At 57.4% G+C, this 57,671-nt stretch carries 53 protein-coding genes and 1 riboswitch (2 of these 54 running past the window's edge); of the genes, 19 read left to right on the forward strand and 34 right to left on the reverse strand.

Annotated features, from left to right (window positions below; all coding sequences use genetic code 11):
• The 3 genes from xerC to PQR63_RS17115 form a co-directional block, all read right to left on the reverse strand.
• Positions 1-747, reverse strand: partial view of a tyrosine recombinase XerC gene (gene xerC, locus PQR63_RS17105; protein ID WP_408169194.1) — the 5' portion only. It extends 234 nt beyond the left edge of the window; only the first 747 of its 981 coding nucleotides appear in the window; its start codon is at positions 745-747; the stop codon falls past the left edge of the window.
• 26 nt (positions 748-773) lie between these two features.
• Positions 774-1,439, reverse strand: a complete 666-nt coding sequence (locus PQR63_RS17110) for a DUF484 family protein (protein ID WP_094566100.1) — start codon at positions 1,437-1,439, stop codon at positions 774-776.
• A 244-nt stretch (positions 1,440-1,683) separates the two neighbouring features.
• Complete coding sequence (locus tag PQR63_RS17115; RefSeq protein WP_408169195.1) at positions 1,684-2,892, reverse strand: porin; 1,209 nt, start codon at positions 2,890-2,892, stop codon at positions 1,684-1,686.
• A 370-nt stretch (positions 2,893-3,262) separates the two neighbouring features.
• Here PQR63_RS17115 and PQR63_RS17120 point away from each other — a divergent pair, with 370 nt between their 5' ends.
• A complete protein-coding gene (locus tag PQR63_RS17120; protein ID WP_408169196.1) occupies positions 3,263-4,861 on the forward strand; it encodes a tetratricopeptide repeat protein in 1,599 nt (532 codons plus the stop codon).
• Positions 4,862-4,976: 115 nt separating this feature from the next.
• Here the strand turns inward: PQR63_RS17120 and dapF are convergent, their stop codons facing one another.
• The 3 genes from dapF to PQR63_RS17135 are packed head-to-tail and all read right to left on the reverse strand — an operon-like array spanning position 4,977 to position 7,765.
• Positions 4,977-5,828 carry a diaminopimelate epimerase gene (gene dapF / locus PQR63_RS17125; RefSeq protein WP_408169197.1) on the reverse strand — a complete coding sequence of 284 codons (852 nt, stop codon included), beginning with the start codon at positions 5,826-5,828 and terminating at the stop codon, positions 4,977-4,979.
• A gap of 27 nt (positions 5,829-5,855) precedes the next feature.
• Positions 5,856-6,737, reverse strand: coding sequence for an LpxL/LpxP family acyltransferase (locus tag PQR63_RS17130; RefSeq protein ID WP_408169198.1), 882 nt, complete (start codon positions 6,735-6,737; stop codon positions 5,856-5,858).
• Positions 6,734-7,765, reverse strand: coding sequence for a lysophospholipid acyltransferase family protein (locus PQR63_RS17135; RefSeq protein WP_459251791.1), 1,032 nt, complete (start codon positions 7,763-7,765; stop codon positions 6,734-6,736). Before PQR63_RS17135 ends, PQR63_RS17130 begins: the two co-directional genes overlap by 4 nt.
• Between PQR63_RS17135 and metK the strand changes: the two genes are divergently transcribed.
• From metK to metF, 4 genes are all read left to right on the forward strand, one after another.
• Positions 7,758-8,921 (forward strand): methionine adenosyltransferase, encoded by a 1,164-nt coding sequence (gene metK, locus PQR63_RS17140; RefSeq protein WP_094562400.1) that lies wholly within the window; start codon positions 7,758-7,760, stop codon positions 8,919-8,921. The genes PQR63_RS17135 and metK overlap by 8 nt on opposite strands.
• An 85-nt stretch (positions 8,922-9,006) precedes the next feature.
• Positions 9,007-9,083, forward strand: a riboswitch (S-adenosyl-L-homocysteine riboswitch).
• A gap of 47 nt (positions 9,084-9,130) precedes the next feature.
• A complete protein-coding gene (ahcY, locus tag PQR63_RS17145) occupies positions 9,131-10,543 on the forward strand; it encodes an adenosylhomocysteinase (protein ID WP_408169199.1) in 1,413 nt (470 codons plus the stop codon).
• A 140-nt stretch (positions 10,544-10,683) separates the two neighbouring features.
• Entirely contained in the window at positions 10,684-11,034 is a 351-nt protein-coding gene (locus tag PQR63_RS17150) for a phage holin family protein (RefSeq protein ID WP_408169200.1), read from the forward strand.
• A gap of 61 nt (positions 11,035-11,095) precedes the next feature.
• The gene (gene metF / locus PQR63_RS17155) at positions 11,096-11,938 is read left to right on the forward strand and encodes a methylenetetrahydrofolate reductase [NAD(P)H] (protein ID WP_408169201.1); all 843 of its coding nucleotides are present in this window, start codon (positions 11,096-11,098) and stop codon (positions 11,936-11,938) included.
• 84 nt (positions 11,939-12,022) lie between these two features.
• On the opposite strand, the gene PQR63_RS17160 is transcribed toward metF, so the two are convergent.
• Entirely contained in the window at positions 12,023-12,631 is a 609-nt protein-coding gene (locus tag PQR63_RS17160; RefSeq protein ID WP_408169202.1) for a 5-formyltetrahydrofolate cyclo-ligase, read from the reverse strand.
• Between the two features lie 26 nt (positions 12,632-12,657).
• Between PQR63_RS17160 and PQR63_RS17165 the strand changes: the two genes are divergently transcribed.
• From PQR63_RS17165 to PQR63_RS17195, 7 genes are all read left to right on the forward strand, one after another.
• On the forward strand, positions 12,658-14,616 hold the full coding sequence (locus PQR63_RS17165) for a lytic transglycosylase domain-containing protein (RefSeq protein WP_408169203.1): 1,959 nt from the start codon (positions 12,658-12,660) through the stop codon (positions 14,614-14,616).
• Between the two features lie 61 nt (positions 14,617-14,677).
• The gene (locus PQR63_RS17170; RefSeq protein WP_408169204.1) at positions 14,678-15,646 is read left to right on the forward strand and encodes a complex I NDUFA9 subunit family protein; all 969 of its coding nucleotides are present in this window, start codon (positions 14,678-14,680) and stop codon (positions 15,644-15,646) included.
• A gap of 54 nt (positions 15,647-15,700) precedes the next feature.
• Complete coding sequence (locus PQR63_RS17175) at positions 15,701-16,399, forward strand: glutathione S-transferase family protein (RefSeq protein ID WP_408169205.1); 699 nt, start codon at positions 15,701-15,703, stop codon at positions 16,397-16,399.
• Between the two features lie 7 nt (positions 16,400-16,406).
• On the forward strand, positions 16,407-17,630 hold the full coding sequence (locus PQR63_RS17180; RefSeq protein WP_408169206.1) for a multifunctional CCA addition/repair protein: 1,224 nt from the start codon (positions 16,407-16,409) through the stop codon (positions 17,628-17,630).
• 9 nt (positions 17,631-17,639) lie between these two features.
• A complete protein-coding gene (locus PQR63_RS17185) occupies positions 17,640-18,338 on the forward strand; it encodes a GNAT family N-acetyltransferase (RefSeq protein ID WP_408169207.1) in 699 nt (232 codons plus the stop codon).
• A 111-nt stretch (positions 18,339-18,449) separates the two neighbouring features.
• A complete protein-coding gene (gene phhA, locus PQR63_RS17190; protein ID WP_408169208.1) occupies positions 18,450-19,328 on the forward strand; it encodes a phenylalanine 4-monooxygenase in 879 nt (292 codons plus the stop codon).
• Positions 19,329-19,605: 277 nt separating this feature from the next.
• On the forward strand, positions 19,606-23,208 hold the full coding sequence (locus PQR63_RS17195) for an indolepyruvate ferredoxin oxidoreductase family protein (RefSeq protein WP_408169209.1): 3,603 nt from the start codon (positions 19,606-19,608) through the stop codon (positions 23,206-23,208).
• Between the two features lie 177 nt (positions 23,209-23,385).
• Here the strand turns inward: PQR63_RS17195 and prmC are convergent, their stop codons facing one another.
• The 15 genes from prmC to PQR63_RS17270 form a co-directional block, all read right to left on the reverse strand.
• Positions 23,386-24,255: a peptide chain release factor N(5)-glutamine methyltransferase gene (prmC, locus tag PQR63_RS17200; RefSeq protein ID WP_408169210.1), complete on the reverse strand. Its 870-nt coding sequence runs from the start codon at positions 24,253-24,255 to the stop codon at positions 23,386-23,388.
• A 6-nt stretch (positions 24,256-24,261) separates the two neighbouring features.
• Positions 24,262-24,732: a disulfide bond formation protein B gene (locus PQR63_RS17205; RefSeq protein WP_408169211.1), complete on the reverse strand. Its 471-nt coding sequence runs from the start codon at positions 24,730-24,732 to the stop codon at positions 24,262-24,264.
• 173 nt (positions 24,733-24,905) lie between these two features.
• Positions 24,906-25,985 carry a peptide chain release factor 1 gene (gene prfA / locus PQR63_RS17210; RefSeq protein ID WP_408169212.1) on the reverse strand — a complete coding sequence of 360 codons (1,080 nt, stop codon included), beginning with the start codon at positions 25,983-25,985 and terminating at the stop codon, positions 24,906-24,908.
• Positions 25,986-26,081: 96 nt separating this feature from the next.
• Positions 26,082-27,383 (reverse strand): glutamyl-tRNA reductase, encoded by a 1,302-nt coding sequence (gene hemA, locus PQR63_RS17215; protein ID WP_408169213.1) that lies wholly within the window; start codon positions 27,381-27,383, stop codon positions 26,082-26,084.
• Between the two features lie 184 nt (positions 27,384-27,567).
• The gene (locus tag PQR63_RS17220) at positions 27,568-28,251 is read right to left on the reverse strand and encodes a winged helix-turn-helix domain-containing protein (RefSeq protein ID WP_408169214.1); all 684 of its coding nucleotides are present in this window, start codon (positions 28,249-28,251) and stop codon (positions 27,568-27,570) included.
• Positions 28,252-28,514: 263 nt separating this feature from the next.
• A complete protein-coding gene (gene minE, locus PQR63_RS17225) occupies positions 28,515-28,781 on the reverse strand; it encodes a cell division topological specificity factor MinE (RefSeq protein ID WP_050476381.1) in 267 nt (88 codons plus the stop codon).
• A gap of 1 nt (position 28,782) precedes the next feature.
• A complete protein-coding gene (gene minD / locus PQR63_RS17230) occupies positions 28,783-29,598 on the reverse strand; it encodes a septum site-determining protein MinD (RefSeq protein ID WP_007879447.1) in 816 nt (271 codons plus the stop codon).
• 46 nt (positions 29,599-29,644) lie between these two features.
• Positions 29,645-30,424 carry a septum site-determining protein MinC gene (minC, locus tag PQR63_RS17235; RefSeq protein WP_408169215.1) on the reverse strand — a complete coding sequence of 260 codons (780 nt, stop codon included), beginning with the start codon at positions 30,422-30,424 and terminating at the stop codon, positions 29,645-29,647.
• A 352-nt stretch (positions 30,425-30,776) separates the two neighbouring features.
• Positions 30,777-31,916 (reverse strand): BMP family ABC transporter substrate-binding protein, encoded by a 1,140-nt coding sequence (locus PQR63_RS17240; protein WP_408169216.1) that lies wholly within the window; start codon positions 31,914-31,916, stop codon positions 30,777-30,779.
• A gap of 124 nt (positions 31,917-32,040) precedes the next feature.
• A complete protein-coding gene (locus PQR63_RS17245) occupies positions 32,041-32,961 on the reverse strand; it encodes an ABC transporter permease (protein WP_408169217.1) in 921 nt (306 codons plus the stop codon).
• A 130-nt stretch (positions 32,962-33,091) separates the two neighbouring features.
• Positions 33,092-34,201 (reverse strand): ABC transporter permease, encoded by a 1,110-nt coding sequence (locus PQR63_RS17250; RefSeq protein ID WP_408169218.1) that lies wholly within the window; start codon positions 34,199-34,201, stop codon positions 33,092-33,094.
• Complete coding sequence (locus tag PQR63_RS17255) at positions 34,194-35,756, reverse strand: ABC transporter ATP-binding protein (protein ID WP_408169219.1); 1,563 nt, start codon at positions 35,754-35,756, stop codon at positions 34,194-34,196. Before PQR63_RS17255 ends, PQR63_RS17250 begins: the two co-directional genes overlap by 8 nt.
• Before the next feature lie 117 nt (positions 35,757-35,873).
• On the reverse strand, positions 35,874-36,653 hold the full coding sequence (locus PQR63_RS17260) for an ABC transporter permease (protein WP_094562422.1): 780 nt from the start codon (positions 36,651-36,653) through the stop codon (positions 35,874-35,876).
• Between the two features lie 12 nt (positions 36,654-36,665).
• Positions 36,666-37,496: an ABC transporter ATP-binding protein gene (locus PQR63_RS17265; RefSeq protein WP_408169314.1), complete on the reverse strand. Its 831-nt coding sequence runs from the start codon at positions 37,494-37,496 to the stop codon at positions 36,666-36,668.
• A complete protein-coding gene (locus PQR63_RS17270; RefSeq protein ID WP_408169220.1) occupies positions 37,493-38,524 on the reverse strand; it encodes an ABC transporter substrate-binding protein in 1,032 nt (343 codons plus the stop codon). Before PQR63_RS17270 ends, PQR63_RS17265 begins: the two co-directional genes overlap by 4 nt.
• Before the next feature lie 867 nt (positions 38,525-39,391).
• Between PQR63_RS17270 and PQR63_RS17275 the strand changes: the two genes are divergently transcribed.
• Complete coding sequence (locus tag PQR63_RS17275; protein WP_408169221.1) at positions 39,392-40,228, forward strand: outer envelope protein; 837 nt, start codon at positions 39,392-39,394, stop codon at positions 40,226-40,228.
• 477 nt (positions 40,229-40,705) lie between these two features.
• Entirely contained in the window at positions 40,706-41,917 is a 1,212-nt protein-coding gene (locus tag PQR63_RS17280) for a urate hydroxylase PuuD (RefSeq protein WP_408169222.1), read from the forward strand.
• Between the two features lie 83 nt (positions 41,918-42,000).
• Here the strand turns inward: PQR63_RS17280 and puuE are convergent, their stop codons facing one another.
• The 5 genes from puuE to PQR63_RS17305 all read right to left on the reverse strand — a co-directional run bounded on the left by puuE (position 42,001) and on the right by PQR63_RS17305 (position 46,446).
• Entirely contained in the window at positions 42,001-42,933 is a 933-nt protein-coding gene (puuE, locus tag PQR63_RS17285; protein WP_408169223.1) for an allantoinase PuuE, read from the reverse strand.
• A gap of 42 nt (positions 42,934-42,975) precedes the next feature.
• The gene (locus PQR63_RS17290) at positions 42,976-43,710 is read right to left on the reverse strand and encodes an aspartate/glutamate racemase family protein (RefSeq protein WP_408169224.1); all 735 of its coding nucleotides are present in this window, start codon (positions 43,708-43,710) and stop codon (positions 42,976-42,978) included.
• Positions 43,711-43,717: 7 nt separating this feature from the next.
• Positions 43,718-45,211 (reverse strand): NCS1 family nucleobase:cation symporter-1, encoded by a 1,494-nt coding sequence (locus tag PQR63_RS17295; protein ID WP_408169225.1) that lies wholly within the window; start codon positions 45,209-45,211, stop codon positions 43,718-43,720.
• A gap of 183 nt (positions 45,212-45,394) precedes the next feature.
• Positions 45,395-46,120 (reverse strand): GntR family transcriptional regulator, encoded by a 726-nt coding sequence (locus PQR63_RS17300; protein ID WP_094566105.1) that lies wholly within the window; start codon positions 46,118-46,120, stop codon positions 45,395-45,397.
• 17 nt (positions 46,121-46,137) lie between these two features.
• Complete coding sequence (locus PQR63_RS17305) at positions 46,138-46,446, reverse strand: hypothetical protein (protein WP_408169226.1); 309 nt, start codon at positions 46,444-46,446, stop codon at positions 46,138-46,140.
• Positions 46,447-46,696: 250 nt separating this feature from the next.
• Between PQR63_RS17305 and PQR63_RS17310 the strand changes: the two genes are divergently transcribed.
• A complete protein-coding gene (locus PQR63_RS17310) occupies positions 46,697-47,965 on the forward strand; it encodes a M20/M25/M40 family metallo-hydrolase (protein ID WP_408169227.1) in 1,269 nt (422 codons plus the stop codon).
• Positions 47,966-48,061: 96 nt separating this feature from the next.
• On the opposite strand, the gene PQR63_RS17315 is transcribed toward PQR63_RS17310, so the two are convergent.
• Complete coding sequence (locus tag PQR63_RS17315; protein ID WP_408169228.1) at positions 48,062-49,114, reverse strand: adenosine deaminase; 1,053 nt, start codon at positions 49,112-49,114, stop codon at positions 48,062-48,064.
• A gap of 268 nt (positions 49,115-49,382) precedes the next feature.
• Between PQR63_RS17315 and PQR63_RS17320 the strand changes: the two genes are divergently transcribed.
• Positions 49,383-49,928, forward strand: a complete 546-nt coding sequence (locus tag PQR63_RS17320; RefSeq protein ID WP_408169229.1) for a hypothetical protein — start codon at positions 49,383-49,385, stop codon at positions 49,926-49,928.
• A gap of 108 nt (positions 49,929-50,036) precedes the next feature.
• On the opposite strand, the gene PQR63_RS17325 is transcribed toward PQR63_RS17320, so the two are convergent.
• The 6 genes from PQR63_RS17325 to PQR63_RS17350 form a co-directional block, all read right to left on the reverse strand.
• Entirely contained in the window at positions 50,037-50,765 is a 729-nt protein-coding gene (locus PQR63_RS17325) for an amino acid ABC transporter ATP-binding protein (RefSeq protein WP_050476396.1), read from the reverse strand.
• Entirely contained in the window at positions 50,746-51,402 is a 657-nt protein-coding gene (locus PQR63_RS17330; RefSeq protein WP_408169230.1) for an amino acid ABC transporter permease, read from the reverse strand. The genes PQR63_RS17325 and PQR63_RS17330 overlap by 20 nt, the downstream gene beginning before the upstream one ends.
• Positions 51,399-52,070, reverse strand: coding sequence for an amino acid ABC transporter permease (locus PQR63_RS17335; RefSeq protein WP_408169231.1), 672 nt, complete (start codon positions 52,068-52,070; stop codon positions 51,399-51,401). Before PQR63_RS17335 ends, PQR63_RS17330 begins: the two co-directional genes overlap by 4 nt.
• 107 nt (positions 52,071-52,177) lie before the next feature.
• On the reverse strand, positions 52,178-52,960 hold the full coding sequence (locus tag PQR63_RS17340) for a transporter substrate-binding domain-containing protein (protein WP_094562435.1): 783 nt from the start codon (positions 52,958-52,960) through the stop codon (positions 52,178-52,180).
• Positions 52,960-53,760, reverse strand: coding sequence for a GntR family transcriptional regulator (locus PQR63_RS17345; RefSeq protein ID WP_408169232.1), 801 nt, complete (start codon positions 53,758-53,760; stop codon positions 52,960-52,962). The genes PQR63_RS17340 and PQR63_RS17345 overlap by 1 nt, the downstream gene beginning before the upstream one ends.
• Positions 53,761-54,090: 330 nt before the next feature.
• Positions 54,091-55,095: a 5'-nucleotidase gene (locus tag PQR63_RS17350; RefSeq protein WP_408169233.1), complete on the reverse strand. Its 1,005-nt coding sequence runs from the start codon at positions 55,093-55,095 to the stop codon at positions 54,091-54,093.
• A 281-nt stretch (positions 55,096-55,376) separates the two neighbouring features.
• Between PQR63_RS17350 and PQR63_RS17355 the strand changes: the two genes are divergently transcribed.
• The 3 genes from PQR63_RS17355 to otnK form a co-directional block, all read left to right on the forward strand.
• A complete protein-coding gene (locus tag PQR63_RS17355; RefSeq protein WP_408169234.1) occupies positions 55,377-56,075 on the forward strand; it encodes a FadR/GntR family transcriptional regulator in 699 nt (232 codons plus the stop codon).
• 126 nt (positions 56,076-56,201) lie between these two features.
• Positions 56,202-57,095: an L-threonate dehydrogenase gene (gene ltnD, locus PQR63_RS17360; RefSeq protein ID WP_408169235.1), complete on the forward strand. Its 894-nt coding sequence runs from the start codon at positions 56,202-56,204 to the stop codon at positions 57,093-57,095.
• A gap of 37 nt (positions 57,096-57,132) precedes the next feature.
• A protein-coding gene (gene otnK, locus PQR63_RS17365; protein WP_408169236.1) for a 3-oxo-tetronate kinase crosses the window boundary here: on the forward strand, positions 57,133-57,671 show its start. It continues 754 nt past the right edge of the window; only the first 539 of its 1,293 coding nucleotides appear in the window; the start codon lies at positions 57,133-57,135; its stop codon lies beyond the right edge, outside the window.

Raw genomic sequence — 57,671 nt, forward strand, 5'->3', positions numbered from 1 at the left:
GCGCAGCTGCATCACGCGCACCGACATGCGGGTGCCGCGTTCACTGAGAAACAAGGCGTGCTGATCGGCTTCGGCTTGTTTCGCCATAATACCGGCGCGCGCGGTGAGCCAGTTTCTCAACGCCTGCATCGCCGGTTGCCCTACGGGCACGCTCCGCATCTTGTTGCCTTTGCCGGTAACGGTGACTTCGCAGCTATCCATATCCACCCATCCTGCTGACGTGTATCCGGCTGCGTGATGGTATTGCACGTCCAGACCGACCAGCTCGGAGACACGCAGGCCGCTTGAGTAAAGCATTTCAAACATCGCAAGATTGCAAAGCTGAGCCGGTGCGTCAGCATCTTTGAGCGGATTGTGTTGAGACACCAACTGCACCGCGTCGTCGGCAGCGAGTGCCTTGGGCAAGGGTTTGGCTCTTTTGGGTGCCTTGATCCCATCGACGGGATTTGATTTCAGTCCGCCCAGCTCCGATAGCCAGTCGTAGAAGCCTCGCCATGCCGACAACTTGCGGGCAATGGAGCGTGCATTGAGGCCGCTGCCGTGTAATTGCGCGGCAAACTTGCGGATTTGGAAGTGAGAGACCGCCTCAAGTACTACACCGGACGCTTGCGCTAACGAGCTCAGCTCAGCCAGGTCGCGCGCATAGCTGGTGATGGTATGAGGCGACAGCATGCGTTGATTTTGCAGGCTGTCAAGGTAGCGTTCGATGTAGCGATCAGCAGCGACTGGAGTAGGTTCGGTGCTCACACGAGTGCGTCGAAGAAGAGGATGGTTCAGTGTAGCAGGCAGGCCAGAGCGGCGCTGGCGGTTTCGCCAATGCGGGTCAGAAAATCCGTCCCCATTTCTGCCGTAAAGCGGCTCGGGTCAGGCGAGCCCAGCACCAACAGGCCAAATGCTTCAGGCGCGGCGCCGATACGCAGGGGCAGCATGGAGATAGATTTGACCGAAGACGGATCTTCAAGCCAGCCGGCTGCTTCGAATTCGTTGTTCGGGCCGCAGAACGGCGTCGTCAGGCCATTGGCGAAAATACGCGCATCTTCCGATACCGTCGCGGTGAACCAGTTTCCATCGTATTTTTCAGCGACGTTCCAGAGACGTAGGGTGACTTGAGGCACGTTGAAGATGGCCTGCAAATTACCAGACAAGGTCTGGGGCAGGTCGCTGTCATTACGTGCCAGCAGCAAGGAGCGTGTCCATGATTGAAACTTGCTGGTGATCTCGTCGTTCTCTTGTGCGATGCGCATCAGGTCTGCCATGTGCAACTCTTGAACTTTGATCTTTTCGCGCAGAATTTCCATCTGGCGCTCTTGCAGCGAAATCGCGCGCCCCAACAGCGGACTTGTGAGCCGGATTCGGCCAAGCAGCTCTGCGTGCTCCTCGAAGAAGTGCGGATGGTCGAGCAAATAGTCGGCGATCGAATCGGAGTCCAGAGGAGTCATGTGCATGCTTGTTGGGTTGAGTGTTTTTTTTTGCGGCATCCAGCTCCAGACGAGGCCGGGCTTGCATATCCGCAATATCGCGAGATTATCTACGCTATCGCTGGTGCTGACAACTTTTTAATCAGGTCGCGAAGATCTGCTGCTTACCAATAAAAACGGGCTTACATGATTTCTCATGTAAGCCCGAATTGTTCAATCAAGTTCTGATTCTGACGTTTGCACGTCAGAGGTTCAGAGACTTAAATTAGAACTTGTGACGGATACCAACAGTAACTGCTGTTTGGCTCGAGTCGTTACCAGTTGTGTCACCAACCACGCCTGGGTTCTTCATGTCTTTAGCACGCAGGTTCGACACGAATGCGTACAGGTCAGTACGCTTCGACAGCCAGTAGTCTGTACCCAGGTTGTACTGAGTCAGCTTGCCCTTACCGTTCAGACCGTCGAAGCTAGCTGTTGTGTATTCCACAGCAGCCAACAGCTTCAGGGATGGAGTCAGCGAGTAAGCTGTACCCAGTTCCCACATGTCGGCCTTACGCGAGTTTGCCAAAGTTGCTGTAGTAGTGCGGTTTGCTGCAGTCAGAGCAACAGGAGTTGCCAAGCCAGCCAGACCTGCTTGTGTATTCAGGTCTTGCTTGACGCGCGACCAGTTACCGTACACACGTGCTGGGCCAAACTGATAGCTAGCGACCAGGTTGAATACCTTCAGTGCTGTGTTACCAGTGTTAGCTGTAGTAGTAGCCAAGTTGGCGACTGTTGCGCCAGCAGCTGGGATCAGGCTTGTGTCCGAAGGAGTTGGGCCACCCTTAGCTTGGTAGTAGTTGGCACCCAGACCCAGTGGGCCGTTGTCATACTTGACGCCCAGACCGAAGGACTGACCAGCCGAAGTCTTGCCAGCTGTTTCGCCGAAACCGTACATCGCTTGACCTGTGAAGCCGCCCAGGTTGTTAGTAGTGTAAGCGATCGAGTTGTTAGTACGTGTACCTTGCAGACGGTTCAGAGCCGAACCCGAGTTTTGGGTAACGCCACCGAAATCGTTCACAGCTGTGTAGGCGCTGATTGTGTCAGCCCAGTCAGTTTGACGACCCAGCAACACAGTACCGAAGCCACCGTTCAGACCGACAACCGACTTACGACGGAACAGGTTCGAGCTAGTAACAGAGTCGGAACCTTGCAGGCCACCGTTGTCGTTTGTGAAGCCAGTTTCCAGTTGGAACACTGCATTCAGACCGCCGCCCAGATCTTCAACACCCTTGAAGCCGATACGCGAGCCTTGGATTGTGCCGGAGTTGACTGCAAACTTGCTGCCAGTGTTAGTGCCGCCAGCAGGAGTAACAGCCTTGCTTGTGTAGGTGATGCCGGTATCAACGATACCGTAGATAGTGACGGAGCTTTGTGCTTGTGCAGCACCTGCAAACGCGCCGAGAACGGCCAGTGCAAGCAGAGATTTTTTCATTTGACATCCTTCTATAAAAATAGTCTTGAGGATCCGTACATCTAGTCGGATGGTGAGACATTAAGGGTTCTCATTAAGCATGACCTTAGATTGGTCGTTTGGCGGACGAAGTTTTGGTTGAAATTCCGAAACTCCTACACGAGTGTTGTTTTTTTCTAACGCTTTAAACCTGAATATCTCTATGAGGGACTTTTTTGGGGCGCTCCGATGTCAGACCATTACGAAATTGTTCTGGTAGCAACTAAATGTCGATTAAAGACTTGATTTGTTGTTTTAAAGCTCCAATTTGATCTCTTAACAGATGGATTAAAAAAATATAGTGATTTATAGGGGATAATTTTTTCCTTCGAAAGTGGGCTTGGATTGATTTATGGCGAGTCGGGAAGATTTAGCAATTATTCGGGCGGCGCGCGCCGGGCAGGCTGAGGCGCAATTGGCCTTGGGGCGACGCTATCTGTTTGGCGGTAATGGTTTGCCGCAAAGTTTTGCAACGGCCCTGCATTGGCTGGATCGTGCGGCGCGTCAGGGTACGCCTGACGCCTGGTCGCTGATTGGGGAACATATTCCTTATGACGTGGTGGCGCAGGCACCGAAGCCGCTTGATTATGTGCTTTGGTATGAACGCGCTTTTGATGCCGGCCTGAAGACGGCTGGCTTGGCGTTTGCACGTCTGGTGCTTTCACATAAGGCCCAGGCCGAGGCGCAAGCCATGCTTGGTAAGGCGGTTAAAGTGCTGGAGGCGGAAGCCCATGCCGGTACCGCCGAGGCGCAATGGTTGCTGTCGCAGCAGCAAGCGGGCGAGCAGATTGCCGGTGATGCGGCTCCGGTAGTTGCCGGCGAGCGTACGCAACAGACAAGCGATACCGCGGCTCAATGGGCGCAAAAAGCAGCTGACGCCGGCGTCGGCCCGGCACAATTGTCTTTGGCCGACGCGGCATGGCTTCGCCATGACAGAAAAGATTTTATTCGTCGGGGGCTGCCGTTGGGGCGTTCACTGCTGGGACAATTCAGCGCCGATCTGCCGCAATTGAATGCACCATCGGAGGTGCTTGCAAGGCATCTGGGCGAGGGCAATATCGTTTTGCTGTCCCGGTTGGCGCAGGTGTTGCCGGAAATTGAAGATTTGGGTGTCGATGAAGCGCAGCAACTTCTGGAGCTGGGCGCCTATGCTGACGACAAGGCGGCGCAGCTGTCGCTGGGCTTGTTCTTTGCACGCATGCAGGAAGATGGTAGTCGCGCGTTTCCCGGCTTCGGTTCTGCCAATTATAAGAAGGCGATACGCTGGCTTACCCAGGCTGGCGAGCGAGGTCTGGCTACAGCATGGTTTGCCTTGTCGCGCATTTTTCTGAAGCCTGAGTTTTCTCAGCGCAACCTGGCTGATGCACAGCATTATCTGGAGCGTGCCGCCGAAATGGGGCATGCCCTGGCGCAACTGGAGTGCGGTAGCAGCGCCTGGCGTAACCGCCGCGACGATCCGGCAAACGATGTGCGCGCTGTGTACTGGCTACAGAAGGCAGCCGTCCAGCACAACAAGGACGCTCGTGATCTGCTCGATAAAATTGCTGACCGTCCTGCGCCGGCTGACTGGGCAGTCGAGGCCCGGGGCCATATGACGCGCGAGTTCCTGAGCGCCTATCCTTTCCTTGCGGCACGGCTGGAATTGGCGATTTTGTTTGGCCTGACACGGCCGGAGGCTTTGCTGGTTGATCTGAAGCAGGCCGATTGTGGCCATTGTCTGGTGGTCGACATCCGTGAGTACTACGCCCGCAGCAAGCGGCGCCTCATATTAATAGAGACCGGCGACGAGCGGCAGGTACTCAACCGTATCGGGCGGTTGTTTGAAGATGTCGATTGCAGCCTGAGCGGCCCGGAAGGAAACTATCGCCAGCGCATGTATCGGCTGAAGACTGCCTTGCCGCAAGTCGCAGATGAGCGAGAAGAAGAAGGCGATTTGGCCGAGGAATCGTAACCCCTCTAATATATAAGAGCGGGTAAACAAAAAAGAGATGGCGGCTTGCCATCTCTTTTTTGTTGGAACGTAGTATTCAACAGCTGTTGTCAGATGTTGCTTAAGATTTTTCTTCTCAGATTTCGATCTCGCCTTCAAATACTGAAACCGCAGGGCCCGTCATCATCACTGGCAGGCCTGGCCCAGCCCAGTTGATCACCAGCTCACCGCCATGCGTCTGTACGGCAACAGGTGCGTCCAGCAGGCCGCGTCGGATGCCCGCGACCACTGCCGCGCACGCACCGGTGCCGCAAGCCAGGGTTTCACCTGCGCCACGCTCAAAAACGCGCAGGTTGACGTTATGGCGATCAACCACTTGCATGAAACCGGCATTGACGCGTTTTGGAAAGCGCTGATGATGTTCGATTACCGGACCGTCGATCAGAACCGGTGCTGCTTCGGTCTCCGTCACGATCTGCACCGCATGCGGGTTACCCATCGACACGACGGAAATCCATGTCGTGTTGCCATTTACCTCCAGCGGCCAAATTGTATCGTCGCCTTCGGTCTTGCTCTTTAGCCCGACCGCATCGAACGGAACTTGCTCCGGCGTCAATATCGGCGCTCCCATATCGACAGTCACGCGACCATCGTCTTCCAGTGTCGGCTCAATCACGCCAGACATAGTTTCCACGCGGATAGCCCGCTTGGCGGTGAGCCCTTTGTCACTGACGAAGCGGGCAAAGGCACGTGCACCGTTGCCGCATTGTTCGACTTCGCCGCCATCGGCGTTGTAAATCCGATAGCGAAAATCAATGCCGGGTGATTGCGTTTTTTCTACCACCAGCATCTGATCCGCGCCGATGCCAAACCGGCGATCCGCGATGAACTTCCATTGATCCGGCGTCAGATCAATGGTCTGGTTGATGGCGTCGACGACAACAAAATCATTGCCTGCACCGTGCATTTTGGTGAATTTGATTTTCATGACATTAATTATAGAGGTTGGACGCGCTTAGTCATCCTGGCCGTATACATTAGTTAGGCCTTCGGGCTGAGTTTTAAAGCGCTTATGCGCCCAAAAATATTCCGCCGGCGCTTCCAGTACGCGCTGCTCGATGAAGGCATTCATTTTTCGCGTAGCTTCCACGATGTCCTCACCCGGATAGTTCTCCCAGGCCGGGTAGAAGGTGGTTTTCCAGCCTTTGTAATTTGGCAGGAAGGTCGTGATCATCGGTATGACATTGGCATGTGTCGCGGCGGCAATACGTGCGGTAGCCGTCAGCGTGGCAGCCGGCCTGCCAAAGAAGGGCACAAACTCAGCGTCGCGCAGGCCGAAGTCCATGTCCGGCAGCATGATAAAAGGCAAGCCGTCGCGCATGGCGCGGATGATGGGTTTGACGCCTTTCTCCCGGGACAGCAAAGTCACAGGACGAAAGCGCGAACGGCCTTTCAACAACGCCTGATCAACGATTTTATTTTGTTGTTTTGAATAAATAGTGCAGATGGATAAATCCGAATTCAGCACCAGTGCGATGCCGGGAATCTCAAGGCAGACAAAATGCGGACAAAGCAGAATGGTGGGGCCTGATTTAATGACGTCGATGGGTACGCCGGAGTCGATCTTGATCAGTCGTTTCAGGCGTTTTTCGGAAGCCCACCACAAAATTCCACGTTCCAGTGCGCTTCGGGCATAAGCTTGGAAATGCTGCTTTGCAATCGTCTCGCGCTCAGCCTCGGTCTTTTCAGGAAAGCACAGGCGCAGATTCGTCAGCGTGATGTGACGGCGCGGCTTCATGATGATGAACAACAAAGATCCGAGGCCTTCGCCGAGACGGCCAAGGAGCGGCAACGGCAGCCAGTGCAGCAGCCACATCAGTGCAATTAGCGCCCTCATTCTGTAGCCCCATGCACGCTGACACCGGGAGGCGTCTTATAGCGGTTGTAGCTCCATATATATTGAGAAGGGCAGCGCGAGATCAGTTTTTCCATGGCCAGATTAATGGCGCGCGCTTGTTGTTCCGGGGTGTTGCCCAGATCTTCTTCGAAGGCGACGAAGCGAATCACGAAGCCGCGGCCCCAGGACAAGCGCTCGGCATAGGACAGAATAATGGGGGCGCGGCTCATCTGATGCATTTTTGCCGACAGCGTCATGGTGTAGGCGGGCTTGCCGAAGAAATCTGCCCATACGCCTTCGCCGTGCTGAGGGACTTGGTCTGGTAACAGTCCGATGGCTTTACCGGCCTTCAATGCTTTGAGCAGAGTGCGGACGCCCGAGAGATTCGCCGGTGCCAGATGCAGATTCGGGCGCGAACGCGCACCTTCGATCAATGGCTTCAATGCTGCTTTGCGCGGAGGGCGATATAAGGCAGTCAGCGATGTCTGCTCGGCAATGGCTTGGGCGATGATTTCAAAACAACCAAGGTGCGGCGTTAAAAAAACAACACCGGTTTTAGCGTCCAGCGCCTGCTGCGCCAGTTCCCAGTTTTCGATGCGGGCGGTGCGCAAAACGCGCTTCGGTGAGGCGCACCAGACAAACGGCAATTCAAAGATACCTTTGCCGGACTCGTTAATTGCGGTAAATAAATGCTGCCTGTAGCCGGCGCGCGTCAGATTTTCTTTCAGGCGTCTCCGATAGGACGGCGACGCCAGGTAAACCAGCCAGCCCATCCCGATCCCGATCAGGTGCAGCAGAGGCAGCGGAAAAAAAGACAGCAGGCGGAATAAAGAAAAAATCATACTTGCCGTTACCGTAAATAATGCTGTGAAATTGCGAATTTTTGCAAGACGCGTAAAATAGCATGAAAGCCGTCGAGTTAATGACAACTTGCGAGACGGGATATAAATTTCGCTAAAGCGTCGCAGGCTAGGGATAAGCCGCGACACCGGTTCAATCTCTATACTGCAGGAGCATGTGATGTCCAACGAATATCTCTTTACTTCCGAATCCGTCTCGGAAGGTCATCCAGACAAAGTCGCCGACCAGATTTCCGATGCGATTCTGGATGCCATCTTTGCACAAGATCCACTTTCCCGCGTAGCTGCCGAAACTCTCTGCAACACAGGTCTGGTTGTGCTCGCCGGTGAAATCACCACACGCGCCAATGTCGATTACATCGACGTCGCCCGCGAAACCATCAAGCGTATCGGTTACGACAACGCCGACTACGGTATCGACTACAAGAGCTGCGCCGTGCTGGTCGCCTACGACAAGCAATCCCCGGACATTGCCCAAGGTGTCGACGAAGGCAAGGGGCTCGACCTCGATCAAGGCGCCGGCGACCAGGGTTTGATGTTTGGTTACGCTTGCGACGAAACACCTGAGCTGATGCCTGCCGCCATTTACTATGCACACCGCATTGTCGAGCGCCAATCCCAATTGCGTAAAGACGGCCGTCTGCCATGGCTGCGTCCGGATGCAAAATCGCAAGTGACATTGAAGTATGTCGACGGTCGTCCAGTTGCCATCGACACTATCGTGTTGTCGACACAGCATGCGCCTGAAATGGAACACAAGGCCATCGAAGAAGCGGCAATCGAAGAAATCATCCGTCCGGTCGTGCCGGCTGAATGGCTGAAGAACACCCGTTACCTGATCAACCCGACCGGCCGTTTTGTTATCGGTGGTCCACAAGGTGATTGCGGTCTGACAGGTCGCAAGATCATCGTCGACACCTATGGTGGCGCAGCTCCGCACGGTGGCGGCGCGTTCTCCGGCAAGGATCCATCCAAGGTTGACCGCTCGGCAGCTTATGCCGGTCGTTATGTTGCCAAAAACATCGTGGCTGCCGGCCTGGCGTCGCGTTGCCAGATCCAGGTGTCGTACGCTATCGGTATCGCCAAGCCGACTTCGGTCATGGTGACTACTTTTGGTACAGGCAAGATCAGTGACGAAAAGCTGGCACAACTGGTGCTGGAACATTTCGACCTGCGTCCTAAGGGCATCGTGCAAATGCTGGATCTGCTGCGTCCTATCTATCAGAAGACCGCTGCTTACGGCCACTTCGGTCGTGAAGAGCCGGAATTCTCGTGGGAACGTACCGACAAGGCTGCTGCACTGAAGGCCGCCGCCGGTCTGTAATTTTCGTGATGTAATCCGGTCTTGTTGTGGCCGGATTACATCGTGCGCTGGCACAGTGCACGTAAAGTGATTTACAATGCCTTTCCGTATCAAGGAGCGTTGCGACAAGACATCGATCTTGCCAGGCTTGATACCGTCAATATGCAACTGCGCTCACGTTACTTTTTTTCTGTTTTCTACGAAAGGAGGGCGTGAACAACGCCGCAGCCATGACTACCAATTCCACTCAAGACTATGTGATCGCTGATATCAGCCTGGCGCAATGGGGCCACAAAGAGATCAAGATCGCTGAAACCGAAATGCCAGGCCTGATGGCCATCCGTGAAGAATTTGCTGCTGCACAGCCACTGAAGGGCGCGCGCATCACTGGTTCTATCCACATGACCATCCAGACTGCCGTGCTGATCCAGACGCTGGAAGCGCTGGGCGCCAAGGTTCGTTGGGCATCCTGCAACATCTACTCGACACAAGATCACGCTGCCGCGGCAATCGCCGACAAGGGCACGCCAGTGTTCGCGTTCAAGGGCGAGTCGCTGGACGACTACTGGGAATTCACACACCGCATTTTCGAATGGCAAGGCGGCGAGAACGAACAGGCCAACATGATTCTGGACGACGGTGGCGACGCAACCTTGCTGCTGCATCTGGGTACACGTGCTGAAAAAGACGCATCGGTGCTGAACAACCCGACTTCGGAAGAAGAAATCTGCCTGTTCAACTCCATCAAGAAAAAGCTGGCGACTTCGCCGAACTGGTATTCCACGCGTCTGGCGCAAGTCAAGGGCGTGACCGAAGAAACCACCACCGGTGTGCATCGTCTGTATCAGATGTTCAAAGACGGCAAACTGGCCTTCCCTGCAATCAACGTCAACGACTCCGTCACCAAGTCCAAGTTCGACAACCTGTACGGCTGCCGCGAATCGCTGGTCGACGGTATCAAGCGCGCGACTGACGTCATGATCGCCGGCAAAGTTGCCGTCATCGCCGGTTACGGTGACGTCGGCAAGGGCTCGGCACAAGCGATGCGGGCATTGTCGGCGCAAGTCTGGGTCACTGAAATCGATCCGATCTGCGCATTGCAGGCTGCAATGGAAGGCTATCGCGTCGTGACCATGGATTACGCTGCTGAACACGGCGATATTTTCGTGACATGTACCGGCAACTACCATGTGATCACGCACGACCACATGAAGAAGATGAAAGACCAGGCGATCGTCTGCAACATCGGTCACTTCGACAACGAGATCGAAGTCGCCGCACTGAAGCAATACAGCTGGGAAAACATCAAGCCGCAAGTCGATCACGTCATCTTCCCTGACGGTAAGCGCATCATCCTGCTGGCGGAAGGCCGCCTGGTCAACCTCGGCTGCGGTACCGGCCATCCGTCGTACGTGATGAGCTCGTCCTTCGCCAACCAGACCATCGCTCAGATCGAACTGTTCGTGAACACCAAGAACTATCCGGTCGGCGTCTACACGCTGCCTAAGCATCTGGACGAGAAGGTTGCACGCCTGCAGTTGAAGAAACTCAATGCACAATTGAGCACACTGACCGCAGAACAAGCTTCGTACATCGGCGTGAAGTCCGACGGCCCTTACAAGCCTGATCACTACCGCTATTAATCGGCTTTAAGTTGTTTGACGGGCAATGCGGATAAAACCCGCTTGCCCGGTTTTCACCAGATTCATCCGCCATCGGCCGGACTACAGCAATTACAAAGATTGTTGGAATCCGGCCGATGCGCCGCTCGAAAGGACATTTCATGCGTTTGCTCATTCTCTGGCTGATCAATGCGCTGGCTTTGCTCGCCGTGCCTTACCTCATGCATTCGGTACAGGTCGACAGCTTTGGCGCGGCACTGATCGCTGCGCTCATCCTCGGTTTCGTCAATACGCTGGTGCGGCCGGTACTGGTGATCCTGACCTTGCCGGTGACGCTGCTGACGCTGGGTTTGTTCATTCTGGTTATCAACGGTCTGATGTTCTGGGCGGTATCGCATCTGGTGGGCGGTTTCCACGTAGCGGGTTTTTGGGCGGCTGTCGGTGGCGCACTGTTGTACAGCATCGTCTCCTGGGCGTTGTCTACACTGCTGCTGAAATCCGGACGTAACTGATTTTTCCTGGATCCGCGCAATGAATCGCACAATGACCTGTTGTTTTACGGATTGATTTTCTATGACATCACATAATTTCAGTATCGAGTTTTTTCCACCAAAGACGCCTGAAGGCACGGAAAAACTGCGCGTCACTCGCGCCAAGCTAGCTGAGTTGCAACCGAAGTATTTCTCGGTGACGTTCGGCGCCGGCGGTTCGACGCAGCAAGGCACGCTCGATACCGTGCTTGAGATCATGCGCGAAGGTCATGTCGCTGCACCGCATTTGTCTTGTGTCGGCAGCTCGCGCGCTGCATTGCGCGACATTCTCAATAGTTACAAATCGCATGGCATCAAGAAGCTGGTCGCTTTGCGCGGCGACTTGCCCAGTGGCTTCGGTGCCGTGGACAGTGCTTCCGGCGAATTCCACTACGCCAACGAGCTGGTCGAATTCATTCGCGCGGAAACCGGCGACTGGTTTCACATTGAAGTCGGCGCGTATCCCGAAATGCATCCGCAAGCCAAGTCGCCACAGGATGACGTGCAGAATTTTGCGCGCAAGATCAAAGCCGGCGCCGATGCGGCCATCACGCAGTATTTCTACAATGCCGACGCGTATTTCAATTTCGTCGACGAAGTGAAAAAACTGGGCATCAACGCACCCATCGTTCCCGGCATCATGCCGATCACGAACTACACCCAACTGATGCGTTTTTCCGACATGTGCGGCACGGAAATTCCGCGCTGGATTCGTCTCAAGCTGGCCAGCTACGGTGACGACAGCGAGTCGATTCGGGCATTTGGTCTCGATGTTGTTACGCAACTCTGCGAGCAGCTACTGGAAGGCGGGGCGCCCGGCCTGCACTTCTATACCTTGAATCAGCCTGCAGCAACGATGGCAATCTGGCAACGTCTGGTCGCCTGATTTCTGCAAAGTAGTAAGTTGCAAGCAAAAAGCCGGCTTCAGCCGGCTTTTTTCATGTTTCCGCTCGACGGCATGTTATTCACATCAGCCGTCAGTAATCATCATGTCCAGCGCGATGTCATGCGCCTGCCCGTCAAACTCCACTAACGCATCGGCATAAGCGATCCCGATTGCCAGCGGACGCGGCGTTTTCGCCAGGGTTCGGTCATAGAAACCACCTCCGTAGCCGAGCCGTAAACGTGCCGCATTGAAGCCCAGGCAAGGGATCAGCAAAGCTTGCGGCTGCACGATTTCTCCCTGTGCCGGTACCGATGTTCCCATGGCGTCTTTGACCAGTGCTTCTCCCGGCGTCCAGCGCACGAATTCCAGCGGCAATTCTTTTCCGCGAATAATCGGCAGCGACAGGTGCACGCCTTGAGTACTCAGCGCGTTATAAGCCAGATGTAGATCCGGTTCTTGCCGGATCGGGTGATAAACACCGATGCTGGCAATTTCCTGAGTTTGCAGCCATGCCAGCAGGCGCACACAAATAGCGGCTTCTGCCGCGGCTTTGGCAGCAGGTGTCATGTCTTTGCGGGCAGCCAGCAAGCTGGTGCGCAGCGCGGATTTTTCCGAAGCCGGCGACCTTGTGTTTGCCGAGGTATCAGCAGTGTCGGACGGCGTGGTGTCGCGTGCTATCCTTGAAGTCGTCATCTGTCTCAATCTAAGGTTGTATAAGAATGCAATTAAAGAAATGCGTGGTTGTGATCACCTGTGCCGTAGCAACGGCAGCAGCACTCAGTTTTGCGATGCCGGCGTATGCGCAAAAACGTCCATCTGCCAATGCCGCGCCCGATGACGTCTTTCTCGCCTTGCGTGATGCTTCGCGTTCTGACGATTCGGTGACCTCGGTGAGTCTGGCGGCGCGTCTGCCGGATTATGTCATTCCTTCCTATGTTGACTATTATCGGCTCAAACCGCGTGTACGCGATTTCACAGCGCCGGTTTCCGAGATCCGCGATTTTCTTGCTCGCTATGATGGCAGCGCCATTGCCGATCGCCTGCGTAACGACTGGCTGTTGGCGCTTGGCAAGACCGGCGACTGGACGACTTTTGACGAGCAGTATCCCCTCTTTGTCCTGAACGACGATGTGCAGGTCAAATGTTTTGCCCTCAATTCTCGTGCTCTCAAGGGGCAAAACGTCGCCGATGAAGCGCGCGCCTTGCTGACCAGTCCCAAGGATTATGGCCAGGGCTGTAGCGACCTGATCGGTACGCTGGCGCAAAATCACCAGTTCAGTGAAAGCGATCTGTGGGCGCAGATTCGCCAGGCGGTGGAAGCCGGCAACACGACGGTTGCGCGCCGCGCGGCGATTTTTACCGACAATGGCGACGTCAGTCTGCAACAAGTCATCGATAAGCCCGCGCTGATGCTGGCGCGTGGGCCTGGGGCAGGACGTACTTCGCACGAGCTGTACATCATCGCCATCGGCCGCGCTGCAAAGGGTAACCCGCAACAGGCCGCCACCTTTCTCAGCAGCGCATCGGGACTGACCGCGCAGGAACAAGCCATCGCCTGGGCGCAGATTGCTTTGCCTGCCTCCATGAAGCTGATGCCCGAAGCCATCGATTACTGGCGCAAGACCAAAGATGCGCCGCTGTCCTACGAAGCGTATCAATGGAAGGCGCGGATTGCACTGCGCGCCGGTGACTGGAAGATGGTCAAGTCCACCATCGACGCCATGCCAGGTTCATTGCGCAGCGATATCACGTGGACTTATTGGTTGGCCCGTGCACTGAGGGAAGACGGCCAGACCGAGGCTTCTCAGCGTCTGTTTCAGTCGATCGCTTCCAACGTCAGCTTCTACGGCCAACTTGCCACGGAAGACCTTGGGCAGAAGATCATCATTCCGCCGGGACCAGTACCTCCGACACCAGCTGAGATCGCGCCGATGGCGCAGAACACCGGATTCAAGCGTGCGATCAAATTCTATGACCTGAACATGCGCTACGAAGGCATTCGCGAATGGAACTGGGAGCTGCGCAAGATGAACGACCGTCAGTTGCTGGCTGCCGCAGAATTCGCACGCCAGAGCGATGTGCTCGACCGTATGGTCAACACCTCGGATCGCACCAAGCTGGAGATGGATTTCACCCAGCGCTTCCCGGCACCGCACCTGACCGAAATGAGCGCGAACACGCGTCCGCTGGGTCTGGAAAACGCCTGGGTCTATGGTTTGATCCGCCAGGAATCGCGCTTCATCAAAAATGCGAAATCCTATGTCGGCGCATCCGGCCTGATGCAACTGATGCCATCGACCGCGAAGTACGTCGCCAAGAAAATCGGCCTGACTGAATTCACGCAAGACCAGATCAACGACATCAACACCAACCTGCTGCTAGGCACCAGCTACCTCAACATGGTGCTGAACAATCTCGACGGCTCGCAGGCATTGGCAACGGCCGCGTATAACGCCGGGCCGGGACGTCCACGGACCTGGCGCTCGACCTTGAATCGTCCTGTAGAAGGGGCGATCTTCGCCGAATCGATTCCGTTCAACGAGACACGGGGTTACGTCAAGAATGTCATGTCCAATGCGACCTACTATGCCGCGCTGTTCGAGAACAAGCCACAGTCGCTGAAACAACGACTCGGCACGGTCGCGCCGCGCACCAATACCCCGACCGATTTGCCGTGATGGCGCGCTGATCACAAGGCGCTACGGTAAGACGAACTAGCAACGAAAGCGACAACTGATCATGACGTATAAAAACATACTGGTAATCGGTGGCTCCGGGTTCATTGGCAGCCAGGTAGTGGCGCAACTGGCGCGTAGCACGGCCAGTCGCGTCGTCGTGCCGACCCGGCGCTACGAGCGTAGCAAGCATCTGTTGGTGATGCCGACCGTGCGAACAGCAGTCGCTGACGTACATGACGAAGCGGCGCTGGACACCTTGTTCGACGGTGTGGATGCCGTAGTCAATCTGGTCGGCATCCTGCATTCGCGTCGCGGCCCCAGTGGCAGCGACTATGGTCCCGATTTTCAGAGGGCACACGTGGATTTGCCGCGCAAGATCGTTGCTGCCTGTCGTCGCCATGGTGTTAAACGTTACCTGCATATGAGCGCTCTCGGTGCTTCTGCGCAGGGAGCGTCAATGTATCTGCGTTCCAAGGCGGCCGGCGAAGCGGCTGCATTTGCGAATGCTGATCTGGCGACAACCGTGTTCCGTCCCTCGGTGGTATTCGGGGAGGGCGACCGATTCCTGAATCTGTTCGCTGCTTTGCAAAAACGTTTTCCGCTCATGCCGCTCGGCAGCGCCGACGCCAAATTCCAGCCGGTCTACGTGGGTGATGTGGCGCAGGCATTCGTCACAGCTTTGCAGAGTGAATCAACCGGGAGCAAAACCTACGAACTGGCAGGGCCAAAAATTTATAGCCTTCGCGAGCTGGTTCAACTGGCTGGTTTGTATTCCGGGCATCCTCGCCTCATCATTGGTCTGCCGCCGGCGTTGGCATTGTTGCAAGCATTGTGTCTGGAATATTTGCCAGGACGTATGATGAGTCGCGATAATCTTGCTTCCATGCAGGTGGACAATATTGCCGATGGGCCGATTGCGGCTGAACTCGGCATTACGCCGACCGCTCTGGAAGCGATTGCACCGCGTTATCTTGCCGGTGTACACATGCAGCAGCAAATGGACGCTTACCGTAGCGGCGCCAGGCGGTAAAGGCACAACGCCAAACCGGGTAAGAGCAAGACAAGTCATCAAAGGACAGACAGCATGCAGAATACCGAACTCGATCCGACCTTGTCGGCTACGTTGGAAAAGGCCGGCAAGAACGCCATTACCCTGGTGATCGGCAACAAGAACTACTCGTCCTGGTCGATGCGCCCGTGGGTGGTGCTGACGGCGTTTGACATTCCTTTCCGCGAAATTCGCATCTGCCTCGACCAGCCTGACACGGCCAGCAAGATTGCGGAATATTCCGCCGCCGGTCGTGTCCCCGTTTTGCTGGATGGTCAGACGCATATCTGGGATTCTCTGGCAATCTGCGAATACCTGGCCGAACAATTTCCCGACCGCGCACTGTGGCCGCAAGAGACCGCGGCACGCGCCGTCGCACGCAGTATCACCGCCGAAATGCATTCCGGCTTCACGGGCTTGCGTAGCGCCATGAGCATGGATATTCGCGGCAGCTATCCCGGCAAGGGCCGCACGCCCGAAGCCCAGGGCGATATCGGTCGTGTATGCGAAATCTGGGAAGACTGTCTGTCCGAATTCGGCCATCACGAATTCCTGTTCGGCGATTTCTCCATCGCCGATGCCTTCTACGCGCCGGTGGTGATGCGTTTCCGCAGCTATCAGGTATCGCTGGCACCGGCACTGCAAGCCTACGTCGACCGCGTCGTCGCGCATCCTGCGGTAGCGAAGTGGATCGCCGAAGCGTTGGCCGAAAAAGAAATCCTGCCGGATCATTGAGTTGTCCATGAAGATTTATGTCGTCGGCGGTGCGGTACGCGATGAACTGCTCGGTTTGCCCGTGCAGGATCACGACTACGTGGTCGTCGGCGCCACGCCGGAAGACATGCTGGCGCAGGGTTTTCGTCCGGTCGGCAAGGATTTTCCGGTATTTCTGCATCCTGAGACGCAAGAGGAATACGCGCTGGCGCGCACCGAGCGCAAGACTGCACCGGGCTATAAAGGCTTCGTCTTTCATACCGACAGCGCCGTCACGCTGGAGCAGGATCTGGCGCGCCGCGACCTCACCATCAACGCCATTGCCAAGGGTGAAGACGGCGTGCTGGTCGATCCGTATCACGGACAGGAAGACATTCGCCGCCGTGTGTTTCGTCACGTCTCTGATGCTTTCGTTGAAGACCCGGTACGCATCTTGCGCATGGCGCGTTTTGCCGCACGTTTTCCTGATTTTACCGTCGCTCCCGAAACCAATGCGCTGATGCAGAAGATGGTGCAAGCCGGCGAAGTTGACGCTTTGGTGCCGGAACGCGTCTGGCAAGAACTGGCGCGCGGCATGATGGAAAAGACGCCGTCGCGCATGTTCAACGTGCTGCGTGAATGTGGTGCATTGGCGCGCATCCTGCCTGAATTGAATGCGCTCTGGGGCGTGCCTCAACCGGCCAGATACCATCCCGAAATCGACACCGGCGTCCACGTCATGATGGTGCTCGACTACGCGGCGAGCCAATCGTATTCGCTGGGCGTGCGCTTTGCCGCCTTGATGCATGATCTCGGCAAAGGTACCACGCCGCCGGATCTGTGGCCCAGCCATCATGGTCATGAAGGCCGTAGCGTCGAGCTGGTGCAGGGAATTTGTGATCGCCTCAAAGTCCCCAACGATTGCCGCGATCTCGCTGTCATCACCGCGCGTGAACACGGCAACGTCGGCCGCGCGTTTGAACTGCGTCCTGCCACCATCGTCAATTTACTGGCGCGCTGCGACGGCTTCCGCAAGCCGGAGCGATTCCGTGAAATGCTGCAGGCATCCGAGTGCGACCGCCGCGGCCGCACCGGCTTCGAAGAGGTTGAGTTTCCGCAACTGAATTACCTCATGGGCGCCTTGAAAATCGCGCAGGGCGTCGACGCCGGCGCCATCGCCGCGAAGTACAAGGATCAGCCGCAGCGCATTCCTGAAGCAATTCTGGCGGCGCGTACCGAGGCTGTGGCAGATTATGCGGCGCAGATCCGCTAAACTGCGCCCATGTCAAAACTCACCACGCAACTGCGCACCCGGCTGGAAGGGTTGAAGCGCACCATTATCGAGGCATCGGACAAACCGCTGATCCTCGTCAAGGAGCTGTCGCCGCGTTCGCGCCGACATCTGTTGCGACATTTTCTGGCGCTGGAAGAAAAAGACCGGCTGCTGCGCTTCGGCACCAAGCTGTCCGACGATCTGGTGACGCGCTACGTGGAGAAGATCGACTTCACGCGCGACACCATTTTCGGCGTCTATGATCGCAAGCTGCGCCTGCTCGGCGTCGGTCATCTGGCTTTCGCACCGCGCGAGACCTCGCCTGTATCCGGTGCCACCATCAAGGCGCGCGTGGCCGAATTCGGCGTCTCGGTATCGGCGGCAGCACGTGGCATGGGCGTGGGCACCAAGCTGTTCGAGCGTGGGGCAATACACTGCCGCAATGCAGATGTCGACACGCTCTACATGCATTGCCTCTCGTCCAATAAGGTGATGATGCACATCGCCCGCAAAGCCGGCATGGAAATCCACCGCGACTACGGCGAGGCCGACGCCTATCTCAAACTCAAGCCCGCCAATTCCGTCACCGTCTTCCAGGAAGCGATGGAAGAACAGGTCGCCATGATCGACTACATCGTCAAAGCCAACATGCGTGCGCTGTTCAAATGGGTAGGCAAGGTCACCGGCATCGGCAAGCCCAAATCCTGAGCACGGTTTGATCTGGATCAGAGATCCACGCCAGCGTTGGATGCAAACCGGGCGGAAGGCGCATAATATGGTTCTCAACGCGGCTATCAACGTATTTCAATAAACATTCCCATGGAAACTACCGTCTCTACCGACGATTTCTTTGCCAGCGTCGCGACAAAATCCGACAGCGGGGCATTGCGCGGCGATTACACGCACGCCGACAAGAACTACGTCGTGGCCCAGAACTGGGCCGGCTATACACCTGAACAACACGCACTATGGCGACGTCTGTATGAGCGCCAGGCCAAGCTGATTCCCGGCCGTGCCTGCGACGTCTTCCTCGACAGCATCAAAACCCTCGACGTCTCGCAAGGCATTCCGCAATTCGATCGCACCACCGAGGCACTGTACAAGGCCACCGGCTGGCAGCTGGTCGCCGTGCCGGGTTTGGTGCCGGACCATACTTTCTTCGAGCATCTGGCCAATCGCCGCTTCCCGGTGACGGTCTGGTTGCGTGAAGAACATGAGTTCGATTACATCGTTGAGCCCGACGTCTTCCACGATTTCTTCGGCCATGTACCGCTGCTGTTCAATCCGATTTTTGCCGAACATTTGCAGGAATACGGCAAGGGTGGCCTCAAGGCATTGAAGCTGGACGGCCTGGCCTTCCTCGCGCGCCTGTATTGGTACACGATCGAGTTCGGCCTGATCCAGAGTCCCGAGGGTTTGCGTATCTACGGCGCCGGTATTTTGTCGTCGGGCGGCGAGGTGGAATACTGCCTGCGCAATCCGGAACCGAACCGGATTCCTTTCCAGCTCGACCGCGTCATGCGCACCTTGTACAAGATCGATTCGTACCAGGAAACTTACTTCGTCATTCGCGACTTCCAGCAATTGTTCGATGACACGGCGCCGGATTTCACCGCGCTGTATGAGCAATTGAAGGCACAGGATGCGCTGCCGGCCAATACGCTATTGCCGGGAGAGAAAAACTTTCTGGTCGCTTGACCGGAGCTTGTCTCCGTATCAAGTTTTGGACGAAGCCCCTGCCTAAAAGCCGGGGCTTTTTTCATGCCGTCAGCACTCGGTCAGGACGCAGTCAGCTTCTCCCTCAGCAGTGCCCCGGGCGTGTTGCACCGTGCGTAGCGGCAATAAGCCGCTTGTGCTACTGTAGCCATATCAAAAGAAAGAAACCATTCGCCCACAAGGCGAACGCGTTTTAAGCAGGATCTCGAACAGATCCATGTGCAAACAAAGACACGATTTTTGGCACGGAGACAAGCGCATGAACGCACCCCTACCTTCCAGTCAACGCCTGTTGCTGGATGACATTTCCCTCGACGACAAATACGCGCTGGAGCGCGGCCGGGTTTTCATGACCGGGATACAAGCATTGATACGGCTGCCGATGCTGCAGCGGCAGCACGACCTCCAGGCAGGACTGAACACGGCCGGTTATGTCACCGGCTATCGCGGTTCGCCGCTGGGTACGGTCGATCAGACCGCCGCCAAGGCCAAGAAATATCTGGACGCCGCGCACGTCAAATTCCATCCCGGCATGAACGAAGATCTGGCCGCCACCGCCGTGTGGGGTACGCAGCAGGTCAACTTGTTCCCGGGAGCGCAATACGACGGCGTGTTCTCGCTGTGGTATGGCAAGGGCCCCGGCGTGGATCGCTGCGGCGACGTCTTCAAACACGCCAACATGGCCGGCACCTCGCAGCACGGCGGCGTGCTGGTTATCGCCGGCGACGACCATGCCGCCAAATCTTCTACCACTGCGCATCAGAGCGAACACATCCTGAAGGCCTGCGGCATCCCGGTGCTTTATCCCTCATCGGTGCAGGAATACCTCGACTATGGCCTGCATGGTTGGGCCATGAGCCGCTACACCGGTCTGTGGGTATCGATGAAATGCGTGACCGACATCGTCGAATCCGGCATGTCGGTGATGATCGATTCGCAACGCGTGCAGCCGATTATTCCAAACGATTTCGAATTGCCGCCGGGCGGCCTCAACATCCGCCAGCCTGACACCGTGCTCGATCAGGAAGCACGGATGAACGTCTACAAGTGGTACGCCGCGCTGGCCTACGCCCGCGTCAACAAACTCAACCAGATCATCTGGGACAGCCCGAAGGCGCGCATCGGCATCGTCACCGCCGGCAAGTCTTATCTCGACACGCGCCAGGCGCTCTACGATCTCGGCATCGATGAACAAGTCGCGCGCGATATCGGCATTCGTCTCTACAAGATCGGCATGACCTGGCCGCTGGAAGCCGAAGGTGTGCGCGAGTTTGCGCAAGGCCTCGATGAAATCCTGGTGGTCGAAGAGAAGCGTCAGATCCTGGAATACCAGATCAAGGAAGAACTCTACAACTGGCGCGACGACGTGCGTCCGCGCGTGGTCGGCAAGTTCGACGACACTGGCGAATGGAGCGGCTCGCCGCGCGAAGGCCACGGTAACTGGCTGCTGCCCGCAACGTATGAGCTGAGCCCGGCGCAGATCGCACGCGCCATCGCGACGCGTATTTCCAAGTACTACGCCGGTCATCCGATTGAGCAGCGCGTCAAGGCACGCATCGCCTTCCTAGAAGCCAAGGAAGCCACGCTCAACGTCAGCACCAAGCCCGATCCCAACAAGGATCGTATCCCGCATTTCTGTTCGGGCTGTCCGCACAATACCTCGACCAAACTGCCCGACGGCAGCCGCGCATTGGCCGGTATCGGTTGTCACTACATGGTGACCTGGATGGACCGCGAGTCGTCGATCTTTTCGCACATGGGCGGCGAGGGTGTGACCTGGGTCGGCCAGGCGCCGTTCACCAGCGAGAAGCATGTGTTCTCTAATTTGGGCGACGGCACCTATTTCCATTCGGGCTTGCTGGCGGTGCGCGCCGCCGTGGCGGGCAAGGTCAACATGACCTACAAGATTCTGTACAACGATGCGGTCGCAATGACCGGCGGACAAGAGTTTGACGGCCCGCTCGATCCGGCCATGATCTCGCGCCAGCTGGCAGCGGAAAATGTGCGTCCCATCATCGTCGTCACCGACGAGCCGGACAAATATCCTGCCGGCACACCATGGGCTGACGGTGTGACGATTCGCCATCGCAGCGAACTCGATGCCGTACAGCGCGAGCTGCGTGAAGTGCCGGGCGTGTCCGCCATGATTTACGACCAGACCTGCGCCTCGGAAAAACGCCGCCGCCGCAAACGCGACGCCTATCCCGACCCCGCCAAGCGCGCCGTCATCAATGAAGCCGTGTGCGAAGGCTGCGGCGACTGCAGCGTGCAGTCCAACTGCCTGTCGGTGGAGCCGCTGGAGACCGAGTTCGGCCGCAAGCGTCAGATCAATCAATCGTCATGCAACAAGGATTATTCCTGTGTGAATGGCTTCTGCCCGAGCTTCGTCACGGTGGAGGGCGGCAAGCTGAAGAAAGCCAAACGCGTTGCTGTGGAAAAGACCGAAGCCGCCGGGCAAGTTCAAGGACCGGTACTTCCTGAGCCGCAACTACCGGCCATGGGTGACACCTATGGCATCGTCGTCACCGGTATCGGCGGCACCGGCGTGATCACCATCGGCCAGATTCTGGCGATGGCGGCTCACGTCGAAGGCAAGGCCTGCTCGGTGCTGGACATGAGCGGTCTCGCGCAAAAAGGCGGGCCGGTGATGTCGCACGTGCGCTTGTCCGACCATGCCGACGATCTCTATTCCACCCGTGTCGGTACCGGTGCGGCGGATCTGGTGATCGGATGCGACGTGATCGTCACCGCCAGCCGCGACGCCTTGTCACGCATGGGCGAAGGACGTACGCACGCGGCGGTCAATTCGACGCAGATGCCGACAGCGGCCTTCGTGCGCAATCCGGACTGGCAGTTCCCGACGGTGTCCGCTGAAGGCAGCATCCAAAGCGCCTGCGGCAAGGATCGCGTGGCGTTGATCGATGCCGGCAATATCGCCACCGCACTGATGGGCGACGCCATTGCGACCAACATGTTCATGCTCGGCTATGCCTGGCAACGCGGCTGGGTGCCGCTGTCAGAAGGCGCGCTTCTCAAGGCCATTGAACTCAATGCCTTGTCGGTCGACTTCAACAAGCAGGCCTTCGGCTGGGGCCGCGCCGCTGCGCATGATGCGGACGCCGTGGCGTTGGCTGCACGCCGCAATGGCATGACCGCGCAAGTGATCGACTTCAAGCGTCCGCCGTCGCTGGAAGAAGTGCTGGCCAAGCGCGTCGACTTCCTGACGCAGTATCAGAACGCTGCGTATGCACGTCAGTACAGCGATTTCGTCGAGCAGGTGCGCCGCGCAGAATCTGCCTTGGGCGAATCGGCCAAGGCGATGAAACTCAGCACGGCAGTCGCGACTTACCTGTTCAAGCTGATGGCGTACAAGGATGAGTATGAAGTGGCGCGTCTTTATACCGCGCCAGCCTTCCGCGAAAAAATCGCCGGCATGTTCGAGGGCGATTACCAGCTGAAATTCCATCTGGCGCCGCCGTTGCTGGCCAAGCACGACAACAACGGCCATCTGATCAAGAAGCAATATGGTCCGTGGATGATGCGTGCCTTTGGCGTGCTGGCGAAGCTACGCTTCTTGCGCAACACGCCGCTGGACGTATTCGGCTACACCGATGAGCGGAAACAGGAGCGCGCGCTGATCGGCGAATACTGCAATACCGTCAGCGGCTTGTTAAGCAAACTCAACGCTGACAATCTTGCGCAGGCAACGGCGATTGCGCGTATCCCGGAAGAGATCCGCGGTTACGGCCACGTCAAGGAACGTCATCTGAAAGCAGCCAAGCAGAAGGAAGCGGATTTGCTGCGAATGTTTGATGCAGGTCAGAAGCCGCATGTGCCGGAAGGTGGCAAGCAGGCTGCCTGATAGTCCTGCAGATAGCGTTAGGGCCTGTTAGCAGGCCCTGGCATTCACCGTCGTCCCAGCGAACGCTGGGACCCAGTGTCGTACAGTGTTCAATGGATTTTATTGGATGCGACAAACGTCGCTGGGTCCTGACTTTCGTCAGGACGACGGTGTTTTTGTTTTCGGGCGTGAGATTTGTTACGAAGCGCGGGGGAGCTTGCCGCCGCTGACCCGTTCGATTCCCGCCAGATCTTGCCAGCTTTGCACCTCGGCGAAACCGCGTTGTTGCAGCAGCTTGCGCACGGCTTCCGACTGATCGTAACCATGCTCCATCAGCAGCCAGCCATCCGGCTTCAGATAAGCCGCTGCACCGTCGATGATGATGCGCAAGGCTGACAAGCCGTCGGCGTGATCGGTCAATGCACCGATCGGTTCGAAGCGCAAATCACCCTGTGACAAATGCATGTCTCCGGCGACGATATAAGGCGGATTGGAAACGATCAGATCAAGATACGGTTGCGGTGACTTGGCGGTGTCGACACCGACGTCGAGTGCGGCGTACCAGTCGCTGCGCAAGAAATGTACTTTGGCGCCATGCCGCTGCGCATTGCTCGCAGCAACCTTCAATGCGCCTTCACTGACATCCAGCGCAGTCATGGCAACATCCGGCCGCGTGTGCGCAATCGCAACCGCAATGGCGCCCGAACCGGTGCCCATGTCGAGCGCCTTGCCTTGCTGCGGCAAGCGCTCCAGCGACAGCTCTACCAGCAATTCGGTATCGGGGCGAGGAATCAATACATCCGGTGTGACCTGCAAGGTGAGGCCGAAGAATTCGCGCTCACCGACGATGTAGGCAATCGGCTCGCCTTGCAGGCGGCGGCGAAACAGCGCGGTCAGTTGCGTCGCTTCTGCCGCCGTAAGCAGACGTTCGGATTGCGTGATCAACTGGATGCGCGTCAGTTGCAGCGCATGGCCGATCAGGATGCGATTTTCCAGCATATCGAGCGGTGCGCTGCGCAGCGCCTCGGCCAGGCTGATGCATGGCGGGATGTCTGAAAAATCATTCACAGAAAATCAACCGCGCTTGAAGACGCGGCGCGCCAGCAGGATGGCGATGATGGCGAACCAGATCAGCGACCATTGTGGAATCGACAGACCGAGGAAAGGGTAGGGATTCGCACACAAGCCGTCAGCCTTGAACAGCAGCGGGAACATGTTGGCGGTCGGCACCGTGTTCAGGGAGGTTTCCAGCGGATCGATACCGCAGGAAGTGCCAGGATGCGCCTGCACCCACAGATGCCAGCCGGCAGTGGCGATGCCGCCGAGCGCAGCCAGTACGCCCAGACCGGCGCCAAGTTTGGCGGAGCCGGGTGGCAGGAAGGCGAAGATGATGCAGATGATGGCGATGGCGACGAAGATGTAGCGCTGGATGATGCACAGCGGACACGGCATCATTTCTTCGACGATCTGGAGATAAAGGGCGGCGCCGAGCAAGGCGATGCACAGAAGGGCGACTGACAGAAACAGAGATTTGGACGATTTCATGAGCGTTTAATTTTGATGTTGTTCGAAGGTAGCTGCACTTGAAGCTGTACCTCAGAGGGGCCTTCGTGCAATTGGTTCCGGCGCTGCTGCATTGTGCCACAGGCCGCGACAATGCTGGATTACTGGTCGTTTTCGCGGAACAATTGCAGGCTCAATCAAGACGGCAAAATCGTTTATTCGTCGCCCAGTTGCGCCAGCAATTCAGCCTGATGTTCCGTGATCAATGCGTTGGTCAATTCTTCCAGATCGCCATCCATGATGAAGTCCAGCTTGTACAGCGTCAGGTTGATGCGGTGATCCGTCATGCGTCCCTGCGGGAAATTGTAGGTGCGGATGCGCTCGCTGCGGTCGCCCGAACCGATCAGCGATTTGCGTGTGGCGGCTTCCTTGGATTGCTGTTCGCGCAGTTGTACGTCCTTGATGCGCGCCGCCAGCACCTTCAATGCCGAGGCCTTGTTCTTGTGCTGGCTGCGATCGTCCTGGCATTCCACCACGATGCCGGTCGGCATGTGGGTGATGCGCACCGCCGAGTCGGTCTTGTTGATGTGCTGGCCGCCCGCGCCTGAAGCGCGATAAGTGTCGATGCGGATATCGGCCGGGTTGATGTCGACGTCTTCGACTTCATCGGCTTCCGGCATCACCGCGACGGTGCAAGCCGAGGTATGGATGCGGCCCTGAGTTTCGGTGGCGGGCACGCGCTGCACGCGGTGGCCGCCGGATTCGAACTTCAGGCGCGAGTAGGCGCCGAAACCGGCGATACGCACGATGACTTCCTTGTAGCCGCCGACTTCTGAATCGGATGCCGACATCATCTCCACCTGCCAGCGATTGCGTTCGGCAAAGCGCGTGTACATGCGCAGCAAATCGCCCGCAAACAACGCTGACTCATCGCCACCGGTGCCGGCACGGATTTCCAGGAAGATGTTGCGCTCGTCGTTGGGATCCTTCGGCAGCAGCATCTTTTGCAGATCGCCTTCCAGCGCCTCCATACGTGCCTTGGCGCCGTTGATTTCGTCCTGCGCGAATTCCTTCATGTCGGGATCCGACAGCAGCTCCTGCGCCGTCGTGATGTCGTTCGCGGCCTGTGTGTAGGTGTGATACAGCGCCACCAGCGGGCCCAGTTCGGCGTGCTCGCGCGTCATCTTGCGATAGTTGTCCATGTCGGACGTCGCTTCTTGCTGCATCAGCAGATTGTTGAGTTCTTCCAGCCGTTCGGCGAGCTGGTCGAGTTTGGCGAGCATGGATGGTTTCATGGGCTTACTTTATGTTGAATGGGTGGCGATACGACGCTCGCGCAGCGAGCAGAAGAGAGCCGCGATCACAGGGATCCCGGCGAGCGAATGGAGTCGCTAACGCTTGGTGCGGAACAGTTGCGGTAGCAACTGAACCAGCTGCGTGCGCTCGTCGCCCTGAGCGTGATGCAAGGCCTGTTGCGGGCCGTGCAGAAATTTTGCGGTGAGGCCTTTGGACAGCGCGTCGAGTACGGCGTCAATGTCTTCGCCCTTGGCAAGCAGCTTGCGGGCGCGTTCCAGCTCAGCCATGCGCAGCGATTCACCGGCGTCATGCAGATCCTGAATGACTGGTACAACGGCGCGGCTGTCGATCCAGTGCATGAAGGACTGCACGCGGGTTTCAATGATGGCTTCGGCTTGTGCGACGGCAGCCTGGCGGTTTTCAACGCCGCTTTGCACGACCGAGGCCAGATCGTCGACGGTGTACAGGAAGACGTCGTCCAGACGGCCGACTTCGGATTCGATATCGCGCGGCACGGCCAGATCGACCATGAAGATCGGTTTGTGGCGGCGGGCCTTGACGGCACGTTCCACCAAGCCGAGGCCTATGATCGGCAGCGACGAGGCGGTGCACGACACCACGATGTCAAACTTCGACAACTGCGTCGGCAGATCGGCCAGGCGCAAGGCCGAGCCGTTGAAGCGATGCGCCAGTGTTTCGCCGCGTTCCAGCGTGCGGTTGGCAACGGTCAGCGATTTCGGATTCTGTGCGGCGAAGTGGGTGGCGCACAGCTCGATCATTTCACCGGCGCCGATGAACAACACGTTCTGGCCCGAGATGGAATCGAAAATCCGTTGCGACAAGCGTACGGCTGCAGCGGCCATCGACACGCTGTGCGCGCCGATTTCGGTATTGCTGCGTACTTCCTTGGCGACCGCGAAGGTGCGCTGGAACAGCTGGTGAAGATAAGTGCCAAGTCCACCGGCGGCATCCGCCTGGCGCACGGCATCTTTCATCTGACCGAGGATCTGCGGTTCGCCCAGTACCATCGAATCCAGCCCGGAGGCGACACGGAAGGCATGGCGAACAGCATTGTCTTGCGGCAAGGCATACAGGAAAGGACGCAGGTCGGCGTAGGGAAGCTTGTGGTAGTCGGCCAGGAAATGTGCCGTGCTGTCGATGGCGGCGTCGACACCGCCATGTGCGGCGGTGCTGGCAGCGTACAGTTCAGTGCGATTGCAGGTCGACAGGATCGCCGCTTCGCCGGTCTGCGCCAGGTTCGTGCTCAGATCGGCACGGCCGAACCATGCTCGCGCCGAAGCCACCGCCTGACCGATCTGGTCAGTCGGGAACGCAACCTTCTCGCGCAGGGAAACCGGCGCGGTGGTGTGGTTCAGTCCGACGGCAAGCAGGTGCATAGCGTGTTTTACGGGGCTCGACAGCGAAAAAAATGGAGAAATATCAACTCGGTATTATACCCGCTGCACGTAAAGGGGTTTTGAACAGTATCAATAATGACTATATACGCAGGCTATGAACTGACGTCAGCAGGAGACAGGGTCTGCAGCATTTTTGTCATTGCGACAATAATGCGAGGGGGCATTATTTGAGTTGCTCCAGCTGATAACCGTAGCCGTATACCGTCGTCAGCCGAAACCCCTTTTCCGGCTTCAACTCCAGCTTGTTGCGCACACGCGAGATGTGGGTGTCGATTGTGCGGGTCGGCAATTCGTTTTCATCTTCCTGACCCCAGACGCTTTCTTGCAAATAGGCGCGTGACAGCGGTCGGCCAAGATTGCTGAACAGCAAAACGGCAAGCGCAAACTCTTTTTGCGTGAGCGTAGTTTGGGTGCTGGCATGAGTGACGATATGCGCGGGCGACTCGAAAACATAGTCGCCGAATTGCTGCACCTGTTTTTCGTCATGATCGGGATAGGCACGTTGCAAAAGCAATTTGACGCGTGCAGCGACCGCATTACGTCGCAGCGGTTTGAATTCGCTGTCGATCAGGCGTTCTCCGACCGGTTCTGCCGGCAAGGCAGCCAGCGCAGCAAGGTCAGAAGGCGTATCCGCCGCCAGCAGCAGTACCGGAATGGCAGGTGTCCCGGCCATCTGCAGTAGGTCCGCGAGATGCGCACCGGCGCTGGCGATATCCACGATCAGCAATTGCGGATGCGCGCGGCGCAGATCGGCGCGCTGCTGCACGCCCTGGCAATCGTGCGCGGGCAGGCTGCGTGCGATCAGGGCGATGTCGGCGGCGGAATGGCTGAAGACGGAGATGTGCATGGCGCGCGGAAGAAAGAAGAAAGCCGTTTCCGAATGAGCAAAGTGCAGGCCCGGAAAGCATTGCGCCGGATGGGGTGCGACATCCCGTAAATTTGCATCGTAAAAGATGTCGAAAATCGGTGCGAATACAGCGTCAAAAATGCTCGCAAGGCCTCGGCCTTGCTGCGCTTTTTTCCTTGTCTCGCCCCGATTTCGCCACTTTCACTATGCTGCAAATTTGCGGGATGTCGCACCGTCCGGCGCAATGGCTACGAGCAGAGTACTTAAGGCGCGTCGGCGTCCGGAAGGACGACGTTCACGTCCAACACCTCCAGGTTGCCCTGGCGATCCAGCGAGATCTTGATGTCGTCGGCGTTGACCTTGGTGTACTTGGAAATGACCTCGATCAGTTCCTTGTGCAAGGCCGGCAGGAAGTCATATCCCTGGCCTTGGCGGCCGCCGCGTTCGCGCGCGATGATGATCTGCAGGCGTTCCTTGGCAGCCGTGGCGCTCTTCGCCTTGGGCGGAAACAGGAAGGAAAGCAAAGCCATGTCATTTACCTCCGAAAATACGCTGGAGCAGGCCCGGCTTTTCGTAGCTGGTAAAGCGCAGCGGCAGGTCTTCGCCGAGGAAACGGCTGACCAGATCCTGGTACGCCTCGGAAACGTCGGTCTCTTTCAGATGGATCGCAGGATTGCCCTGGTTGGAAGCGTGCAGTACGGATTCCGATTCAGGGATGATGCCGATCAGCGGGATGCGCAGGATTTCCTGCACGTCGGTATAGGACAGCATTTCGCCGGCTTCGACGCGCTTTGGCGAATAGCGGGTGATCAGCAGGTGTTCCTTGACCGGCTCGCCGCCGCTCAGGGCGCGGCGCGACTTGGCCTGGATGATGCCGAGGATGCGGTCCGAGTCACGCACCGAAGAAACTTCCGGATTGGTCACGATGATTGCTTCGTCGGCGAAGGTCAGGGCCATCACGGCGCCGTGTTCGATACCGGCCGGCGAATCGCAGATGATGTATTCGAAGTCCATTTTTTGCAGGTCGCCCAGCACGCGTTCAACGCCTTCTTCCGACAGCGCATCCTTGTCGCGGGTTTGCGAAGCAGGCAGGATGAACAGGTTGTCGCAGTGTTTGTCCTTGATCAGCGCCTGGTTCAGCGTTGCTTCCTGATTGACGACATTGATCAGGTCGTACACCACGCGGCGTTCGCAGCCCATGATCAGGTCAAGATTACGCAGGCCGACGTCGAAGTCGATCACGACGGTCTTGTGTCCGCGCAGAGCCAGACCCGATGCGAAACTGGCGCTCGACGTCGTTTTGCCGACGCCGCCTTTACCGGATGTCACAACGATGATTTTTGCCACAAAAGACTCCTTAGAAGATTGAATACTTGATGATGCTGATACTAAATTATTTGCTGGTGTTGATCGGCAACACGTCGATGCGGTCGCCGGTCAGGCGCACCTGCACCTGTTTTTGCGCCAGTTCGGGCGGATGACCGTTCTCAAAGGTACGGTAGACGCCGGCAATCGACACCAGTTCCGCTTCCAGGCTCGCAGCGAAGATGCGCGCGCCGGTATTGCCGCTGGCGCCTGCCAGTGCGCGACCGCGCAAAGGGGCATACACGTGGATGCTGCCGTCGGCGATGATTTCTGCGCCGTTGTTGACCGCCGCCATGATCACCAGATCGGCGCCACGCGCATAAATGCGCTGGCCGGCGCGTACCGGCGTGTCGATGATCATCGTGGCTGCGGCCGGGGTTATTTGCGTTGCCTGCATTGGTTGCGCTGCTTGGGCAGGCGCAGCAACAGGAGTCGGTGCCGGAGCCGGCTGTGGCGCTTCCTCTGCTACCGCTTCAGGCTGCGGCGGACGCGGTGCACCGCCGTCGATGGAAAGTCCCTGCGCGGCGATCTCGGCGTGCAGCTCTTCCGGCGCGTTGCGCACGGCGACCGCATTGAGGCGATAGCGTTTGAACAAGGCTACCAGCGCGGTCCAGTCGATGCCGGCTGCAGCGGTATCGAGAGCGCCGATGTCGAGCACGGCGAATTCGTCTTCAAAGAAGTCGGATACGCCGCCGGTCATGTCCTTCAACGCCTTGTCCAGCGCTGCCGGATCGGTTTCATGCAGGATCGCGGAAATGGCGACCACTGTGGATATCTTGATTTCGATCGGTTTACGAGCTTTTTGCATAAATTGTTCAGTGCCTGCGTTTTCCCGGAGAAAAACGGCAGATTCATTGCGTTCGGGGATTGTTCTCAAACCGTGTTGCGCCGGCGCGATCCAGCCGCCAGCCTGCGTTGGTTTGGCATTATACAGTCAGCTTGGCGGCCTGATAGCAGCCATTGGCGGCAATTTTCGGCTTGCGGCAGAGGCGGGGTCTGTATTGCGAGAGGATGTCTTCGATGAATCCGGCGAGGACCGTGTCGGGCAGCAGGAAGAAGAAAATCAGCGCACAAAAAAATGCCGGAGACGGTGAGGTCTCCGGCAGATTGTTACATTGGCAAGTCCAGTGAATTAGACCGGACGGGGGATGACAAGAAAATCAGCCCGGTACCTTGCCTTCCACGCCTTCGACGTAGAACTTCACGCCGTGCAGGAAGCCGTCATCAGCCACTGCATCTTTGGCGACTTGTTCCTTGCCGGTGTTGTCTTTGATCGGACCCTTCCAGATCGGAGCGGAGCCGTCGGCGATACCCTTCTTGCGTTCTTCGACCAGTGCCTTCACATCGGCCGGCAGTTCAGGATTGAAGCCACCCAGATCGATACCGCCTTCTTTCAGGCCGATCCAGGTTGTGCTTGTCTTCCACGAACCATCCAGCACGGCTTGCACGCGTGCTGTGTAGTAGACACCCCAGTTGATCATCGATGCAGCCAGGTGAGCCTTCGGACCGAAGCTGGTCATGTCGCTGTCCCAGCCGAATGCGTAGACGCCTTTTTCTTGCGCAGTCTGAACAACAGCGGCAGAGTCGGTGTTTTGCATCAGCACGTCGACGCCTTGACCGATCAGTGTTGTCGCGGCTTCACGTTCTTTGCCCGGATCGAACCACTTGTTCACCCAGACCACGCGTGTGGTTGCCTTCGGATTGATCGAACGCGCACCCATGGTGAAGGCGTCGATGTTGCGGACGACTTCAGGAATCGGCACCGACGCCACCACGCCCAGCTTGCCGGACTTGCTCATCTTGCCGGCGACCACGCCAGCCAGGTAAGCGCCTTCATACGTACGCACGTCGTATTGCGCCAGATTGTCGGCGGTCTTGAAGCCGGTGGCGTGTTCGAATTTGACGTCCGGGAATTCCTTGGCGACTTTCAGCATCGCTTCCATGTAACCGAAGGTAGTACCGAAGATCAGTTTGTTGCCGTCGGTTGCCAGCTGGCGCATCACGCGCTCGGCGTCGGCTGCCGATTCCGGCACGTTTTCGACGAAGGTGGTTTTGACCTTGTCGCCGAATTTGGCTTCGACTGCCTTGCGGCCGTTGTCATGGGCAAAAGTCCAGCCTGCATCGCCGACTGGTCCGATGTAGACGAAGGCGACCTTCAGCGGATCTGCCTTGGGCGCAGGAGCGGCTGCCGCAGCAGGGGCCGCGGCCGGTGCTGGTTCTTCTTTTTTGCCGCAGCCGATCAAAGTGGCGGCTGCCAGCGTGGCGAGCATCGCAATCGAGGCTCTGCGCGAAATTTTCATTTGTTTCTCCCTAAGCGAAGCGTTGTTAGTAAATAAAAGCAAGACAGCAAAAAAGCAAAACAGCAAAAAAGCAAAATCAAAACATCAATCGAACTACATAAAAAACTGCGCAAGAACTACAAAATCAGGATGCGCCCGGGCGGAACGGCTTGCCCAGCGACGCCGGCATATTCAGGCGAATCCAGTCCGGATTGCGCGAGATCATTGCCAGCACCACGATGGTCGCCACATACGGCAGCATCGACAAAATCTGTGACGGGATCGTGACGCCGATGCCTTGCAGATAAAACTGCAGAATCGTCACGCCACCAAACAGCAGTGATCCCAGCAAGACGCGTGCCGGACGCCACGTTGCAAACGCCGTCAGCGCCAGCGCGATCCAGCCGCGTCCGGACACCAGACCTTCGACCCACATCGGCGTGTACACCAGCGACAGATAGGCACCGGCCAGACCGCAGCAGGCGCCGCCGAACAAGAGGGCCATGAAGCGAATACCACGTACCGAATAGCCCAGCGCGTGCGCCGACTCCGGCGATTCACCGACTGCGCGCAGAATCAGCCCGGCGCGTGTGCGATACAGAAACCACGCAATCGCCGCGCACAGTAGCAGCGCGACATATGCCATCCAATGCTGATTGAAAAATGCCGGGCCGACGAAAGGAATGCTGTTTAGTCCGGGAATGCCGGCAGTTTGCGCAGGCAAGGCGAGACCGACGAAACGCTGGCCGATGAAAGCCGACAAGCCGGCACCGAAGATCGACAACGCAAGTCCGGTCGCGACCTGGTTGGTCGCCAGCACCAGCGCCAGCCAGGAGAACAGCGTTGCCATCAGCATGCCGCACAGTGCGCCCGCCATGAAACCCAGCAGCGGGCTCTTGGTGGTGTAGCCGACTGCGAAACCGGCAATCGCCGCGACCAGCATCATGCCTTCCGCGCCCAGATTGAGTACGCCGGCGCGTTCATTGATGAGCAAGCCCATGGCCGCCAGCAGCAACGGTGTGCCGGCGTTGATTGAGGCTGCGATGAGAGGAGCGAGTTGGTCCATGTCGTGTATTCCTTTAGAGCGGCTGACAAAACGTCGGTGGCAAGGCGCGCCGACGAAGACAGTACGAAAGTACCTTAGTTAAACTGAACCGGGAGAAGCAACGCCGCCAGCGGCGTTTTGTTAGTCGCTCTCATCCTTGTTTTTTCCAGCGCAGGCGATAATCGATCAATGTGTCGCAAGCCAGCAGCAGGAACAGCAGCATGCCCTGGAATACGCCCGTGATCGCCGACGGCAAGCCGAGGCGCGACTGCGCCAGCTCGCCACCCAGATACAGCAGCGACATGATCAGTCCGCCGAATACCGCGCCGATAGGATGCAGACGGCCGATGAAGGCGACGATGATCGCCGCAAAGCCATAACCCGGCGACACCGACGGCAACAACTGGCCGATCGGTCCGGCGATTTCAAATGCGCCCGCCAGACCCGCGAAGCCGCCCGAGATCAGCAGCGACACCCACAAGGCATTGCGACTGGAAAAACCGGCATAGCGTGCAGCATGCGGCGCTACACCGCCGACCATCAGCGAGAAGCCGCGGAAGCTGCGCATCATGAACACCGCCATCACGATCGCCGCCACGATGGTCACGGCAAAGCCGATGTGCAGGCGTGTGCCGCTCATCAGCGTCGGCAGCATGAACTCGCTGGAGAACACTTTCGATTGCGGGAAGTTCATGCCGTTCGGATCCTTCAGCGGGCCGTTGACCGCATACATCAGCAGCAACTGCGCCACGTAGGTCAGCATCAGCGAAACGAGAATTTCATTGGCGTTGAACTTGTCGCGTAACAGCGCCGTGATACCGGCCCAGAATGCTCCGCCGACCACACCGGCAATGATCATCAATATCAGGCCGACACCGCCGGAGACAGCATGATCCGGCACATCGATCCACACCAGCATCGCGCCCGCGCACATGGCGCCGACGGTGAACTGACCTTCGGCGCCAATGTTCCAGATACTGGCGCGGAAGCACACCGCCAGACCGAGCGCGCACAAAATCAGCGGGATCGATTTCAGCAGCAGTTCGCTGATGGCGCGCTTGCTGCTGAACGGATCAACGAGGAAGACTTTCAGACCTGCAATCGGGTCCTTGCCCAAGGCGATGAACAGCAATGCACCCAGGAACAAGGTCAGGATGATCGCAATGACCGGCGACAGATAAGTCATGCGGCGCGATGGCGTGCCCCGCAATTCGAGCCGGAAGGGCAGAGAGGTAAATGCGGATTTTGCGGACTTAAACATGAGCAGCCTCCGCGCCCGAACCTGCAGCAGGCTGCGTATCTTCTTTCCACAAGCCGCTCATCCACAAACCAACCTGCTCGCGCGTGGCCTGTTCGATGGGAATGGACGGCGACAACTGTCCCTTGGCGATCACGTGCAGGCGGTCGCACAGCGCGAACAATTCGTCGAGTTCTTCAGAGATCACCAGCACGGCGCAGCCTTCTTGTTTAAGCGCCAGAATTTCGGCGTGAATTTGCGCAGCGGCGCCGACGTCGACGCCCCAGGTCGGTTGTGCAACGATGAAGACGCTGGGTTTGCGTTCCATCTCACGGCCGACGATGAATTTTTGCAGGTTGCCGCCGGACAGGCTTTTCGCCAGCGCATCGGGACCGCTGGCCTTGACCTTGAAGCGCTCGATGATGGACGCCGCGATCTTGCGGGTGTAGCCGAAATCGATCATGCCGTGCTTTACGTACGGCACTTTTTGATGCGACAGCAGCATGTTGGCCGACAGACTCAGCGTCGGCACGGCACCGCGGCCGAGGCGTTCTTCCGGCACCAGGCCAAGGCCTTTGGCACGGCGCGGATTGGGCGCCAGATGGCCGACGGCGCTGCCGGTCAGCATGATCATGTTGGGCGCGGCGCGCTGATCTTCACCGGACAGCGCCGCCAGCAATTCTTGCTGGCCGTTGCCGGACACACCGGCGATGCCGACGATTTCACCGGCGCGTACTTCGCATTCGATGTCTTTGAGTTCCGTGGCAAACAGATGCGCCTTCGGCAGGCACAGGCGATTGATGTGCAGCTTGCGCTCATTGCGTTGGGACTCTGGATTGCGTTCGCGGCGCAGGCGTACCAGTTCTTCGCCGATCATCATGCGCGACAGCCCGGCGCTGGTTTCATTGCGCGGATCGCAGTTACCGGTCACGCGCCCGCCGCGCATCACGGTGGCGCTATGGCACAACGCACGGATTTCGTCGAGCTTGTGGCTGATATAGAGAATGCTGCAACCTTCATCAGCCAGCTTGCGCAGCGTGACGAAGAGCTTCTCGACCGCTTGCGGCGTCAGCACCGAAGTCGGTTCATCGAGGATCAGCAATTGCGGATTGGTCAGCAGCGCGCGCACGATTTCCACGCGCTGGCGTTCGCCAACCGACAGAGTATGGACGTGGCGATTCGGCTCCAGCTCCAGGCCGTATTTTTCACCGGTCTGGCGGATACGCGCAATCAGCTCCTGCATATCGGTGTCGGAATCCAGGCCCAGTGCGATGTTTTCAGCAACCGTCAGCGTGTCGAACAGCGAGAAGTGCTGGAACACCATGGCAATGCCGAGCTTGCGGGCGATTTGCGGATTGGCGATGTGCACCAGTTCGCCGTTCCAGTAAATTTCGCCGGCATCGGGTTTGACGGTGCCGAAGATGATCTTCATCAGCGTCGATTTGCCGGCGCCGTTTTCGCCGAGTACGGCGTGAATCTCACCGGGCGCGACGCTCAGGTTGATATCGTCGTTGGCCAGCACGCCGGGATAGGCCTTGCGGATGTGGGCGATGTGCAGGCGGGAAGATGGTACAGTCACGGATTCCCCTTCAGAGACCGGCGCGGACAGGCGCGCAGGCGGTCTTTACGTTATTCAAATGATCTGCGGAATTTACCATAGCCAGATTGTCGACAATCAGGAAAATGATCACTTTGCTCACTTGTTCCCGCCACGATGCGCCCAGCGTGTCGTGCGCTTCTCGATGATGGCAAACAACTCGTACATCGCCATCGCCATCGCACCGATGACGACCAGACCGGCAAAGGCCAGCGGCATCTTCATCGACGAGCCGGCCGATACCAGCAGATAGCCGATGCCTTCGTTGGAGGCGTTCATTTCCGACACGGTCGAGCCGACAAATGCCAGCGTGATGGCGACCTTCAGCGAGGCGAAGAAATACGGCAGCGAGCGCGGCAGGCCGACCTTGAGCAGGATGTCCATCCGCTTGGCGCCGAGCACGCGCAGCACGTCTTCCAGCTCCGGCTCCAGCGTCGCCAGGCCGGTGGCGATGTTGACCATGATCGGGAAGAAGGAAATCAGGAAAGCCGTCAGGATCGCCGGACCGGCACCGATACCGAACCACACCACCAGCACCGGCACGAAGGCGGCTTTGGGCAGCGCATTGAAGGCGGTCATCAAAGGATAAGCGGCGGCGTACAGTAGCGGCGACGAACCGATCAGGAAGCCCAGCGATACACCCACCGCCACCGCGATGGCGAAGCCCACCATGGTGACCCAGAAGGTGCTGATGGCGTGATGTGCAATCGGGCCGGCGAATTCAATCATGGCTTCGATGATCGCCATCGGGCTGGGAAAGATGAACTCGGACACTTCCAGCACGCTGCAGATGAACTGCCACACCACCAGAATGGCGAGCAGTAACAGCCACGGCGCCAGCGTACGGGCAGCTTTGTTCAGGGAGGAAGGTTTTTTCATGGTCGCCTCGGCTTAGGTATTTCTGACGCGGCCGATATGCTCGCGCAACTCGTGCACCAGGGCGTTGAATGGATCGGTATAAGTCAGCTCCAGTTCGCGCGGACGCGGCAGCGGATTTTCCTTGCGCGCCACAATGCGGCCGGGACGCTTGCTCATGACATAAATGGTGTCGGCGAGGAAGGCGGCTTCGCGCAGATCGTGGGTGACCAGAATCACGTTGAATTTGCGTTCGGTCCACAGGTCGCGCAGCACACACCACAGTTCTTCGCGGGTGAAGGCATCCAGCGCACCGAATGGCTCGTCCAGCAACAGCATCTTCGGTTCATGAATCAACGCGCGGCAGATCGAAGCGCGTTGCTGCATGCCGCCCGACAGCTCCCACGGAAACTTGTCCGCATAGCCGTCAAGGCCGACGGTCTTGAGCAGTTTGAGCGCACGCTCGGTGTATTCCGCTTTGTTCTTCTTGAAACCGGTGCGATAGGGCTCGACGATTTCCAGCGGCAGCAGGACATTGTCGAGCGTAGTGCGCCACGGCAGCAGCGTCGGCGCCTGAAAGGCCATACCGACAAACTTCAGCGGGCCGGTCACATCTGCGCCGGCGATGGAAATGCTGCCACGGGTCGGACGCTTGAGTCCGGTCGCCAGCTTCATGAAGGTCGACTTGCCGCAGCCGGACGGACCGACGATGGCGATGAACTCTCCCTGCCTGGTTTGCAGGGAGATATCTTCCACCGCGAATTCGTCGGAACCGTCGTACGACAGGAAGACGCGACGGAAATCGACGAACGTATCGTCAGCCGTGGTGCTCACGGCTGCTTCTGCAGTTTCAGCTTGCAAGATTATTTCCCGAAAACGTTGAGCGCTTCTTTGGACGGCAGGTAAGCAGCGGTCCAGATCTTGTCGGGGTTGACGCGGGTCTTGGTGCCGTAGGCATCGGAGACTTGCGAAGCCATCAGCGTCAGGCGCGGCAGGAACACCTGGCCGTAGCCTTCGGCCTTGGCGTGCGGTGTGGCGATGGCGCTGGAGATCGCCAGTTTGAGGCGGCGCAGTTCCAGCTTTTCGTCGATCAGGCCGTCACGCTCCTTGAGCACCTTGATGGCGGCCTCGGGATTGGCCAGCACGTCCTTGGTCGCTTTGGCGAAGGCGCGCAGGAAACCCTTGAGCGCTTCCGGATTGGTCTTCATCAGGCTTTCGTTGGCGATGATGGCGTTGCCATACAGCTTGACGCCGTAGTCAGGGAACATCATCACGTTGATGTCCTGATCCTTGATGCCACGTGCATTCAGGTTCAGCAGCGAGGTGAAATAAAAACCGGTGATGGCATCGACATCGCCGCGCGCCAGCATGGTTTCACGCAGTGGCGGATCCATGCTGATCCAGTTGGCCTTGGAGGCATCCAGTCCGTTAGCCTTGGCGAAAATCGGATAGCCGCGCCGACCGGCGTCGAATACCGGCGACCCCAGTTTCTTGCCGACCAGATCGGCCGGCGTTTTGATGCCGGTTTTCTTCAACGAGAAGATCGCGGCAGGTGTGTCGTTGTAGACCATCATCACGGCCATCGGTTTGCCCGGCGAACTCGGATTGTTGGCGGTGAATTCCATCAGCGCAGCCATGTCGGCAAAGCCCATGTCGTAGGTGCCCGAGGCCACGCGATTGACCGCGTTGCCCGAACCGCTACCGGCGTCAATGATGACATCGAGTTTCTCTTGTGCAAAATAGCCCTTCGACTTCGCCACCAGGAACAGCGCAGACGGACCTTCAAAGCGCCAGTCGAGTTGGAACTTGATCTTGGTTTCCTGTGCGAAGGCGGATGCGCAGGCGGCGCTGAGCAAGACGGCGGCGGTGTATTTGAAGAGTTTCTTTGCGTACATGGTTGGCTTCCCTTTTTTTGATCCATTGACCCGGTGGTCGGTTAGTTCCACTGGCTTGGCACCGTCCCTGATGCTGTTGCCAATGCGTCTGTATTTTGTGAATCGGTTTCCGACAGATGACGTCGTGCGGATGTGCTGTGAAAAGCATTTACTGTGCCAAGAACATCGAATCTCTTCTGTGCGGCAGTAGTGGGTGGTTTTGCCAAGCTGGCAAGGCAGTGGAGGAAAACGGCTGTCGTTGTCGACTTTCTGATGGGATGAATTTTGTCGACAATCTAAAAAATATTTTGCAACAATTTGGTGCTTTGGTGCACCTGTCTAGAAGCTGTTGCACTAAAAACAGTATTCTTACGTGCTTGTAAGCCTTGTAAAATCTGGATAAGCCGCTGATCTTAATTTAGTACTGTCGTTCTATATCCTGTCGACAATCTCTATTTACGACTCTTGTTTTTGGCCGCGGATAAGGTACCTCGCAGATTCACTGTCGCGTCCGCAAACGCAAGCTTCCTATTGCACTTCACCTGTTTGTCGCGCCACGGTTTTTGGGCGACTGTCATGCGCGATACCAGATACCTGTCAGCGATTGTGTTTTTAATCGTCTCTGCGTTTGTCGACAGTTTTTTTGACATGTGCTTTTTTGCTGGCACGACGTTTGCATTAACGAACCCGGCGGATTGAGCTTCGGCAGATGCCGGCAGCAATATGCCCGACCTTGTTTGAATGGGTGAGCAAATGAAGGAGCGCATGGCGCGTGATTGACCAGGCTGAGCAAACGATAAAACGCATGCTCACTGAAACAAGTCATCGCACGTCATGTGCATGGGATCCGGATTTTATTTTTCGTGAATTGTAAAAAGGGAGAAATGTATGAAGAAAAGTGCAATGGGGATGTGCTTGACTACTGCAGCGCTGGCTGTTTCGGCTTTGGGCAGCATGTCGGCTAACGCTGCGGATTGGGCGGACAATTCGATCGGTATTCGCTACGGTACGCAATTCGCCGAGCCGTTCAATTCGCAGGACATCGCGAAAAAAATCGTCAACTTCACACATGCCAGCGGCTACAAATATGGCACCAACTATCTGAACGTCGACTTGCTGATGTCGGATAGCAAAGACAATGAATCGCAAGAAGCCTATATCGTTTACCGTCATACACTGGATATCGGTAAAGTTGCAGGCAAGGACCTCTCTTTCGGCCCTGCACGTGGCTTTGGTCTGACTGCAGGTTTTGACTGGAACACCAAAAACGATCCTGGATATAGCTCGCGCAAGCGCATGATCGTTGCCGGTCCTACCGTGATGCTGGATGTTCCTGGTTTCCTGAACATCAGCCTGCTGGCCCTGTGGGAAAGCAATCAGCCGCTGAATAACGGCGTACGTATGTCGAGCCGTTATTCCTACGACACGCACCCGATGTTGAACGCAGCATGGGGCATTCCGTTCGGCATGAGCGGCTTCGCATTCGAAGGCTATGTGAACTATATCGCCGCCAAGGGCAAGAACGAATTCGGCGGTGGCACTGCGCCTGAACTGAACTTTGACGGTCAGATCATGTACGACGTCGGCACGCCGCTGGGCATGGGCAAGAACACCTTCCGCGTCGGTGTGGAATATCAATACTGGCGCAACAAGTTCGGCAATCCTAGCAATGTTCCTGGCTCGCTGGCCAAGACGCCTATGCTTCGCGCCGAATACCATTTCTAAATGGTTCTGCAAACGACACGGTGCGGGCGTCGCGCCGGGTCGTTTTGTTTCGGCAGCTTCTGCCGGAGCTTAAATGCCGGGTCTTCGGATCCGGCATTTTTTATTGGAGAATCGATTGAGAAATCGATTGATAATGGATGCCTATGCTATTGGCATAAGTCCTGCTCAATGGATAGGGGCGATCAGCCGGTTTGTTTTTGTCAACAAAGCGGGTTAGTGTTTGTGATGAATTGGTGCTGAGCTTGCACTAATTTTGACGCGCTGCACTAAAACAGGTTCTGCGTGGCGTCCTCGAAAGCAAGGCTGCATCTGGATGTTGTCACTAACGGGTCGTGTCGCGCGGTGCGAAGCAGGTTGAAGAAATTGTCGACAATGATTGTTTGAAATCACTGTCGCCAACTAAACGATATAAATAGTTTTCAAGCGGATAGCTAAACTTGTCCGCCAACGAATTCACGAATTGAAAAGCGGGACAACATGGAAGCGTACATCTTCGAGTGGCTCAACCTCTTGCTGCGTTGGCTGCATGTCATCACGGCGATTGCCTGGATAGGTTCGTCGTTCTACTTCGTCTGGCTCGACAACAGCCTGACCAAACCGCAAGACCCGGAGCTGCTGGAAAAGGGCGTCGGCGGCGAATTATGGGCGGTGCATGGCGGAGGCTTCTACAACCCGCAAAAATACCTGCTGGCGCCGAAGACGCTGCCGCAGAACTTGCACTGGTTCTTCTGGGAGTCTTATAGCACGTGGCTGTCGGGCTTCGCGTTGTTCTCGGTGCTGTATTTGTTCAATGCAGGCACCTTCCTGGTCGACAAACACGTGCTCGACATGACGGCGACGACGGCAGTGTTTGCCGCACTCGGCTATCTGGTGGCGGGCTGGGTGGTGTATGACGCCATTTGCCGTCTGTTCGGCGACAAGCCGGGCGGTGATCGTGTGGTCGGTGTGCTGGTGACGATCTATGTCGTTGCTGCGGTCTGGGTGGCGTGTCATGTGTTTTCCGGACGCGCTGCTTTTCTGATGACGGGCGCATCGCTGGCGACGGTGATGAGCGCCAACGTGCTGTTCTGGATCATCCCCGGACAACGCAAGATGGTGGCGTCGATGCGCGCCGGCCAGAGTCCTGATCCTATTCACGGCAAACGCGGCAAGCAGCGCAGTGTGCACAACACCTATTTCACGCTGCCGGTGATTTTTGCCATGCTGTCGAATCACTACAGCATGACGTATAGCGCCGGCAACAACTGGCTGGTGCTGTTGCTGATCATGCTGGCGGGCGTGTTGATCCGGCAGTTCTTCGTGCTCAAGCACAAAGGTATTTTCAAATGGCAGTATCCCGCTGCTGCGGTTGTGATCCTGGCCGGTGTGGCAGCGTGGATCGCGCCGAAGTCGGTGTTGCAGCCGGCCCCGGTCGCGGCGCAAGGTGTTCCCGCAGTCTCGTTCGTACAGGTGCAGCAAGTGATAGAGACGCGTTGCATCCAGTGCCATGCAGCCAAGCCGACGCTGATGCCGGTGCCGGGCAAGGGCATCCTGCTCGACAGCAAGGACGGCATCCTGCAGCATGCTCAGCAGATTTATCAACAGGCCGTGGTGCAAAAGGCTATGCCGCTGGGGAACATGACCAATATCACCGACGACGAGCGTGCATTGCTTGGCAAGTGGTTTGAGGCGGGGGCCAAAGGCGAATAACCAGACGCAGAAATTCCAAGAATGAAAAAAGGCTGAACATCAATTCAGCCTTTTTGTTTTGTGCGGAAAGTTTTGTCGGCGGCTTACTTCGCCTGATACGGATGTTCCGCGCGCCAGTGATCGGCGATGTCGATGCGGCGGCAGATCCAGACACGCTCGTGCGACTGCACATAGTCGAGGAAGCGCTGCAGCGCGGCGAAGCGGCCCGGGCGGCCCAGCAGGCGGCAGTGCATGCCGATGGACAGCATCTTGGGTGCTTCTTCGCCTTCTGCATACAGCACGTCGAAGCTGTCCTTGAGGTATTGGAAGAACTGCTCGCCGGTGTTGAAGCCTTGCGGTGTGGCAAAGCGCATGTCGTTGGTGTCGAGTGTGTACGGCACCACCAGATGCGGCTGTTCGCTGCCGTCGGCCAGCGCAACCTTGGTCCAGAACGGCAGGTCGTCACCGTAGTAGTCGGAGTCGTAGCTAAAACCGCCGTGTTCGACCACCAGCTGACGCGTGTTGGGTGAGTCACGGCCGGTGTACCAGCCTTGCGGGTGGATGCCGGTCAGCTTGCGGAAAATCTCGACCGCGGCGCGCATGTGTTCGCGTTCCGTCTCGATGTCCATGTTCTGATAATGGATCCAGCGCAGGCCGTGGCAGGCGATCTCGTGGCCCAGTTCGACAAAGGCCTGGGTGACGTCGGGATGACGCTCCAGCGCCATGGCGACACCGAATACCGTCAGCGGTAACTGGCGTTTTTCGAACTCGCGCAGAATGCGCCAGACGCCGACGCGTGAGCCGTACTCATAGATCGACTCCATCGAGAGATGGCGGGCCGGATAGGCAGCTGCACCGATGATCTCGGACAAGAATTGCTCTGACGCCGGGTCACCGTGCAGCACCGAATTTTCGCCGCCTTCTTCATAGTTCAGGACAAACTGCACGGCGATTTTGGCCTTGCCCGGCCAGTTGGCGTGAGGGACGTTGCGACCGTAACCGATCAGGTCGCGTGGGTAATTGTCTGAATGTTGCATGTTGGCTTTAAGTTGATGAAGATGAATGTTCGAATAATGGTGTCAACGAGCGCCAAAATTCTGCAGGATACCGCTGTAGAGTTTCGGCAACGGCCGCGCATAGTCTCCGCGTTTTGCCGTTTGCAGTTTTAACGTTAGCAAGGATTCTGCCAGCTTCACGGCCGCCGTGACACCTTCGATCACAGGCGCCTTGATATCGTCACTGATTGCACTGCACAAATCGGCCATGCCGGCGCATCCGAGCACGATAGCCTCAGCGCCGTCTTCGTCCAGCGCCCGACGGCATTCGTCAGTGATGATGCGGCGTGCGTCGGAGTGTGGGTCTTCCAGTTCCAGCACCGCCAGTTCGCATGCTCTTACGTTGCGGCAAAAGCGTTCCATGCCGTAACGCTCAGCCAGATGCCAGGCCATGCCGCAGGTGCGCTGCAAGGTGGTCACGACGCTGAAGGACGGCGCAATCAGGCTGGCGTAATGCATGGCGGCTTCGGCGATGCCGATGACAGGGCCGTTGGCGACTTCTCGCGCAGCGTACAACCCGGGGTCGCCGAAGCAGGCGATGACGTAGGCATCACAGCCTTCATCTTCACCGCTGATGATTTCCTCAAGCAAGCCGGGAACCGCCAGCGCTTCGTCGTAATAGCTTTCTATCGAGGCCGGGCCCATGGCCGGGCTGACGCCGAGAATGCGGGTATCGGCTGATGCGACCGCGCGTGCGCAGTCGGTCATCTTGGCGGTCATGCTCAGGGTGGTGTTGGGATTGATGATTTTGATCAGCATGGCATCCTCACTTCTTCGCTGCGTTGAGGAAAATATAGCTGCCTGCGCCGACAAACAGTCCGATGAACCAGGAGAAATCGGCCAGCATGCGCAACTGAGGAATCATCACACAGGAAATTGCCAGCAGGGCAGCGAACACCAGCGCTTTGACGGCGTGATAGTTCACACCACCCTGATACCAGTATCGTCCTTCGGTGCGCATCGTATAAAGATCGTCAACGATAATCTCGCGGCGTTGGACCAGATAATAATCGGCAATCAGGATGCCATAGAGCGGACCGATCAGGCTGCCCAGTATGTCCAGCGTGTAGTGGATCACAGCTGGATTGTTGAACAGGTTCCAGGGAGTGATGAAGATTGATGCCACAGCCGCAAGCATGCCGCCGGTACGCCAACTGATGCGTTTTGGCGCGACATTGGAAAAGTCGAACGCGGCCGAAACGAAATTGGCGACAATATTGATGCCGATCGTGGCGATGAGGAAGGTCAGCGCCCCCAGCACGACCGCCGTGGTGTTGTCGATCCTCGCAACTGTCTCCACCGGATCGGTAATCAGCTGCCCAAATAGCGGCAGCGTGGCCGAGGTGGTGATGACGGTGATGACGGAGAACGCCAGAAAGTTGACCGGCAGGCCCCAGAAGTTGCCGCGTTTGACGTCGCCGAAGGTGTGGCAGTAGCGTGAGAAGTCGCCGAAGTTGAGCATCGGGCCGGAGAAGTAAGACACCACTAGCGCAATTGCCGTCAGCATCACCGGGAGCGCATCCCAGCCGCTGTATTTCACATGACCGAGATTGAGACCGATGTTTTGCCAACCCGCCTTGTAGACCATCCAGCCTGCCAGAATAAACATTACCGCATATACGGCGGGGCCGGCAAAGTCGATGAACTTCTTGATCGCTTCCATGCCGTTCCAGAACACCAGCGCCTGCAGCAGCCACAGCAGCAGAAATCCGACCCAGCCCAGCATCGACAGGCCGAGAAAACCATGTACATGCACATCGGCATAGATTGCCAACGCAGGGAAGAATTTGAGTGCGACGACGATGAACGCGCTGGACGCCAGATAGGTTTGAATGCCGTACCAGGCCACCGCGATCAGGCCGCGGATCGCCGCCGGAATATTGGCGCCAAGCACGCCGAAGGAGGCGCGCGAGATCACTGGATAAGGCACGCCGCTGGCCTGGCTGGGGCGTGCGATCAAGTTACAGAAAAAATTGACGAAGGTAATGCCGATCAGCAGGGACAGAAGTACTTGCCAGCTGCTCAGGCCAAGCGCGAAAAGGCTGCCGGCAAAAACGTAGCCGCCGACGCTGTGCACATCGGACATCCAGAAAGCGAAGATGTTGTAGGCGCCCCAGGTTTGCTTCTTCAGCGGAGCCAGATCGGCATTGGCGAGACGGTCGCTGTAGTGCTGAGGGAAATCGGGTGGATTGTCGGATGAATTGTCGCGTCGCGGCGGCTGCGCGGCAAGTGTGCCGGGCGATGGCTGGGGCATTGTCATGAGGTATCTCCGAAGATGATCGTCTGTAGTCGCTAGGGCTTGCTATTCCGAGCCATCGGGCAAGTGTTAGCAATACAAAAAAGACGAGAAATCGGAGAAATCTGCGGACGGGCAGGGCCTGATCGTGCGCCTGCCCTTATGCAATCGGCAACAATCGGCAACAACCGGGAATGTTCCGTCTCCCTATTTGCCCAGCACCGCACGCAAATCGAAATGATCGTCGTCGTTGGGCCGGACGCGGTCTTCGCACAAGTGCAAATGGTGCGCCATGTGTTCTTGCGCCAGCGCGATGTCACCGCTCTCCAGTGCTGCCAGCACGGTGTCGTGTTCATCGAAGGAGCAGGCGTTGTGCCCCGGCGCCTCGGTCTTGGCGATCATCAGGGTGGTGCGCGACACCAGTTTGCGCAGTGTGTCGACCAGCAAGGCGTTGCCGGTCAGTTCCGCCAGCGCCAGGTGGAATTGCGCCGACAGCCTGATCCAGCGCGGCCGGTCACCGGTCAGGTAGGACTGGCGTTCTTCCTCGACCATCTTGCGCATGCCGGCGATCTGGCGCGTGCTGGCTTCGCGTCCGACCTTGTCGAGTACCGCGTATTCAATGATGTTGCGCAGTTCGAACATGTCTTTCACTTCCGTGTTCGAGGGGCTGGCGATGAAGGCGCCGCGGTTGGCTTCCAGGTCAACCATGCCTTCCGTGGCCAGGCGCGACAGCACCTTGCGCACCGTGTGGCGGGCGGTATCATAAATCTGGCACAAGACCTGCTCAGTGAGCTTGGTACGCGGCGGCAGGCGATGTTCCATGATGGCGTCGTAGATGTCCTGGTAAATACGTTCTTCCACCGCCGGCGACTGATCGCGAGCGGCAGTTTGCGAGGCCAGGAAGGAGCGGGATGTCTTGGTTGATTTGGTCATGGCTTTTAAGAATGACATCAATGAGATAAGAGAACTAACTGCGGAGAGCTAACTGCTGATCTCCGCGTGATGACAGAATGCAGAGCAGGAGTCATACCGGCGTGAATAATTGTCGACAATGAATAAACTGATTCGCGACAATTTGGTGAGTGCTTGCACCAGAATTGACGATTTTTATCTTGTTTGCACCATAACGCGATGCAGTGCTGAGAAAGCATCGCAACGCTCAGCATGGCCATAAGCCGTGTCACAACAATCCGCAGCATGCGTTGTTGCTGCGAAAGCTGGAAAATTTTATTGTCGACAATCTTTTGTTGGTTTTTCATCAGAAATTGCCCATGCGTTTTGACGATTCTTTTTATCTTATGCAAGAACCGTACTTGCTGTGCCCTGTCTGTTGTTCAGTACCCTGAGGATTGCTGCCAAAACCCCATCACCATTCACGGCGCAAGCGGTGTCGGCGGTGCAAACAGCGCAGGTCTTTTACAATGATTCATTGCTCATCCGGGGCGCAACTGCATTGCTTCGGTCCGGTGTGAGTACCGTATTTTTATCGTTATCTTCACAGGCTCACTTATGTCTTCACCTTCATCGTCCCTGAATACTCTTATCACTGCCTTTCTGGATAAAGAACACGACGCACAATCGCGTTTCTTGCAAGAACTGGTGCGTGTGCCGTCGGACAATCCTGCCGGCGATTGTGCCGCGCATGGTGTGCGTGCAAAACAGCTGCTCGAAGAACTTGGTTTTGAAGTCGAGGCGCATGTCATTCCTGACGCGCTAGTGAAGGCTAACGGCATGATCTCGGCGACCAATCTGATCGTGCGCAAGCGCTTCGGTACTGGCGGCCCCACCATCGCGATGAATGCGCACGGCGACGTGGTGCCGCCGGGTCTCGGCTGGAGCAAGGATCCCTACGGTGGCGAAATCGTGCAAGACGCTGAACACGGCCCTGTCATGTACGGCCGCGGCGTGGCCGTGTCGAAGTCGGATTTCGCGACCTACACCTGGGCGTTGCTGGCATTGATCGCCGCCGAAAAGCAGGGCGTCGCATTGAACGGCGCCGTCGAATTGCAATTCACTTACGACGAAGAAGCCGGTGGCGACATCGGTCCGAAGTGGATACTCGACCAAGGTCTGAGCAAGCCCGACTATGCAGTGTCGGCCGGTTTCGCCTACGGCATTACTTCGGCCCACAACGGCTGCCTGCATCTGGAAGTCACGGTCAAGGGCAAGCAGGCGCACGCGGCCATGCCGCATACCGGCATCGACGCAATCGAGGCTGCCGCCGGCATCCTGCAAGCTCTGTATGCCTATCGCGCTGAACTGGCGAAGAAAAAATCCAAGGTCACCGGCATCAATCATGCCACCCTGAACGTCGGCCTGATCAAGGGCGGCATCAACACCAACGTAGTTCCCGATCTGGCGTCGTTCCGCCTGGATCGCCGCATGATTCCGGAAGAAGCGGGCTTCGATGCCGAGGGTGATCTGCGTCGCGTGATCGATGCTGCTGCTGCGAACTATCCCGGCATTGAAGTCGGCGTGCAGCGCATCTTGCTGGCGGAACCGCTGGCCGAATTGCCGGGTGTGGAGAAACTGATCGCTGCGTTTCAGCGTAACGCGGAAGCGGTGTTGGGAGAACCAGTCGCCGCCCATGGCGTGCCGCTCTACACCGACGCGCGTCATTACACCAAACACGGTATTCCTACCATCCTCTACGGCGCAGGACCACGCACGCTGATGGAAGCACGCGGCCATAACTCGGATGAGAATTTGCGTCTGGACGATTTGCTCAAAGCGACCAAGGTAGTGACGCTGGCTCTGGGGGAGTTGTTGCAGGGATAAGCTTTACATTGCTGCGCACACAAAAAAACCTGCCGTTTTCAAACGGCAGGTTTTTTTTCATGCTTTGTCGGTCAGTGCCAGTATCAGTGTCAGTGTTCAGTGTGCCGAGCCGAACTCTTCCACTTCCTGCATCAGGCGAGCCTTGTCGGTCGCCGGCAAGAAGCTGGCATTGATGCCGTTGCGCGCCAGTTGCAGCAGCTCTTCACGCGTGAGCGCCAGTGACGAGGCGATTGCCAGATAGTTGGCGTTCATGTAGCCGCCGAAGTAGGCCGGATCATCCGAGTTGACCGTCACCGCCAGACCGGCGCGCAGCATGCGGGCGATATTATGTTCGGCCATGTCATCGACGACACACAGTTTAAGGTTGGACAGCGGGCAGACTGTCAGCGGCATTTGTTCCTTGATCAGGCGTTGCATCAGCGCCGGATTTTCTTCGCTGCGTACACCATGATCGATGCGTTCGACCTTGAGCACGTCGAGCGCGCTGAGGACATATTCCGGTGGGCCTTCTTCGCCGGCATGGGCAACCAGGTGGAAACCGAGTTCCTTGCAACGCGCGAACACGCGGGCGAATTTTTCCGGCGGATTGCCGCGTTCGGACGAGTCCAGGCCGATACCGTTCCACAGGTCCTTGTACAGGTCGCGCAAGGGCAGGGCGGCGTCCAGCGTGGCGAAGGCGTCTTCTTCCGACAGATGACGCAGGAAGGACATGATCATGGCGCTGGAGAAGCCGTGCTGGTCGCGGGCTTCACGCAGGGCGCGGGCGATACCGGCAAACACCACGTCGATGCCGATGCCGCGCTCGGTGTGCGTCTGCGGATCGAAGAAGATTTCCGCATGGCGCACCTTGTCGGCGCGGGCATGATCGATGTAGGCCATGGTCATGTCGTAGAAATCTTGCTCGGTACGCAGCACGTTGGCGCCGGCATAGTACAGGTCGAGAAAGGATTGCAGATCGGTGAAGGCGTAGGCCGCACGCAATGCTTCTACGGAGGCGTAGGGCAGGTCGACTTTGTTGCGTTGCGCAAGGGCAAACAACAATTCCGGCTCCAGTGTGCCTTCGATATGCAGATGCAGCTCGGTCTTGGGCAGCGCTTCGATGAAAGCGCGCATCTCTGCGGAGAGGCTTGGGGTGGCGGAGGAAGTCATGGCTGGCCTTTGTATTGAACTGAAACGGATAAATTGAAACAAATGAACTAAAGCGATAGCCTATTTTCTCAGAAATGCCGGAATGGGCTAAAAAATGCATTGCTTGCAAAAACTAAACCAACTGCGCACAGACTAAGTTGGGAGGCGCATAAGCGCAATAAAGGGGAGATGGGAAGATAAAAGCGTAAAGATTTCGTTAAATTCTTCGCATCGCCGGATTTGCATGTTTTAATGCTGTGCCGTCAATGGGACCAAGTGCAGGATCAGGATGAAAAAGATAATTGCAACGACGATGACATGCAGCATGCTGGCGGGGGCAGGGGTGACGCTCTCCGGCTGCTCTCTGATGTTCTGGAAAAAAAAGGAAGATCCGACGGTGGTGCCTTTCTCCACAATTCCGAGCGGTTCTTACCAGAGCTTTGTAAAGAATTGGGATGACAAGGAACAGCCGGTGCTCTGCGCGCTGATCCGCTCTTCGGGTGAATGGAACTACTGGTTCCAGCCTGCGGCGGTGATGCGTCAAAAAAATGCGCTGGCGCCGTCGTCGGAGTACTTTGAAACACGCCAGCTGATGCTGGCTACGCGCATCATCCAGGCGCCGGATAGCATCGAGCGCGGTCAGATTTTTACCGCCGAGAAGGTCACGATGAAGGGCGGCGTGCTGAAACTGGATTACCGCTTCGTCCGTCCGGCTTCCGGTGCGACCTACCAGATCAAGGATTTCCTCCTGGTGGAAATCCCCAAGGAACGCTACACGACCGGGCCGGTGCAGTTTGTCGAAAACGGCCGCAAGGTGTGCGAGATTTCGCGCTGACCGCTTTCCAGTATTGGCGCTTCAATGAAAAAGGCCGGAACGTTTGATCGTTCCGGCCTTTTTGTTTTGCAACGCAATGACTGCGATGACGGCATCGGTGTTAAAAACTCAATGCGTCATGCCGATGAACTGTTGCAGCTCCGGTGTTTTCGGATTGGTGAACAGTTCTTCCGGCGGACCAATTTCATGAACCTTACCTTGATGCATGAAGACCACGCGATCGCAGACTTCGCGGGCGAAGCGCATTTCGTGCGTGACCATCAGCAGCGTCATGCCGTCGTCGGCCAGACTGCGTACCACCGCCAGCACTTCGTTGACCAGCTCAGGGTCGAGCGCCGAGGTGATTTCGTCGCACAGCAAGGCTTGCGGCTGCATGCTCAGCGCGCGGGCAATCGCCACACGCTGTTGCTGGCCACCCGACAACTGCTCGGGGAAAGCATCGAACTTCATGCCCAGGCCGACGCGTTCCAGATTCTTCTTGGCCAGCTCGCGGGCTTCCGCTTCCGGCATGCCCTTGACGATCATCGGTGAGATCATCACGTTGCGGCCCACGCTCAGGTGGGGGAACAGGTTGAACTGCTGGAAGATCATGCCGACCTTCAGACGCAGCGTCTTGAGTTCCAGTTCGCTTTGTCCAAGATAGGCGCCGGCGACGCTGATGGAGCCTTCGTCGATGGTTTCCAGTCCGTTGATACAGCGCAGCAGGGTGCTCTTACCGGAACCGCTCTTGCCGATAATGGCGATGACTTCCCCGGCTTCTACCGACAGACGAATGCCCTTGAGCACTTCGTTGTCGCCGTAGCGTTTTTTGACATCCTCAATGGCGATGAGCGGCATTGAATTTCCTTTCCAAAAATTGGCTGTACTTCGACAGCGGCCAGCACAGGGCAAAGTAAAAAAGTCCGACGACGGCAAACACGGTGAACGGCGCAAAGGTGGCGTTGGTGATTACGGTGCCGGCCTTCGACAATTCGACGAAGCCGATGATCGAGGTCACCGCGGTGCCCTTGATGATCTGTACGCCAAAGCCGACAGTAGGTGGAATCGCGATGCGCAGCGCCTGCGGCAGAATGATGTGGCGCATCTGCTGCATGTGGCCCATGGCCAGTACGGAAGATGCTTCCCACTGACCGCGTGGTACTGCCTCAACACAGCCGCGCCAGATTTCTGCGAGGAAGGACGCGCTCCACAAGGTCAGCGCCAGACCGGCAGCGAGCCAGGCCGGAACTTCCATGCCGAACAAAGCCAGCCCGAAGAAAATCAGGAACAACTGCATCAGCAGCGGCGTGCCCTGGAAGATCTCAATGTACAACTGAGCCGTGCGGCGCAGAGCAGGACGTTTTGAGATGCGCATGAACAGGATGATCATGCCCACCGCGCTGCCCAGCAGGAAGGTCGCCAACGACAGCAGCACTGTCCAGCGGCCTGCCAGCAGCAGGTTGCGAACGATATCCCATAAGGTAAAGGAAATCATGCGGCCCTCCGCGCAAAGATGAACTTGTTGCCGATCAGGCGCAGCAGCTGGCGCAGTAGAATCGCCATTGCCAGATACACTGCCGTCGCGATGAAATACGCTTCAAAGGCGCGGAAATTGCGGCCCTGAATGAAGTTGGCGGCGAAGGATAATTCTTCCACGGCGATTTGCGAACATACCGCCGAACCCAGCATCACGATCACGATCTGGCTCGACAGCGCCGGCCAGATTTTTTGCAGCGCAGGGCGCAGGATGATGTGGCGAAACGCCTGGACGCGCGACATCGACAGACTCAGCGCCGCTTCCATCTGTCCGCGTGAAATCGCATTGACACCCGCGCGGATGATTTCGGTGCTGTAGGCGCCGAGGTTGATCACCATGGTCAGAATCGCGGCTTGCATCTCGCTGATCTGTATCCCCATACTGGGCAAGCCGAAGAAGATGAAGAACAGCTGGACCAGAAAGGGTGTGTTGCGTATGAGCTCGACGTAGGCACTCACGATAGGCTTGAGCCATCGCGGTCCCTGCGTGCGTGCCCAGGCGCCGAAGATGCCGACGGCAATGCCGATGACGCCGCCGATGGCGATCAGTTCGATCGTCGTCAGCACGCCCTTGACCAGCACGTCGGTATAGTCGAAAGTCGCCAGGAAATCAAAGTGATAGGCCATGTGGTTTCATTTTCTGAAAATGGTGGTCAGCGTTGAATCACTTGGAATCAAAGGACACTGGATCCGGCGTCCGACTTATGCCGGGATCCGGTGTTATTGCAAAGCAATTACAGGTTGGCCGGCAACGGCAGGCCCAGCCACTTCACGGTCAGGGCGCTCAGTTCGCCGTTTTTCTTGATTTCGGCGAGGATGGCGTTGACCTTGTCTTGCAGCTTCTTCTCGTCCTTGTTCAGACCGATGAAGCATGGCGAATCTTTGATCAGAAATTTGGTTTCAGGCTTCTTCGGTGGGTTCTTGGCGATGATGGCGGCGGCGATCACGTTGCCGGTCGCGACCAGTTGCACTTGATTCGACAGGAAGGAGCTGATGGTGCCGTTGTTGTCTTCATAGCGCTTGACGGTGGCGCTGGCCGGAACGATTTTCGACAGTTCCAGATCTTCCACCGAACCGCGGGTCACACCGATGGTCTTGCCTGCCAGGTCGGCAGGGCCGCTGACTTTTTGATCAGCCGGGCCGAATACGCCGTTAAAGAACGGTGCGTAAGCAGCAGTGAAGTCGATCACTTTTTCGCGTTCTGCATTCTTGCCCATGCTGGAGATGACCAGATCAACTTTTTTGGTTTGCAGGTAAGGCACGCGGTTGGCGCTGGTCACGGGAATCAGGTCAACCTTGACGCCCAGTTTTTTGGCGATCAGGGTCGCGACATCGATGTCCAGACCTTGTGGCTTGAGGTCGGCAGTGACCGAGCCGAATGGCGGAAAGTCTTGTGGTACGGCGACGCGCAGCACGCCTGCCTTTTGGATGTCGTCCAGTGTGTCGGCACGTACAGCGGAAGCAGAAATCAGCAACGCACCAGCCATCAGGCCGAGAAAAAGTTTCGAGAGTTTCATCATGATTCTCCAGGTTGAGATGAAGTGAAAGAAGTGGCTATCGCAGCCGCTGTTTTTTTACCGGATCGCGAAGCCGGCTTTTTGGGCTTCACGGGTGCTGCAAAAGAATTCCCTACCGCCGAGACGGGGGCCAGTGCCTGACGCAGTTGCCCCAGCGGATCGCTGACGCCGACTTTGTTCAGGCCGGCTTCAACGTGTTGCAAATGGTCGTGCATGAGTTGTTCTGCGGCTGCCAGATCGCCACGCTCCAGCGCGGCAACGATGTGGACGTGTTCGGCGCAAGAGTCTTCGGCTTGTTCGGAGGACTGGTGCAGCATGGCGGTCAGGGTGGTGCGCGCGGTCAGATCGCGCAGCGTGTCCGACAGCAAGGTGTTACCAAGGCACTCGCACAGTGCGACATGGAAGTCGCCCAGCAGATAACTGCGTGCACCGATATCGTCGCCTTCGATGGCGGCTTGCTCGCGCCGGATGTGGTCGCGCAATTGTTCAATCGCGGTCTTGGTGATCGGACGGGCATGGCGCAGCAGACCGAGTTCAATGACGCGGCGCGCCTCAAAGGCTTCGCGAGCATCATTTGGCGTCGGTTCAATCACGAACCAGCCGCGCCGGGCGCTGACCGTGACGATGCCGCGTGTGACCAGGCGCGTCAGTGCTTCGCGCACCAGGGTACGGCTGACGCCGAACAATTCCGACAATTGCTGCTCGCCCAGGCGCGTGCCGGGGGCAAGCTGCTTGGCGAGGATCGCTTCCATGATGCGGCTGGCGATCTGAATCGAGGATTTGATGGCGTCTGTGCTCATGTCTCCACTACAGCAATATGCGTGCCATGTATTCCAATCTGATATACAAGATTGACGTACAGAAATAGCCTACTTATTACCAGAGTGAGAGGAGTATCCGGCGCGCGCCTTGAAGCTGCTTTTCGCGTGGGTCTATGCCACACGGGGGATTGCGGCGATTCACTTTGGAATACCGATGATCACCGGAATGGTGCATCTTGTATACCAGTTCACGAAAACGGAGCGTTTTCAAGTCGCCAAAATGCAAACCGCCCGCTGCTTTTGAGGGCGGCGGGCGGCAATGAAAGCTAACCAGGAGTGTTGGGAAAGCCGCTCTATCTATATAGAAGGTCAGGTTTTGGAGGCTTCCAGGGATGCATTGCTGTCGCTGCTCTCCGCTTTGTCGGCGGGAGATGCCAGCGCCTTCACTGCCGGCTTGCGCGTTGTACGTCCGTTCAGGGCACCGCCTTCATACGGCACGCGGCCTGATGGCACCACGGCAGAGGCCAGTTGGACGTGGCCTTCCTGATCATCGAAGAACATGTGCGCGCCAAACGCGTGCAATACGTCCGCCTTGGGGAGGCCGCCGAGGAAGAAGGCTTCGTCGACTGTGACATTCCAGGTACGCAGCGTGTGGATCACGCGCTTGTGCGCCGGGCTGTTGCGTGCGGTGACGATGGCGATGCGCACCGGGCAGGTCGCAGGCGTGAATTGTTTCTGGATTTCCGACAGGGCGAACAGCAGCTTGGCCAGCGGGCCTTCTTTCATGGCCTTGTTGCGATGGCGTTGTTCGTGGCGGACAAAGGCTTCCAGGCCTTTCTCGGCATAGATGCGTTCGGACTCGGGCGAGAACAGTACTGCGTCGCCGTCGAAGGCGATGCGGATCTGGTTTTCCGGCGGGATGTAATTGGTGGGCGCGGTATATAACTGCGCCGCCGCCACGCCGCCGTCGATGGCGTCCTGAACGTCGTCCTGATCACGCGAGAGAAACAGGTCGATCTTGAAGGCTTCCAGATAATGCACGATTGGCTCGCCGCCGGTGAAGGCCGCACGGCTGATGTCGAGCTTGTGGGCCTCGATGGCGTTGAATGCGCGCAGACCGGTGTCGGGCGTGTTGCGCGAGATGACCACTACTTCTACCAGGCGGCGGCCGGGGATCAGGTGGTTCAGTTTGAGCAGCGCCTTGACCAGCGGGAAGGCCGTACCCGGCAACAGAGGGTCGTTTTCGTGTTCGCGCTGGTAGGCGGTATAGGCTTCCACGCCTTCGTTGTCGAAGATAGCGTTTTCATGTTCGAGGTCGAACAGCGCGCGCGATGAAATGCCGATGACCAGCATGCCGGAAAGATCGTAAGCCATGTCTTTTTAACTCGTTCGGACTGCAAAATGGGATGCGTGCAGTGTGCCACAGATGCCATTTTCACCCTAGTTATGTAGTGATTTCGCCCCATGCCGGATTTGCATGATGCGTCTTCATGTTCTTTCCATTGCATATTTGCGCGCTATCTCCGTCAAAACACATGATATTGCATGCATCTTTGATAAATATTGCCGAAAAGTATTTTGTAGTGACGGATTGCATCGCGCTACATAAATTTGTATGATGACCGTATAACTTAATCAAAAACGACGAGACATTCATGTTCCAAAAGATTCCGGTGCAGGCGCTCAGCGACACGGTAGCGCGGCAATTACTGGAGAAAATCGATCTGGGCGCGTTCCCCCGCGGCGGCAAATTGCCGACCGAGGCCGTGCTGGCGCAAGAGTTCGGCGTCAGCCGCACTGTTGTTCGCGAGGCGATTTCGCGACTCAAGCATGAAGGCGTGGTCGAGCCGCGCCAGGGTAGCGGCGTTTTCGTCACAGAGCAGGCCGGCATCAAACCCTTGCGCATCGATTACACCGAAGTGAGCTCTCCTGAAGCGGTCTTGCAGATTGTCGAACTGCGTCGCGCCATCGAGGCTGAAGTGGCGGCACAAGCTGCCAAGCGCCGTACCGATGCCGACATGGTCGCCATCGACAATGCGCTGGCGCGCATCGGCATGGATGTGAAGGAAGGTAGCGATGGCGTTGCCGCTGACGTCGCTTTTCATCGTGCGCTGGCGACTGCGACGCGCAATCCGTATTTCATCAAGACGCTGGAATTTCTCAGTCAGTACCTGGAAGCCGCGACGACGGTGACACGTGGTAACGAAGCGCGGCGTGACGATTTTTCACGCCAGGTGCGCGAAGAGCACGAAGCTATCGTCGCCGCGATTCGCGCCGGCGACGAGATGGCGGCGCGCGCGGCGGCGCAGACGCATATGTTCAATGCCGCCCGGCGATTAGGCCAGGCCGGGTAGCAAGAATAAATACGCGCAGTAAAAATCGAAGTAAAAATCGCAGTAAAAATCTAAACCAGGCGCAGCGTGCCGGATCCTGATTTGAGTGATCCACAGCCAACGCCGCCGTAATCAGTGGAGTCGACGATGTCTAAAAATGTTGGTGTGATCGGTCTGGGAGCAATGGGTTTGGGCGTCGCACGCTCGCTGCTGCGTGCAGGGTTCAACGTGCACGCCTGTGACGTACGCAAGGAAGTACTGGATAAGTTTGCGGCTGAAGGAGGCGTTGCCTGCGCCAACCCTGCCGAGATGGGCAAGGCCGTCGATGTGGTCGTCACGCTGGTGGTCAATGCTGCACAAACCGAGACCGTACTATTTGGCGAGAACGGTGCTGCGTCGACATTGAAGGCAGGTAGCGTCGTGATTTCCAGCGCGACAGTCGCACCGGATTTCTCGATCGCATTGGGTCAGCGTCTCGCTGAAAAAGGTTTGCTCATGCTGGACGCGCCGGTGTCGGGGGGCGCTGCGCGCGCCGCATCGGGCGAGATGACGATGATGACCTCCGGCCCCGCCGACGTCTACGCGAAGATCGAAGATGTATTGACAGGCATGGCCGGCAAAGTCTATCGGTTGGGCGATGTTCACGGGGTCGGTTCCAAGGTCAAGATCATCAATCAATTGCTGGCAGGCGTGCACATCGCTGCATCGGCGGAAGCCATGGCGCTGGGTCTGCGTGAAGGTGTCAACGCTGATGCCTTGTATGAAGTCATCACCCACAGCGCCGGTAATTCGTGGATGTTTGAAAATCGCGTACCGCACATCCTCAACGGCGACTACACGCCGCTGTCAGCTGTCGATATTTTCGTCAAGGATCTTGGCCTGGTGCTGGATACCGCACGCCGCAGCAAATTCCCGCTGCCGCTGTCGGCTGCCGCACATCAGATGTTCATGATGGCGTCGACCGCCGGTCATGGTGGCGAAGATGATTCCGCGGTGATCAAGATTTTCCCGGGCATCGATCTGCCGCCTTCGAAGAAATAACTACAGCAAACCTAGCACAGCAACACAGGAGTTGACCATGTCTCAAGCCCAACCCAAGCCTCTGCTTGGCTGCATCGCCGACGATTTTACCGGCGCGACCGACCTCGCCAACATGCTGGTGCGCGGTGGTATGCGTACTGTGCAAACCATTGGTATCCCTGAGCAGATACCTGCCGTCGAAGCCGATGCGCTGGTGATCGCACTCAAGTCGCGCACGATTCCTGCCGCCGAAGCGGTCGAGCAATCGCTAGCTGCGTTGCGCTGGTTGCAACAGCAGGGCTGCACGCAATTCTTCTTCAAGTATTGCTCCACGTTTGACTCCACCGACGCCGGCAACATCGGCCAGGTGACCGACGCGTTGCTCAAAGAACTGGGTGCTGACTTCACCATCGCCTGCCCGGCCTTCCCGGAAAATGGCCGCACTATCTATCGTGGCTATCTCTTCGTTGCCGACGCGTTGCTGAATGAGTCGGGCATGGAGAATCATCCGCTCACGCCGATGACCGATGCCAATCTCGTGCGCGTGCTGCAACGTCAGACCGAGTCCAAGGTCGGCCTGGTGCGTTACGACACGGT

This window comes from Herbaspirillum rhizosphaerae, assembly GCF_046025915.1.
In the GTDB taxonomy this organism is placed as follows: Bacteria; Pseudomonadota; Gammaproteobacteria; order Burkholderiales; family Burkholderiaceae_D; genus Herbaspirillum; species Herbaspirillum rhizosphaerae_A.

Excerpts from the sequence above, each read along its gene's own strand:
- ahcY (WP_408169199.1), top strand. The coding sequence starts at position 9,131 with ATGACTACCAATTCCACTCAAGACTATGTGATCGCTGATATCAGCCTG.
- PQR63_RS17275 (WP_408169221.1), top strand. The coding sequence starts at position 39,392 with ATGAAGAAAAGTGCAATGGGGATGTGCTTGACTACTGCAGCGCTGGCT.
- PQR63_RS17260 (WP_094562422.1), bottom strand. The coding sequence starts at position 36,653 with ATGAAAAAACCTTCCTCCCTGAACAAAGCTGCCCGTACGCTGGCGCCG.
- PQR63_RS17220 (WP_408169214.1), bottom strand. The coding sequence starts at position 28,251 with ATGCACATCTCCGTCTTCAGCCATTCCGCCGCCGACATCGCCCTGATC.
- PQR63_RS17295 (WP_408169225.1), bottom strand. The coding sequence starts at position 45,211 with ATGACAATGCCCCAGCCATCGCCCGGCACACTTGCCGCGCAGCCGCCG.
- PQR63_RS17170 (WP_408169204.1), top strand. The coding sequence starts at position 14,678 with ATGACGTATAAAAACATACTGGTAATCGGTGGCTCCGGGTTCATTGGC.
- metK (WP_094562400.1), top strand. The coding sequence starts at position 7,758 with ATGTCCAACGAATATCTCTTTACTTCCGAATCCGTCTCGGAAGGTCAT.
- PQR63_RS17185 (WP_408169207.1), top strand. The coding sequence starts at position 17,640 with ATGTCAAAACTCACCACGCAACTGCGCACCCGGCTGGAAGGGTTGAAG.
- PQR63_RS17165 (WP_408169203.1), top strand. The coding sequence starts at position 12,658 with ATGCAATTAAAGAAATGCGTGGTTGTGATCACCTGTGCCGTAGCAACG.
- PQR63_RS17280 (WP_408169222.1), top strand. The coding sequence starts at position 40,706 with ATGGAAGCGTACATCTTCGAGTGGCTCAACCTCTTGCTGCGTTGGCTG.
- PQR63_RS17310 (WP_408169227.1), top strand. The coding sequence starts at position 46,697 with ATGTCTTCACCTTCATCGTCCCTGAATACTCTTATCACTGCCTTTCTG.
- dapF (WP_408169197.1), bottom strand. The coding sequence starts at position 5,828 with ATGAAAATCAAATTCACCAAAATGCACGGTGCAGGCAATGATTTTGTT.
- PQR63_RS17300 (WP_094566105.1), bottom strand. The coding sequence starts at position 46,120 with ATGACCAAATCAACCAAGACATCCCGCTCCTTCCTGGCCTCGCAAACT.
- PQR63_RS17330 (WP_408169230.1), bottom strand. The coding sequence starts at position 51,402 with ATGATTTCCTTTACCTTATGGGATATCGTTCGCAACCTGCTGCTGGCA.
- PQR63_RS17150 (WP_408169200.1), top strand. The coding sequence starts at position 10,684 with ATGCGTTTGCTCATTCTCTGGCTGATCAATGCGCTGGCTTTGCTCGCC.
- phhA (WP_408169208.1), top strand. The coding sequence starts at position 18,450 with ATGGAAACTACCGTCTCTACCGACGATTTCTTTGCCAGCGTCGCGACA.
- PQR63_RS17240 (WP_408169216.1), bottom strand. The coding sequence starts at position 31,916 with ATGAAAATTTCGCGCAGAGCCTCGATTGCGATGCTCGCCACGCTGGCA.
- ltnD (WP_408169235.1), top strand. The coding sequence starts at position 56,202 with ATGTCTAAAAATGTTGGTGTGATCGGTCTGGGAGCAATGGGTTTGGGC.
- PQR63_RS17340 (WP_094562435.1), bottom strand. The coding sequence starts at position 52,960 with ATGAAACTCTCGAAACTTTTTCTCGGCCTGATGGCTGGTGCGTTGCTG.
- minC (WP_408169215.1), bottom strand. The coding sequence starts at position 30,424 with ATGCAAAAAGCTCGTAAACCGATCGAAATCAAGATATCCACAGTGGTC.
- PQR63_RS17345 (WP_408169232.1), bottom strand. The coding sequence starts at position 53,760 with ATGAGCACAGACGCCATCAAATCCTCGATTCAGATCGCCAGCCGCATC.
- PQR63_RS17355 (WP_408169234.1), top strand. The coding sequence starts at position 55,377 with ATGTTCCAAAAGATTCCGGTGCAGGCGCTCAGCGACACGGTAGCGCGG.
- PQR63_RS17130 (WP_408169198.1), bottom strand. The coding sequence starts at position 6,737 with ATGAGGGCGCTAATTGCACTGATGTGGCTGCTGCACTGGCTGCCGTTG.
- prfA (WP_408169212.1), bottom strand. The coding sequence starts at position 25,985 with ATGAAACCATCCATGCTCGCCAAACTCGACCAGCTCGCCGAACGGCTG.
- PQR63_RS17160 (WP_408169202.1), bottom strand. The coding sequence starts at position 12,631 with ATGACGACTTCAAGGATAGCACGCGACACCACGCCGTCCGACACTGCT.
- PQR63_RS17120 (WP_408169196.1), top strand. The coding sequence starts at position 3,263 with ATGGCGAGTCGGGAAGATTTAGCAATTATTCGGGCGGCGCGCGCCGGG.
- minE (WP_050476381.1), bottom strand. The coding sequence starts at position 28,781 with ATGGCTTTGCTTTCCTTCCTGTTTCCGCCCAAGGCGAAGAGCGCCACG.
- PQR63_RS17180 (WP_408169206.1), top strand. The coding sequence starts at position 16,407 with ATGAAGATTTATGTCGTCGGCGGTGCGGTACGCGATGAACTGCTCGGT.
- PQR63_RS17320 (WP_408169229.1), top strand. The coding sequence starts at position 49,383 with ATGAAAAAGATAATTGCAACGACGATGACATGCAGCATGCTGGCGGGG.
- PQR63_RS17305 (WP_408169226.1), bottom strand. The coding sequence starts at position 46,446 with ATGAAAAACCAACAAAAGATTGTCGACAATAAAATTTTCCAGCTTTCG.
- PQR63_RS17175 (WP_408169205.1), top strand. The coding sequence starts at position 15,701 with ATGCAGAATACCGAACTCGATCCGACCTTGTCGGCTACGTTGGAAAAG.
- PQR63_RS17110 (WP_094566100.1), bottom strand. The coding sequence starts at position 1,439 with ATGACTCCTCTGGACTCCGATTCGATCGCCGACTATTTGCTCGACCAT.
- PQR63_RS17350 (WP_408169233.1), bottom strand. The coding sequence starts at position 55,095 with ATGGCTTACGATCTTTCCGGCATGCTGGTCATCGGCATTTCATCGCGC.
- PQR63_RS17315 (WP_408169228.1), bottom strand. The coding sequence starts at position 49,114 with ATGACTTCCTCCGCCACCCCAAGCCTCTCCGCAGAGATGCGCGCTTTC.
- puuE (WP_408169223.1), bottom strand. The coding sequence starts at position 42,933 with ATGCAACATTCAGACAATTACCCACGCGACCTGATCGGTTACGGTCGC.
- PQR63_RS17325 (WP_050476396.1), bottom strand. The coding sequence starts at position 50,765 with ATGCCGCTCATCGCCATTGAGGATGTCAAAAAACGCTACGGCGACAAC.
- PQR63_RS17115 (WP_408169195.1), bottom strand. The coding sequence starts at position 2,892 with ATGAAAAAATCTCTGCTTGCACTGGCCGTTCTCGGCGCGTTTGCAGGT.
- PQR63_RS17270 (WP_408169220.1), bottom strand. The coding sequence starts at position 38,524 with ATGTACGCAAAGAAACTCTTCAAATACACCGCCGCCGTCTTGCTCAGC.
- PQR63_RS17250 (WP_408169218.1), bottom strand. The coding sequence starts at position 34,201 with ATGTTTAAGTCCGCAAAATCCGCATTTACCTCTCTGCCCTTCCGGCTC.
- hemA (WP_408169213.1), bottom strand. The coding sequence starts at position 27,383 with ATGCACCTGCTTGCCGTCGGACTGAACCACACCACCGCGCCGGTTTCC.
- PQR63_RS17335 (WP_408169231.1), bottom strand. The coding sequence starts at position 52,070 with ATGGCCTATCACTTTGATTTCCTGGCGACTTTCGACTATACCGACGTG.
- PQR63_RS17195 (WP_408169209.1), top strand. The coding sequence starts at position 19,606 with ATGAACGCACCCCTACCTTCCAGTCAACGCCTGTTGCTGGATGACATT.
- PQR63_RS17290 (WP_408169224.1), bottom strand. The coding sequence starts at position 43,710 with ATGCTGATCAAAATCATCAATCCCAACACCACCCTGAGCATGACCGCC.
- PQR63_RS17205 (WP_408169211.1), bottom strand. The coding sequence starts at position 24,732 with ATGAAATCGTCCAAATCTCTGTTTCTGTCAGTCGCCCTTCTGTGCATC.
- PQR63_RS17245 (WP_408169217.1), bottom strand. The coding sequence starts at position 32,961 with ATGGACCAACTCGCTCCTCTCATCGCAGCCTCAATCAACGCCGGCACA.
- metF (WP_408169201.1), top strand. The coding sequence starts at position 11,096 with ATGACATCACATAATTTCAGTATCGAGTTTTTTCCACCAAAGACGCCT.